51 protein-coding genes and 1 tRNA gene (2 of these 52 only partly in view) are annotated in these 56867 nt (G+C 64.0%); 29 read left to right on the forward strand and 23 right to left on the reverse strand.

Features of this window, described 5'->3' with window-relative positions:
• Window positions 1-661, reverse strand: the 5' end (the start) of a protein-coding gene (locus tag FGF80_RS10935; protein WP_006186759.1) for a methylaspartate mutase subunit E. It extends 773 nt beyond the left edge of the window; 661 of the gene's 1434 nt are visible here — the first part of the coding sequence; its start codon is at window positions 659-661; the stop codon falls past the left edge of the window.
• An 8-nt stretch (window positions 662-669) separates the two neighbouring features.
• Window positions 670-1125: a methylaspartate mutase subunit S gene (gene glmS, locus FGF80_RS10940; protein WP_006186758.1), complete on the reverse strand. Its 456-nt coding sequence runs from the start codon at window positions 1123-1125 to the stop codon at window positions 670-672.
• 165 nt (window positions 1126-1290) lie between these two features.
• Between glmS and mct the strand changes: the two genes are divergently transcribed.
• Together mct and FGF80_RS10950 are read left to right on the forward strand one after the other, a co-directional pair.
• Window positions 1291-2463, forward strand: coding sequence for a succinyl-CoA:mesaconate CoA-transferase (gene mct, locus FGF80_RS10945; RefSeq protein ID WP_138653984.1), 1173 nt, complete (start codon window positions 1291-1293; stop codon window positions 2461-2463).
• 134 nt (window positions 2464-2597) lie between these two features.
• Window positions 2598-6788 carry an Eco57I restriction-modification methylase domain-containing protein gene (locus tag FGF80_RS10950; protein WP_138653986.1) on the forward strand — a complete coding sequence of 1397 codons (4191 nt, stop codon included), beginning with the start codon at window positions 2598-2600 and terminating at the stop codon, window positions 6786-6788.
• A gap of 429 nt (window positions 6789-7217) precedes the next feature.
• On the opposite strand, the gene FGF80_RS10955 is transcribed toward FGF80_RS10950, so the two are convergent.
• Both FGF80_RS10955 and FGF80_RS19195 read right to left on the reverse strand, forming a co-directional pair.
• Window positions 7218-7574, reverse strand: coding sequence for a DUF5518 domain-containing protein (locus tag FGF80_RS10955; RefSeq protein ID WP_138653988.1), 357 nt, complete (start codon window positions 7572-7574; stop codon window positions 7218-7220).
• Window positions 7575-7809: 235 nt separating this feature from the next.
• Window positions 7810-7974 carry a hypothetical protein gene (locus tag FGF80_RS19195; protein WP_006186752.1) on the reverse strand — a complete coding sequence of 55 codons (165 nt, stop codon included), beginning with the start codon at window positions 7972-7974 and terminating at the stop codon, window positions 7810-7812.
• Between the two features lie 546 nt (window positions 7975-8520).
• Here FGF80_RS19195 and FGF80_RS10960 point away from each other — a divergent pair.
• From FGF80_RS10960 to FGF80_RS11000, 9 genes are all read left to right on the forward strand, one after another.
• Complete coding sequence (locus FGF80_RS10960) at window positions 8521-10539, forward strand: hypothetical protein (RefSeq protein WP_238705279.1); 2019 nt, start codon at window positions 8521-8523, stop codon at window positions 10537-10539.
• 110 nt (window positions 10540-10649) lie between these two features.
• Complete coding sequence (locus FGF80_RS10965) at window positions 10650-11834, forward strand: DUF6498-containing protein (protein ID WP_138653990.1); 1185 nt, start codon at window positions 10650-10652, stop codon at window positions 11832-11834.
• Window positions 11835-12143: 309 nt separating this feature from the next.
• The gene (locus tag FGF80_RS10970; RefSeq protein WP_138653992.1) at window positions 12144-14384 is read left to right on the forward strand and encodes a PAS domain S-box protein; all 2241 of its coding nucleotides are present in this window, start codon (window positions 12144-12146) and stop codon (window positions 14382-14384) included.
• 32 nt (window positions 14385-14416) lie between these two features.
• Window positions 14417-14743, forward strand: a complete 327-nt coding sequence (locus FGF80_RS10975) for a DUF5785 family protein (protein WP_006186749.1) — start codon at window positions 14417-14419, stop codon at window positions 14741-14743.
• Window positions 14744-14811: 68 nt separating this feature from the next.
• Window positions 14812-15582, forward strand: a complete 771-nt coding sequence (locus FGF80_RS10980) for a GTP cyclohydrolase III (protein WP_138653994.1) — start codon at window positions 14812-14814, stop codon at window positions 15580-15582.
• Window positions 15583-15667: 85 nt separating this feature from the next.
• Complete coding sequence (locus tag FGF80_RS10985; RefSeq protein ID WP_006186747.1) at window positions 15668-16276, forward strand: CBS domain-containing protein; 609 nt, start codon at window positions 15668-15670, stop codon at window positions 16274-16276.
• Window positions 16277-16377: 101 nt separating this feature from the next.
• Window positions 16378-17601, forward strand: a complete 1224-nt coding sequence (locus FGF80_RS10990) for a phosphoglycerate kinase (protein ID WP_138653996.1) — start codon at window positions 16378-16380, stop codon at window positions 17599-17601.
• Window positions 17570-18085: a GNAT family N-acetyltransferase gene (locus tag FGF80_RS10995; protein WP_006186745.1), complete on the forward strand. Its 516-nt coding sequence runs from the start codon at window positions 17570-17572 to the stop codon at window positions 18083-18085. Before FGF80_RS10990 ends, FGF80_RS10995 begins: the two co-directional genes overlap by 32 nt.
• Window positions 18086-18097: 12 nt before the next feature.
• Window positions 18098-18171, forward strand: a tRNA-Thr gene (locus tag FGF80_RS11000).
• 396 nt (window positions 18172-18567) lie between these two features.
• Here FGF80_RS11000 and FGF80_RS11005 read toward each other — a convergent pair.
• The gene (locus tag FGF80_RS11005) at window positions 18568-18912 is read right to left on the reverse strand and encodes a hypothetical protein (protein WP_138653998.1); all 345 of its coding nucleotides are present in this window, start codon (window positions 18910-18912) and stop codon (window positions 18568-18570) included.
• 354 nt (window positions 18913-19266) lie between these two features.
• Between FGF80_RS11005 and FGF80_RS11010 the strand changes: the two genes are divergently transcribed.
• The 3 genes from FGF80_RS11010 (at window position 19267) to FGF80_RS11020 (ending at window position 22523) form a co-directional block, all read left to right on the forward strand.
• Entirely contained in the window at window positions 19267-20280 is a 1014-nt protein-coding gene (locus FGF80_RS11010; RefSeq protein ID WP_138654000.1) for a HEAT repeat domain-containing protein, read from the forward strand.
• 60 nt (window positions 20281-20340) lie between these two features.
• Complete coding sequence (locus FGF80_RS11015; protein ID WP_238705280.1) at window positions 20341-21537, forward strand: ABC transporter substrate-binding protein; 1197 nt, start codon at window positions 20341-20343, stop codon at window positions 21535-21537.
• Window positions 21538-21665: 128 nt separating this feature from the next.
• Window positions 21666-22523 carry a hypothetical protein gene (locus FGF80_RS11020; RefSeq protein WP_138654002.1) on the forward strand — a complete coding sequence of 286 codons (858 nt, stop codon included), beginning with the start codon at window positions 21666-21668 and terminating at the stop codon, window positions 22521-22523.
• 1233 nt (window positions 22524-23756) lie between these two features.
• Here FGF80_RS11020 and FGF80_RS19200 read toward each other — a convergent pair.
• Entirely contained in the window at window positions 23757-23927 is a 171-nt protein-coding gene (locus tag FGF80_RS19200; RefSeq protein ID WP_175416954.1) for a hypothetical protein, read from the reverse strand.
• Window positions 23928-24328: 401 nt separating this feature from the next.
• Window positions 24329-24949 carry a universal stress protein gene (locus tag FGF80_RS11030; RefSeq protein ID WP_138654004.1) on the reverse strand — a complete coding sequence of 207 codons (621 nt, stop codon included), beginning with the start codon at window positions 24947-24949 and terminating at the stop codon, window positions 24329-24331.
• A 187-nt stretch (window positions 24950-25136) separates the two neighbouring features.
• Between FGF80_RS11030 and FGF80_RS11035 the strand changes: the two genes are divergently transcribed.
• Together FGF80_RS11035 and FGF80_RS11040 are read left to right on the forward strand one after the other, a co-directional pair.
• Window positions 25137-26705 carry a long-chain-fatty-acid--CoA ligase gene (locus tag FGF80_RS11035; protein WP_138654006.1) on the forward strand — a complete coding sequence of 523 codons (1569 nt, stop codon included), beginning with the start codon at window positions 25137-25139 and terminating at the stop codon, window positions 26703-26705.
• Window positions 26705-27505: an enoyl-CoA hydratase/isomerase family protein gene (locus FGF80_RS11040; protein ID WP_138654008.1), complete on the forward strand. Its 801-nt coding sequence runs from the start codon at window positions 26705-26707 to the stop codon at window positions 27503-27505. Before FGF80_RS11035 ends, FGF80_RS11040 begins: the two co-directional genes overlap by 1 nt.
• A 167-nt stretch (window positions 27506-27672) precedes the next feature.
• Here the strand turns inward: FGF80_RS11040 and FGF80_RS11045 are convergent, their stop codons facing one another.
• The gene (locus FGF80_RS11045) at window positions 27673-28128 is read right to left on the reverse strand and encodes a dCTP deaminase/dUTPase family protein (RefSeq protein ID WP_006186735.1); all 456 of its coding nucleotides are present in this window, start codon (window positions 28126-28128) and stop codon (window positions 27673-27675) included.
• 157 nt (window positions 28129-28285) lie between these two features.
• Between FGF80_RS11045 and FGF80_RS11050 the strand changes: the two genes are divergently transcribed.
• Window positions 28286-28954 carry an O-methyltransferase gene (locus tag FGF80_RS11050; protein WP_138654010.1) on the forward strand — a complete coding sequence of 223 codons (669 nt, stop codon included), beginning with the start codon at window positions 28286-28288 and terminating at the stop codon, window positions 28952-28954.
• Here FGF80_RS11050 and FGF80_RS11055 read toward each other — a convergent pair.
• From FGF80_RS11055 to FGF80_RS11065, 3 genes are all read right to left on the reverse strand, one after another.
• A complete protein-coding gene (locus tag FGF80_RS11055; protein WP_138654012.1) occupies window positions 28939-29397 on the reverse strand; it encodes a hypothetical protein in 459 nt (152 codons plus the stop codon). The two genes, FGF80_RS11050 and FGF80_RS11055, sit on opposite strands and share 16 nt — an antisense overlap.
• Before the next feature lie 136 nt (window positions 29398-29533).
• Complete coding sequence (locus FGF80_RS11060) at window positions 29534-32977, reverse strand: PAS domain S-box protein (RefSeq protein WP_138654014.1); 3444 nt, start codon at window positions 32975-32977, stop codon at window positions 29534-29536.
• A 59-nt stretch (window positions 32978-33036) separates the two neighbouring features.
• Complete coding sequence (locus FGF80_RS11065; RefSeq protein ID WP_049908197.1) at window positions 33037-33489, reverse strand: hypothetical protein; 453 nt, start codon at window positions 33487-33489, stop codon at window positions 33037-33039.
• A gap of 139 nt (window positions 33490-33628) precedes the next feature.
• Between FGF80_RS11065 and FGF80_RS11070 the strand changes: the two genes are divergently transcribed.
• Complete coding sequence (locus FGF80_RS11070; protein WP_006186730.1) at window positions 33629-34150, forward strand: hypothetical protein; 522 nt, start codon at window positions 33629-33631, stop codon at window positions 34148-34150.
• 66 nt (window positions 34151-34216) lie between these two features.
• Here FGF80_RS11070 and FGF80_RS11075 read toward each other — a convergent pair whose 3' ends face one another.
• Window positions 34217-35029, reverse strand: a complete 813-nt coding sequence (locus tag FGF80_RS11075; RefSeq protein WP_138654016.1) for a mechanosensitive ion channel family protein — start codon at window positions 35027-35029, stop codon at window positions 34217-34219.
• Window positions 35030-35753: 724 nt separating this feature from the next.
• On the opposite strand from FGF80_RS11075, the gene FGF80_RS11085 reads away from it, so the two are divergent.
• Complete coding sequence (locus tag FGF80_RS11085; RefSeq protein ID WP_138654018.1) at window positions 35754-36536, forward strand: creatininase family protein; 783 nt, start codon at window positions 35754-35756, stop codon at window positions 36534-36536.
• A gap of 136 nt (window positions 36537-36672) precedes the next feature.
• Window positions 36673-37098: a CopG family ribbon-helix-helix protein gene (locus FGF80_RS11090; RefSeq protein ID WP_006186726.1), complete on the forward strand. Its 426-nt coding sequence runs from the start codon at window positions 36673-36675 to the stop codon at window positions 37096-37098.
• A gap of 120 nt (window positions 37099-37218) precedes the next feature.
• Here the strand turns inward: FGF80_RS11090 and FGF80_RS11095 are convergent, their stop codons facing one another.
• Together FGF80_RS11095 and FGF80_RS11100 are read right to left on the reverse strand one after the other, a co-directional pair.
• Window positions 37219-38349, reverse strand: a complete 1131-nt coding sequence (locus FGF80_RS11095) for a YhjD/YihY/BrkB family envelope integrity protein (protein ID WP_138654020.1) — start codon at window positions 38347-38349, stop codon at window positions 37219-37221.
• Between the two features lie 65 nt (window positions 38350-38414).
• The gene (locus FGF80_RS11100) at window positions 38415-39380 is read right to left on the reverse strand and encodes a sugar kinase (RefSeq protein WP_138654022.1); all 966 of its coding nucleotides are present in this window, start codon (window positions 39378-39380) and stop codon (window positions 38415-38417) included.
• Window positions 39381-39463: 83 nt separating this feature from the next.
• Between FGF80_RS11100 and FGF80_RS11105 the strand changes: the two genes are divergently transcribed.
• On the forward strand, window positions 39464-40609 hold the full coding sequence (locus tag FGF80_RS11105; RefSeq protein ID WP_138654024.1) for a hypothetical protein: 1146 nt from the start codon (window positions 39464-39466) through the stop codon (window positions 40607-40609).
• 60 nt (window positions 40610-40669) lie between these two features.
• Here the strand turns inward: FGF80_RS11105 and FGF80_RS11110 are convergent, their stop codons facing one another.
• Entirely contained in the window at window positions 40670-42139 is a 1470-nt protein-coding gene (locus tag FGF80_RS11110; RefSeq protein ID WP_138654026.1) for an aldehyde dehydrogenase family protein, read from the reverse strand.
• Window positions 42140-42344: 205 nt separating this feature from the next.
• Here FGF80_RS11110 and dpsA point away from each other — a divergent pair, with 205 nt between their 5' ends.
• Window positions 42345-42890, forward strand: a complete 546-nt coding sequence (dpsA, locus tag FGF80_RS11115; RefSeq protein ID WP_006186721.1) for a DNA starvation/stationary phase protection protein DpsA — start codon at window positions 42345-42347, stop codon at window positions 42888-42890.
• A 139-nt stretch (window positions 42891-43029) separates the two neighbouring features.
• Here the strand turns inward: dpsA and FGF80_RS19205 are convergent, their stop codons facing one another.
• Entirely contained in the window at window positions 43030-43197 is a 168-nt protein-coding gene (locus FGF80_RS19205; protein ID WP_006186720.1) for a hypothetical protein, read from the reverse strand.
• Window positions 43198-43435: 238 nt separating this feature from the next.
• Here FGF80_RS19205 and FGF80_RS11120 point away from each other — a divergent pair, with 238 nt between their 5' ends.
• Both FGF80_RS11120 and FGF80_RS11125 read left to right on the forward strand, forming a co-directional pair.
• Window positions 43436-43753 carry a hypothetical protein gene (locus FGF80_RS11120; RefSeq protein ID WP_006186719.1) on the forward strand — a complete coding sequence of 106 codons (318 nt, stop codon included), beginning with the start codon at window positions 43436-43438 and terminating at the stop codon, window positions 43751-43753.
• Window positions 43754-43811: 58 nt separating this feature from the next.
• The gene (locus tag FGF80_RS11125) at window positions 43812-44327 is read left to right on the forward strand and encodes a macro domain-containing protein (RefSeq protein WP_138654028.1); all 516 of its coding nucleotides are present in this window, start codon (window positions 43812-43814) and stop codon (window positions 44325-44327) included.
• Between the two features lie 27 nt (window positions 44328-44354).
• Here FGF80_RS11125 and FGF80_RS19605 read toward each other — a convergent pair whose 3' ends face one another.
• From FGF80_RS19605 to FGF80_RS11140, 4 genes are all read right to left on the reverse strand, one after another.
• The gene (locus tag FGF80_RS19605; RefSeq protein WP_006186717.1) at window positions 44355-44486 is read right to left on the reverse strand and encodes a zinc ribbon domain-containing protein; all 132 of its coding nucleotides are present in this window, start codon (window positions 44484-44486) and stop codon (window positions 44355-44357) included.
• Between the two features lie 272 nt (window positions 44487-44758).
• Window positions 44759-45754 carry a phosphoribosylformylglycinamidine cyclo-ligase gene (purM, locus tag FGF80_RS11130; protein ID WP_138654030.1) on the reverse strand — a complete coding sequence of 332 codons (996 nt, stop codon included), beginning with the start codon at window positions 45752-45754 and terminating at the stop codon, window positions 44759-44761.
• A gap of 87 nt (window positions 45755-45841) precedes the next feature.
• Window positions 45842-46474 carry a zinc metalloprotease gene (locus FGF80_RS11135; protein ID WP_138654032.1) on the reverse strand — a complete coding sequence of 211 codons (633 nt, stop codon included), beginning with the start codon at window positions 46472-46474 and terminating at the stop codon, window positions 45842-45844.
• Entirely contained in the window at window positions 46471-48243 is a 1773-nt protein-coding gene (locus FGF80_RS11140) for a TraB/GumN family protein (RefSeq protein WP_006186714.1), read from the reverse strand. Before FGF80_RS11140 ends, FGF80_RS11135 begins: the two co-directional genes overlap by 4 nt.
• A 153-nt stretch (window positions 48244-48396) precedes the next feature.
• Between FGF80_RS11140 and FGF80_RS11145 the strand changes: the two genes are divergently transcribed.
• Window positions 48397-48846, forward strand: coding sequence for an acyl-CoA thioesterase (locus FGF80_RS11145; protein ID WP_006186713.1), 450 nt, complete (start codon window positions 48397-48399; stop codon window positions 48844-48846).
• A 345-nt stretch (window positions 48847-49191) separates the two neighbouring features.
• Window positions 49192-49545 (forward strand): winged helix-turn-helix transcriptional regulator, encoded by a 354-nt coding sequence (locus tag FGF80_RS11150; protein WP_138654034.1) that lies wholly within the window; start codon window positions 49192-49194, stop codon window positions 49543-49545.
• Between the two features lie 44 nt (window positions 49546-49589).
• Here FGF80_RS11150 and FGF80_RS11155 read toward each other — a convergent pair whose 3' ends face one another.
• The 3 genes from FGF80_RS11155 to FGF80_RS11165 form a co-directional block, all read right to left on the reverse strand.
• Window positions 49590-51011, reverse strand: a complete 1422-nt coding sequence (locus FGF80_RS11155) for a short-chain fatty acid transporter (protein WP_138654036.1) — start codon at window positions 51009-51011, stop codon at window positions 49590-49592.
• Window positions 51012-51123: 112 nt separating this feature from the next.
• Entirely contained in the window at window positions 51124-51570 is a 447-nt protein-coding gene (locus tag FGF80_RS11160; protein WP_006186710.1) for a UPF0179 family protein, read from the reverse strand.
• Between the two features lie 94 nt (window positions 51571-51664).
• Window positions 51665-52096 carry a DUF5820 family protein gene (locus tag FGF80_RS11165; protein WP_138654038.1) on the reverse strand — a complete coding sequence of 144 codons (432 nt, stop codon included), beginning with the start codon at window positions 52094-52096 and terminating at the stop codon, window positions 51665-51667.
• A gap of 380 nt (window positions 52097-52476) precedes the next feature.
• On the opposite strand from FGF80_RS11165, the gene FGF80_RS11170 reads away from it, so the two are divergent.
• The 3 genes in view from FGF80_RS11170 to FGF80_RS11180 are tightly spaced (at most 26 nt apart) and all read left to right on the forward strand, a layout consistent with a single transcriptional unit that may run on beyond the window.
• Entirely contained in the window at window positions 52477-52698 is a 222-nt protein-coding gene (locus FGF80_RS11170; protein ID WP_006186708.1) for a hypothetical protein, read from the forward strand.
• Window positions 52699-52702: 4 nt separating this feature from the next.
• A complete protein-coding gene (locus tag FGF80_RS11175; protein WP_006186707.1) occupies window positions 52703-54775 on the forward strand; it encodes a PrkA family serine protein kinase in 2073 nt (690 codons plus the stop codon).
• A gap of 26 nt (window positions 54776-54801) precedes the next feature.
• Window positions 54802-56867 carry the 5' portion of a PrkA family serine protein kinase gene (locus FGF80_RS11180; RefSeq protein ID WP_138654040.1) on the forward strand. Its footprint extends 220 nt past the window's final position, so the window shows 2066 of its 2286 coding nt (coding positions 1-2066); the start codon lies at window positions 54802-54804; the stop codon falls past the right edge of the window.

Genomic DNA, 56867 nt, shown 5'->3' on the forward strand with positions numbered 1-56867 from the left:
GGACCAGGGTCCCCGTCAGCGGCCCGAACGGCTCGCGGTTGATCCGCACGCCACGTTCGGTGTAGGCCCCCGCCAGCCGGTCGACGAACTGCCACTTCTCGATGGTCTCCTCGAGACCGTGGCGTTTCGTGTACGGGATGTTGTACGAGATCGGCCCGCCCTCGAAGCTCTGGAAGCCGCCGGCGAAGGTGATCGCCGCCAGCAGTCGGGCGTCGGGCGTACCGTGGCGGACCTCGATCGGCGCGTCGATCGCGTCGATCAGTTCCCGACAGCCGTCGACGCCGTGATTGACCGCCGGGAAGCCGTTCAGCGTGTCGTCGCCCGTCTCGAGGGCTTTGTCAAGGCCCTGCTGGGCCTTCTCGTACTCGTTGTCGCGCGTGTACGAGTCGATGGTCGTCGGGAGGAGGTCCGCCTGGCCCTCCTCGTGGAGGTACTGCAGGAGTTCGATCTGGTCGTCGAGCCGCGGAACGCCGGCCCGGGGTTGGAGGAGGGGCTTGTCGGCCGACTCGAGGACGTCCGCGAATCGCTTGTGGTCGGGCAGCGACTCGTGGTACGCGATCGCGTCCTCGAAGTCGACGTCCGCACCCGTCGGCCAATTCGACCGAATCTCCTCGTCGATACGCCGTAGCTCGTCGGATGGAATGCGTTCGTCTCGTATCATCTAGCCAGTTAGGAGGTAATTGTGGCCGGCTCCGATTCGGTCGGCGAGATCTGGAGATCCTCGCGGAGCGCGGCGATCGCGTCCTCGGGGTCGGTCTCGGAGTCGAAGACGCGGTCGAACCCGAGCTCCCGGAACGTTTGCCGGGTTTGCTCGAAGTCGTCCTGGCCGACGGCGAGGTTGCCGCCGATATAGCTGACCGCGTCGACACCCGCGTCCTCGAGAACGCTGTGGAATCCCTGGCAGTCCTGCTCGGCGTGGCCGTAGAGCGAGGAGACGAGTACAGCGCTTGCGTCGTGGGCCTTGGCGGCCTCCGCGAACTCCTCTTGGGAAGTCTGAACGCCGAGGTTCACGACATCGAAGCCGGCTGCACTGAAGGCTTGCTCTAAGATCGTGATGCCGACGACGTGGGCATCGGAGCCGATAACGCCGAGGACGACCGTTTGGGACATCGTATCCAAAACCATGAGGAACTGCGATATAAACCTAATGATCTTCCATGATAATACTCCTTAAGGATATTAACAGCGTCTCTATGTCAGATGCTCACAACCCTCGTGGTATACGAGAACAACTACATAATCGATGGTAAGGGTTTTGGTACTGGTTTGGGAAGGGGGGCATACACACACATGGGAGCACTCTCGAACCTTCGCGTGCTTGATCTGACCCAGGTGCTGGCCGGGCCGTACTGCACGATGCTGCTCGCGGATATGGGCGCGGACGTGGTCAAGATCGAACGCCCTGGCGGGGACATGATCCGGTCGAACCCGCCGTTCGTCGACGATCCCGACGAGGAGGCCTACGGCGGCTACTTCCAGAGCGTCAACCGCGGCAAGAGGAGCATCGAGTTGGACTTAGGCGACGACGAGGACCGCGCGGATTTCCTCTCGCTCGTCGAGGAGGCCGACATCGTCATCGAGAACTACCGCACCGGCACGATGGAGAAGTACGATCTGGGCTACGAGACTCTCACGGAGTACAACGAGGAGCTCATCTACTCCTCGATTCGGGGCTTCGGCGACCCGCGGACCGGCGAGACGCACCGCCAGGGCCAGCCCTCCTTCGACCTCATCGCGCAGGCGCTGGGCGGCGTCATGGAAACCACCGGCCAACCCGACGGCCCGCCGACCAAGACCGGCCCCGGCGTCGGCGATCTCTTTACCGCCACGCTGAACTGTATCGGCGTTCTCGCCGCCGTGAACCACCGCGAGCAGACCGGCGAGGGCCAGTACGTCGACACCGCCATGTACGACTCGATGCTCAGCTTCACCGAACGCGCCATCTACCAGCAGTCCTACACCGGCGAGGCTCCCACCCGCCGGGGCAACTCCCACCCCACGCTGTTTCCGTACAACGCCTTCGAGACCGCCGACGGCTACGCCGTCATCGCCGCGTTCAACAACAACCACTGGGCCGAACTCTGTGACGTGATGGACCGCCCGGACCTCGCCGAGGAGTACCCCACGACCGCCGACCGACTCGAGCACCGCGGGGCGCTTCGCGAGGACCTGGCCGAGTGGGCGCTCGAGTTGTCCAACGACGAACTCGTCGGGCGTCTCGAGGGGCGGGTGCCGGCCGCACCGGTCCAGACCACCGACGAGATTTTCGACGACCCGCACGTCCACGCCCGGGACATGCTCGTGCCGGTCGAACAGCCCGGTGCCGACAGGGACGTCGAGATCGCGGGCACCCCGATCAAGATGAGCGAGACCGAGCCCGAGCCCCGCGGTCGTGCCCCGCTGCTCGACGAGCACCGTGCGGAGGTGCTCGGCGAACGGGCGGAGGAGACGGCCGACGACTGAGACGGGCTGCTGTAACTGTTTGCCGGAGCGACCGCCTGCCGATCGTCATTCCGGTGACGACTGCGCTGTTGGTGCCTGTTTCGAGTACCCCTGTTACCAGTGGATTCTTGGTGTGACAATTCAAGGAGACAGGCATGAGTCAGGCGACGCTCTCGGACCGCCCGTACACGAACTCGAATCTCTTCTCCGGCTACTATCTCGACGAGCGGATTCAGGACCGCGAGGAGTGGGATTGCGACGACGACGCACAGGCGGCCATGGACGACCTGCAGTCGCTGTACGATCTCGAGTCGGGGCTGGTCGACGGCTACAAGGAGGACCCGCTGATCGACAACTGGATCGACGAGGTGCTCGAGGTGTTGGGGTTCGGGACGAACGTCGAGACGACGCTGCCCGAGGGCGGGGGGTACGTCGACGTGTTGCTGTTCGAGAACACCGAGGCGCGCCGTGACGCGGCGGAGGTCTACCTGAGTTCCGAGGACACGACCGACCTGTTCGAGCGGGGTGTCGGACTGGTCGAAGCCAAGCAGTGGGACGCCGACTTCACGACCCGGTTTAGCGACCAGCGGCCGTATCGGAACGCCTCCCATCAGATCAAACACTACCTCGAGCGGACGCCCGAGCGGATTCAGTGGGGCGTGTTGACCAACGGCCGCAAGTGGCGACTCTACGGGACGAACGACTACGAGACCCAGACCTACTACGAGATCGATCTGCCGGAACTGCTCGAGCGCGGTGATCTCGAGGCGTTCAAGTACTTCTATACGTTCTTCCGGCCGGCGGCGTTCCGCGAGTCGGGGGGCACGACGTTTCTCGATTCGGTCTGGTCGGAGAGCGAGACGGTCGCCCAGGAACTCGGCGAAGACCTACAGGACAACGTCTTCACGGCGCTGCGGGTGCTGGGCCGTGGCTTCGCCGAGACGAACGACCTGGCGCTCGAGCCGGACGACGACGCGGGGCTCGGGGAACTCAAGGAGCAATCGCTCGTGTTGCTCTATCGGTTGATGTTCGTCCTCTACGCCGAGTCGCGGGGACTGATCCATCCGGAAGGCGGGGACGCGGTCGCGGAGTACGAAGAGAACTTCAGCCTCGACGAACTGCGCCTCGAGATTCACGAGGAGATCGGCGAGGTCGACGCCGGATTCGACGACGCCTACAGCGAGCACTCGACGACGATGTGGAGCCGGCTCGAGGACCTGTTTCGCCTGATCGACGAGGGCGAGGAATCGCTCGGCATTCCGCCGTACAACGGCGGGTTGTTCAATCGGGAGAGCCACGAGTTCCTGGCCGAGCACGAGGTCAGCAACCGCCATCTCGCGGAGGTCATCTATCGGATTTCGACGACGGAGAACGACGAGGGGCGGTACGTGTTGGCCGACTACGCCGACCTCGATACGCGCCATCTGGGGAGCGTCTACGAGGGGCTGCTCGAGCACCAGTTCCGGATCGCGCCGGAGGCGTACGCGGCGGTGGCAGAGGACGGTGGACAGGTCTGGAAGCCGGCGACGGAGGTGTCCGTGGCGGCGGCGGTCGAAACCGTCGACGAGGGCGGGCTCTACGTCGTCAACGACGAGGGCGAGCGGAAGGCCACGGGGGCGTACTACACGCCGGACTACGTGGTGACCTATATCGTCGAGGAGACGGTCGGGCCGCTGGTCGCGGAGATCAAGGACGACCTCGAGTCACAGGGCTTCGAGCCCGGTACCCACGAATACCTCGGAGCCTTCTACCGGCGGGTGACGGACCTGAAGTTGCTGGATCCGGCGATGGGGAGCGGCCACTTCCTGACGCGGGCGACGGAGTACCTGGCCAACGAGGTCATGGAGGAGGTGCGCGAGATCGAGGAGGCGACGGCCTTCGACGAACAGCGGGTGCGCCGGGACGTGGCCAAGGAGTGTATCTACGGCGTCGACTTGAACGGGATGGCGGTCGAACTCGCGAAGCTCTCGATGTGGCTCGAGACGCTCGCCGCGGACCAGCCGCTGGCCTTCCTCGATCACCACCTCAAGGCGGGCAACTCGCTGGTGGGGTCGGACGTAACCGAGGTCCTCTCGAGCGACGCGGCCGACGGCGACGGGCAGTTGACGCTGCAGCAGGCGCTGGCGCGGGTCCGGCAGGACACCCTCGAACACGTCATGGAGCGGATGCAGGAGTTGCTCGAGATCGACAACGAGTCGCTCGAGGACGTCAAGTCGATGGAGGAGATCTACGACGAGGTGCGGGCCGACGCGTTCTACCAGCGGCTGTTCGAGGTGGCGAACGTCCACACGGCCGAGCGGTTCGATCTGGACGTGCCCGAGGGAGCCTATGAGCGAATGGCGCAGGCGATCGACGACGACGAGGCGTGGGCCGAACTGAGCAAGGAGCCGTGGTTCCAGACCGCGCAGGCGATGAGCGAGGACGAGACGTTCTTCCACTGGGAGTTGGAGTATCCGGAGGTATTCTTCGACGATGATGGCGAGAAGCGAGAAGATGCTGGGTTTGATGCGGTGATCGGGAACCCCCCCTATTTTAGTATTGATACAACATGGGGGAAAGGATCAGAGAGAGCAGGATACATCAAATCAGACTTTGGCGGAATTTGGGCTGGGAAGAGCGATATATACTACTACTTCATATTGAATGGCCTAAAACTCGCAAATAGTGATGGATATGTGTCGTATATCTCCTCGAGATACTTCCTTGAAGCACACTACGCAGCTAACCTCCGAAAAAAGTTGAAAGAAGACTATAAAATCTCCAAAGTTATTGACTTCGGAAATCATAATGTATTCAATGGCATAGGAATTAAAGCTAGCATTTCTATTTTCGAGAAAACAAAAAGCCCGCAGAATAATATACAATTCTATGGCTTTGAGGAGTATGAAAACCCAAAAACTCAGTTGAATACATTGAAAGATAGCCTGGATTGGTTGTCAATCAAACAGGATGAGATAAAATCTAATAGTTGGAATCTATCTGGATGGGAGAATAATGCGATTAGCTCTAAAATAGATGAGAATTGTAGATCGTTGAGTGAAATAGCAACGATAGGGAAGGGAATGGAGACTGGTGCTAATAAAGTGTTTGAAGTCGATAAGGACACAATAGATGAATTTGGAATTAGCGAAAATAATTGGAAGAAGTTATTGAAGAACCAAGATATAAAAAGATATAATATCAATTCTAGAGACTTATATATCTTATATCCTGAAGGAATTGATGAGATTACAAATCATGACGGCTTATATCACTACTTAAGTCAGCATAGAGACCGGCTTGAATCTCGTGCTGCATACGAGCGTGATGATTGTGAGTGGTTTGAATACACATTTGCTCTCCACAGTGAACTGTACGGTTCATCAAAAATTATTGTCCCTTTCGTTGCACCAGAAAATAGATTTGCATTAGATGAAGGCGGTGAGTTTCTAGGCCTAACTGATACATATACAATATTTTTGGGTGAAGATATCGATGACCACTATATATTAGCGTTACTCAATTCAACAATATTGGATTTCAGATATAAGCTAGATGCCAAATCCAAAGATTACAGATATGAATATACTGGAGATAGAATAGCAAAGATGCCGATCCCAGAAGAGAGTAGCACTGACCTTAGCAACATAAATAAATCGCATGAAGTGATAGGAGAGGACTTGGAAGATGGGAAAAAGTCCGATATCTCATCAACTCTGTCTAAACTGTCCAAATACATAATTAACAATAAAAATAAGAAAAACAATCTTAATTGTTCACTACTTGACTATCTTGGGACATATTCTGAAGGTAAAGTCCTTGCAGACATTGGATTTAATCAGCCGCCAGAAGGAAGTGCAAACTCGATTATTCAGAAAACATCTGAGGACCGAGAAAACCTTCGAATTGGGACTGTCAAAATCATCCGTGAGTCACCGACTTCCCTCGAGATTCGCCTCACCGCTCGCTACAAACCGGACAACGAGGACGAGTACGAAACCGACCAGTGGGGGTATACCGAAACCGAACCACTGCCAGCCCTCGAGATTTCGGACCTCACCGAAACCGAGGCCGACCTGATCGAGGCCTTCGTGCCCGTGGCCGTCGACGAGGCCGGCGGCTTCGCGAACTTCCGCGAAACCGCCACCAAAACCAACTCGCCCGTCGATCGGCTCCGAAAGCTCACCCTGCCCGCCGTCGATGACGTTCGGGACGGCCTCGAGAGCTACCTCGAGACGAAGGAGCGAGCCGAGGAACTCGAGGCGAAAATCACAAAGACGGACGAGTTGATCGACGAAATCGTCTACGAACTGTACGGGCTGACCGAGGAGGAGATCGAGATCGTTGAAGACACCGTTGAGAACTGATCTCCAGTAGTCTCCTGTCGTTCTGTACAGTGCGTGGCTGTATCGGCCCAGGGGGCATCGCGACACCTGTCGAACAGCATTGCACGCACAGTGCAACTGTTTTGCTATGAGACGAACGGCAGTCCGTTCCAACGCACTGCTCGCAGTATCACGGCAACAGCCACTGCGCCCCACACAACCGTCCAAACGGTGCTTGGAACTGGGTCTTGAATAGTGTCGGTTAGGACTGCGACAGCATACACGAGACTGACCACTGCAAACCCGATTTTGATCCTCCAGGGGAGTCGGGTCAGCAGGCCAGCCCTCGGCTTGCTATGGAGTTCTGATATATTCCACAGTAACATGTCTACCCGTATACTCGTTCCGGTAGGGGCGAATCCGCTGTCGCCATTTTCGGGTGGATTGCTGAGCAACGCAGTTCGTCCTGGGCTAATCGCTGACAAAGTGTGATACCCAGTCCCCACCGATGGCGCAGAGTGCCGACAGAAACGCACTGAATGCGATCACGAAGAGAGACCACAGCACTCCCACCACGATCGCAAGAGCCAGAATGTCAAGCGGTGCTGAAAGCTCTGCTACGACGAGATCCGCAGAGGACCAGACCACCGGTAAGCCACCGATGGCCCCCGTTCGAAGGCCGGCACGTTTCACCGACCCAGAGTGTGTCCCGTAGTATAGCCCAGACAGGAAACCGGCCACGAGACCCGGAGTCAAGTAAATCATCGACGGATCGGATGTCAGAATTACTGTGAACGGTATTGAGATAACACCGAGGAGAACGTCCACCCCCGTGTATGTTCTTCCCACTGAGTGGCCATTACTGTTGGAGACCATAGTGTCTATGAATGTCGTCTCTTGTCCTTATATCAAGTATTTTTTGAATACGGGGAATGAAGAAAAACACCCACTCGAGGCCCCGATTACAGCCCGGCCGACCGACTGTGATGTCGACGTGGTGGTGATGGTGGTTCCGAAGGCTCCTGCCGACCGGCCGGGTGACTGCCGGGGCTCGAGCGAGCCCCTAGCCGTCGGGTTGGATGAGGGTTGGCGGCACCGTACAGCCACACGGACTGGCCGAGGCCGTCATGGGACCGGAGACGGTGAGGAATCCGACCGGTTCACCGCAGCGCGGGCACTCCGGCGGCGACGAGTCGCCGTCCGAATCGCCGTCGCGACCGCTACGCATGGGTCGCACACCTCGAGCGAACGAACGGGGATGACACTCCTGCAGTCGGGCGATTCCGCGGTCGTGCGGGACGTTTATATCCCGGTAGAATGTACGCAATCATGGCAACCGAGTCCCTGAGCGGGAGTCGGAAGCCAAGTCTCGGGTGCTGGTTCCACCCGGGACGTTTCGATACGTCCCCTTTCCTTTGGAGACCGGCTTCCAGTATAACCGTTGACGCGTTGGAACTTATATCTACTGCAAGCGGCGCGAAAGCGACGCCCACCGCCCGGGTGCCCCGCCGCTCGAGCACCCCCGCGCTGTGGCGGCTCACGGCCCGCCGGGGCTCGAGGCCCGCGCTGCGGATGCGGCTGTCGGCCTTGTAGTCGTCCGGACGGAGTTTCAGTCTCCTCGTAATAGAACAGATTTCGCCTTCTGTGAGAGTATCCGCAACCGCCTGTCTATGGTTCTGTCGACGGTTAAGCAGTCATAGTTCTCATACCCACGCCTAATTTTATATTCAATAGATTAGTAACTTATATATTGTATTAGTTGATATACTAATGTATGGGTTCTAATAATACCAATAGCGATCCGACTCGACGAAAAGTGCTTCAACGTACTGCAGCCGCAGGCGCGGCCGTTATTGGCTCCTCAATCAGTGCAAGTGCGTCCTCGAACAGTCTTAACGATATCAACGAACGCGGATCACCTGAATTAGATACCGGTAACGGTGATCGGACTGTCACGATCCGCTCGAATGATACAGCGTCGTATACCTTCCAAGTAACAGGAACTATAACGCCGACAGGGGCACCAAATAGGGCACTTGATGACGGCACAGCGTCAGTAACGCTGTCAAATGACACCCACGAATACACGTTCTCTGGTGAATTCACTGAGTTTGAGGTCGAAGGAGAGGCAGATGTCTTTGTCGACGGTGATTCCTTCGACGTTGAGGCATTCCCTCAAACCACCCTGTCAATTGTCCCACAGGAACCTATAGAGGTGGATGTGTCTGCGAGTGGGAGAATCGAGACTGAATCTAGCGCCCTCGATAAGCCGAATAAGCGAACCGTTCAAGGAACGATTCGCAACCGAACGATTTTCTCTTATGCTGGCGAACTCACACACTTCGATATCAACGGCCGTGCGGAAGTTCAGAAAAACGGCCACTCGGTCGATCCATCCGAAGTTCTTCCATCGTCGCTCCCGGGCGAAGTATCTCTCACCGGCCCTGGCATCGATGTTACCGTCGGTGTTTCGGGTGAGGCCGCTTCTGACCTCCCCTCTGTTCGTTCCAGTGAAGGGAATATTAATGCGCCTGCGACTGGCACCGGGACGACTGCCAGGTACGACGGCCGTGTCGAATCTATCGAACTCGAGAATGGTGCATCGGCGGAGATCGTCCCTGAATCGAAGCGTGTGGTCTGTACGGCACCTGAAGAGCAGGCGATTACGTTCTCGGCGCAGTCAACAGAAGCGTTCATTTACAACGAGGAAGTCCACAAGAATCCTGAGGTCACGGTTGCTGCCGGGGAAACAGAACGAATTCAGTACTTCGGTGATGTAACTACTGTTTCCATCAACCAAGTTGAGGTGTCGTTCGACTACGAACGCTACGAGGATGCAAAGTCGTCGGCACGCCTCCAGATGGCCGCGGAGTTCGAACGACAGGACGCTTATAATCGCCTCCGTGCTGAGGTAGCAGGGCGGGTCCGCCACGACGCCGCTGGTATCTACGCTATCTCGTCAGATGCTGAGCCCCGTCCTGTTGATGCCGTGGTCTTCAAACTGACTGATGTTCACCGCGGAAATGAGGGTTCAATGAGCATCACGAAACACCGAAACTCTGGGTCCATAGTCGCCGGGAAAAATACCTACCACTGGCGAACAGACGGTGGTCACCTCGAAAAGATGCAGCTTGACACGCTTGAAGTTGGGTCAGCGACAACCATGTCGTCCGCGGGGCTTGCCACCGAAACGTTCGATTTCGACGTTCCACAAGGAGTATCAACCCAGCAAGTAGAAACGCAGGATTGGGTTCCGAACGTTCCATGGGGTGACTGGATTGGAGACATCTACGATGGACTGAAAGATGTCGCTTCCGGGATTGCCGGCGTCAGTGCCGATTATCTGGGCGAGGCGATCGAGTATGCCGAGGTAACCGCCTCAGAAATTGCGGTCACCGGTGGGAAAATCCTGTGTAACACGATTAACTCGTTCCAAGGACTAGCAACGAAGTTCATCGACGACGGTAAAATCAAAGCGCTCTGGAAACTCCGTATTACAGGTTATTCGTCGATGATTTCACTTGTTGGAAGTGGAGTATTCGAAGCTATTGGTGATGAGAACTACGACTGTGGGGCTTGTATCGCATTTATAAGGTTATCGCTGGATGTTGGGCTTTGTGGAGGAGGCGTGAGCGCATTCTGTTCGGCCTTCTCATTAACGACACTCGGTCTCGGGACGGTTCCGTGCGCGGTTTTGGGTGGGGCGATTTGTTCTGCTACCATCACGGCTCTCCCTGATGCAAAAGATATCTGTAGTGGCCATACAGAACCGGATGAAGCAGCCTTCTGTTAGCCAGTAGCTCGTCCAGCATCGGCTACTCTGCAGATATTTCGGCAATCGAACGAATGTATTTCTTATATAAGCAGGTAAGTTTATTATAACTGTATCGTGGATATGAGGCCATGGGAAGTGACTCCCTCCGCCGTCGGCTGCCGCCCGTTCTGGCGATCGGAGCCACGCTCAGTCCGGCCGTCGGCATCGGCTGGTTCGGCTGGGACCTGCTCCCGCTCCTGGTCGTCTACTGGCTCGAGGCGGTCGTCTACGTCGGCCGCTGTTCGCTCGAGTCGCTGTTTGCCGTTCGCCCCGTGGACGATGACTACTACGGGCTCTTCCTCCCCCTCGAACGCCTCCGCGAGAAGCGCGGGAGCGTGCGCGTTGTCGAGTGGCTCCCGCCGGTCTTCCCGCGAAACGTGCCGTTCGCGCTCAACGGCGGGTGGCTGCTCTTCGCGCTCGGGACGCTCGGGGCTCTCATCATGCTCTTCGCTCGCCCCCCGGGCACCCTCGAGCGGGGGACGCTGGTCGGCATCGGCGGCGCGACCGCGCTCGTCGTGGGCAGGCACGCGGCCACGCTCCTCGAGTCGATCCGCTCCGACCGGTACAACGCGTGGACGGCACTGTCGCCGTTCTCCCGTCGGCGCTGGCTCGCCGTCGTCATCGTCGCCTTTCTCGTCCCGATCGTGGGTCTCGGGGCCGACCGGATCGGGCTCGGGCTCACGGCGACGGTCGCCCTGATTCTCGCGACGAAGCTCTGGTACGATTTCCTCGACCTCCGCACGCCCGACGACCGGCCGACCGACCCCCAGCGGGACGAGACTGCGATCGACGTGCCCGAGACTGCGCCGCTCGCCGTCGTCCACACCGACGGACGCGGGATCGCCCTCGACGCGCTCGTCCTCGGTGCGATGCTGGCGCTGCTCCCGCCGGTCGGGTTCGTGATCCTGTTCTCGAGTGTCGCGGTTGGTCTCTGGCTCGGCCTTCCCGCGGGTGTCGCGACGGTCGTGCTCCTCGTCGCCGCCCGCGCGGTGTTGGAACTCCCGATCGCGTCTCTCAGGGACGGAGCCGTGGAGTACCGCGTGTACGATGCCGCCGTGATTGCGTACGATACGACGCTCGACGCGCCGCAGTGGCGGCTTCCCCGACGCGAGATTACGGACGTCCGGACGGACACCACGTTCATGAGCCCCCTCCTGTCCGGGGCCGTCGGAACCGTCCGAATCGACTGTGCGGATGGCTCGTCGCGTTCGCTCTCACTGGTCCGAAACCCCGAGGCGTTCGTTCGGACCCTCTCTGTCGAACCCGCCGCCTGAACCGACGCCGACCGGCTGCACCCCCGATAGCGCGCTGCGAACGGGGACGCCGAGAACACGTCACATCGGGAGCCACTCGAGACCTCGAACCGTGAGCGCCGCGATCCCGTCGGTCGTTCGCCCATCCGTCGGCCCGCCGGTCGGACTCGAGACGCCGAACCCGGCGACGGCTCCCCGATCGACCCCCGTTCGACGCGACAGTCGTTCGTGATCGAATGTGGGAAATTCCGACGGAGCGGACGCGACAGGCGCTGGAACGCGGTCGTGGCTGGCCCCAACCTATATCCCCGTGGTCCCGAGAGACGAGCCATGAGCATTCGAGACGAACCCCGGCGCGGGAGTGTCTCGATGGACCCGATTCGTGTCCTCCACGTCGACGCCGACTCGGCGTGGACGGCCGCGGTCGCCGACTGCCTCGAGCGAGCGGCCGCCCCCATCGAAACGCTCAGCGCGACCAGCGCCAGCGACGCGCTCGAGCGGCTCGAGCACGCCGATGTCGACTGTCTCGTCTCGGAGTACGACCTGCCGGATATGGACGGGCTGGCGTTGTTCGACGCGGTCCGAGCGGCCCACGACTCGCTGCCGTTCGTCCTGTGTCCCGGGGCGGGCTCGGAGGCCGTCGCGAGCGAGGCGATCGGGGCGGGGGTGACGGACTACGTGCCGAAAAGCGAGGGGGCCGCGACGCTGCGGGACCGCCTCGTCGCGGCCGTCGACACGATCCGCGCCCGCTCGCGCCGCAAGCGCCAGCTCCGCGCCGTTGAAACCGCACGGGAGGGGATCAGCCTGCTCGACGACGAGGGCCGATTTGTCTACGTGAATCAGGCCTACGCCGACCTCTACGGCTACGAGCCGTCGACCCTGATCGGCGCGCACTGGGAGCGGCTCTACCCGGACGAGGATGTCGCGACCGTCCGCGAGGAGATCATTCCGACGGTGATGGCCGAGGGCGACTGGTTCGGCGAAACGACCGGCCTCCGGGCCGACGGCACCACCTTCGTCGAGGCCCACTCGCTGTCGACGACCGACAACGGCGACCTCATCTGTACGGTCCGCGACGTGACCGACCGCGAGGAGCGCAAGCGCGAACTCGAGCGTTACGAGACGATCATCGACGCGCTGGGTGATCCGGTCTACACGGTCGATTCGGAGGGGCGGTACGCGTTCGTCAACGACGCTTACGCCGCGATGACGGGCTACGAGAAGGACGAGATCGTCGGCCGCCACATCTCGTTTCTCCTCGACGAGCCGTCCGTGGAGCGCGGCGAGGACTGCGTCCGGTCGCTGCTCTCCGACGACACCGACGCCCGCCAGCGGACCTACGAGATCACCGTCGAAACGAGCGACGGCGAGCGGATTCGCTGTGAGGACAACGTCTCGCTGTTGCCCCTGGCGGACGGCCGCTACCGGGGCGTCGCCGGCGTCGTTCGCGACATCACCGAACGCAAGGCCCGCGAACGCGAACTCGAGCGCTACGAGACGATCCTCGAGGCGATTCCGGACGAGGTGTACTCGCTGGACGCCGCGGGTGTCATCACCGATATCATCCCTCCGATCAACGACGACGTGTCGACGACGGGGCACCGACCCGAGGAACTGGTCGGCGAGCACGTCTCGGTCATCATGGACCAGGACGATATCGACACCGCCGAGTCGGAAATCGAGGCGCTATTGGGCAACGATGACCGCGAGCACGCGTCGTTCGAAATGGAGACAGTCACGAAAGACGGCGAGCGCCACCCCAACGAGAATCACATCGCGGCCCTGCCGCCGGACGAGGACGGCTGCTTCCGGGGTACCGTCGGCGTCCTGCGAAACATCGCCGACCGGAAAGCCCGCGAACGCGAACTCAAAGCGCAGAACGAACGCCTCGACCGGTTCGCCGGCATCGTCTCCCACGACCTCCGGAACCCGCTGAACGTCGCCCAGGGCCACCTCGAGCGGGTCCGCGAGAGCGGCGACTGCGACGACGACGATCTCGAGGCCATCGCCTGGGCCCACGATCGGATGGCAGCCCTGATCGAAACCCTGCTGACGATCGCACGCGAGCGCGATCCCGACCCTGACACCGAGCCGGTCGACCTCGCGGCCCTCGTCACGGACTGCTGGCGACACGTCGAAACGGACGACGCCGCGGTCGCGATCGAAACGGACGCCGTCGTTCGGGCCGACCGCGCCCGCCTTACCCAACTCCTCGAGAACCTCATCAGCAACGCCGTCGAGCACGGCTCGACGGACGACGCACGGGCTCGCCGGGACGCCGACCCCGACAGCGCCGCTATCACGCTCACCGTTGGCGACCTCGACGAGGCGGCGGCCGACGGGTTCTTCGTCGCCGACGACGGCTCCGGCATCCCGGCCGCCGAGCGCGACAGGATATTCGAAAGCGGCTACTCGAGCGATGGGACGGGGCTCGGGCTCGCGATCGTCGATCGGATCGCCGACGCTCACGGCTGGACGGTGACCGCTACCGAGGGAGCCGACGGCGGGGCGCGGTTCGAACTGACCGGCGTCGACCTGGTCGACCGGTCGCGGCCCGGCGACGAGGAGTAATCCTTTTGCGGGACCCCTACACACGTCCGGGTATGAGCAGCAACTGGCCGGTCGATCCCGACGGCGAGGAGGGCAGCGAGGGGATGCGCAAGTTCGACATGCGGATCATCGCGGACAAGGTCGACGAGGAGGAGGACTTCCCGATGGACCGCGACGAGTTCGTCGCGGAGTACGGCGACTACCCGATCCGGATCAACTACGAGACGGTCGTCCCGATGAGCGAGATCTTCGAGTACGTCGAACCCGCGGAGTTCGAGACGATGCTCGACATGCACAAGGCCGTCGGCGCTGCGATGCGTGCGGGCGACTTCTGGACGTACCACCCGAAGGGCAGCGATCCCGAAAAGAAACACGCCTGAACGCCGCCCCCATCACGAATCTGGATTACGTATCGCTTATACGACGCCGTTCGAAATGAACGCCCACAGTGACTAACACGCAGGTAACGCTCGTTCAGATCGACAACTACGGACCCTGGACCGTGACGCCGGAGCCGCGTCGGGAGGCCGACCTCCAGACCATGCAGTCCCGGCTGTTCGCCGAAATCTCGCAGTTCGTCGGTAACCGCGGCGGCTACGCCTTCTTCACTCGCTTCGACAACATGATCGCGGTGACGAACGGCTGCTCGCTCGAGGACCACGCGCTGTTACAGGAGTCGATCGGCAACCGGTATCCCGTCACGCTCAGCCTCGGCGTCGCGACGGGGACCAGCCCCGTGCAGGCGCTGTCCGACGCCACGGCCCGCTTGCAGGAGGCCGGCAGCGCACAGGACGAGAACCGCCGCGAGTGTCTCGAGGGGCGGGCGATCGACGACGAGTACCGGACCGACGACGACGTCCAGATCGCCCACTTCGACGTGGTCAACGCGACCGGCAACTACACGGACGAACTCAACGCCTTCGACACCTTCATCGAGATCGAGCAGGGGTACGCCGAACTCATGCGCCACATGCGCTACACCCACGACAGCCTCTCCTTTTTCGTCGGCGGCGACAACGTCATCGTCGTCTGTCCCGACCTCGCGGCGGCCGACTACGAGGAGGCCACCGCCCACGTCGAGGACGCCGTCGACGTCGAGATGCAGGTCGGCGTCGGTCGCGGAGCGAGCGCCCACGAAGCCGGCTTCGCGGCGAAACACGCCCTCGAGACCTGTCGGGCCGACGGCACTCGTGTCGAACTCGAGTGGGAGACGGCCTGAGAACGGTGAATTAGGGAACTTCGCTGCCGGCTTGCTTAAGTGTGACGGGAGTAGCTTTTAGCCCGTTCGTGGGTATCGTTCAGATATGGAATCGGAACTGTCCGTCAGGGATGTCCTGACGTCCGACTACGTCGGCGTCAGCGAGTCCGACACCGTCCGCGAGGTCGTGCGACTCATGCGCGAGGAACGGACGAGTTGCGCGCTGGTCGTCCGGGGTGCGGAGCCGGTCGGCATCGTGACCGAGTGGGACGTGCTCGGACTCGTCGCGGACGACCGCGATCCGTCAGCGACGACCGTCGGCGACGTGATGACGACGCCGGTCATCACGGTCGATCCCGATCGGTCGCTCACCGACGTTGCGACCACGATGGCCCGCCAGAACATCCGCAACGTCGTCGTCGAAGCCGCCGACGGCATCGTCGGCCTGGTCACCCAGCGAGACGTCATCGCCGCCGCGGGCTCGTTCCAGGCGACGATGACGCCCTCACGCTCGAGCGAGCCGCCGGTCGATCGCGACCGCGGAGCCGCCGATCCCGCAGCGACCCGGACTGCCGAGGAGGACGATACCCAACTGCTCCCCAACGGTGGCGACGAGTACACCACGCAGGGCATCTGCGAGGCTTGCGGCTCCCTCGCCGACGCGCTCTGGGATGCCAACGGCCAACTCGTCTGTGCGGACTGTCGGACGGTCTAATCGACTGCCGGTCCCGACTCGGCAGGCGTCGTGTCGGCGGCTCCCGATCCGTATCCCTCCGATAGAAAGACCTTTCGGGTGTCGCGGTGGACAGGTCGATAATGATCGCGACCCTCGACGACCTGGACGTCGAAGGGACTACCGTCGGTGTTCGCGTCGACGTCAATAGTCCGATCGACGACGATGACACGCTCGCGGACGATGCCCGACTGCGCGCACACGTCGATACCCTGTCGGAACTGCTCGAACGCGGCGGTCAGGTCGCCGTCCTCGCCCATCAGGGTCGGCCCGGCGGCGACGACTTCGTCTCGCTTGCTTCCCACGCCGACCGCCTCTCGACACTGCTCGACCGGCCCGTCGACTACGTCGATGCGACCTTCTCCGAGGCCGCCCGGGAGGCCGTCAGGGACCTCTCGAACGGCGGGTGCGTCGTCCTCGAGAACACGCGCTTTTACAGCGAGGAGTACATGGAGTTCGACCCCGAACGGGCCGCCCGAACCCACCTCGTCGCGGGCCTCGAACCCGTCTTGGACGCCTACGTCAACGACGCCTTCGCCGCGGCCCACCGCTCACAGCCCTCTCTCGTCGGGCTCCCGTCCGTCCTCCCCAGCTACGCCGGCCGCGTGATGGAATCCGAACTCGACGTGCTGGGCTCGATCGAGGAGACCGACGCCCCCCGAGTCTACGTCCTCGGCGGCGCGAAGGTCTCCGACTCGATCGATGTCGCCTGGTCCGTCCTCGAGAAGGGGCTGGCCGATCACGTCCTCACCGCGGGCGTCGTCGGCAACGTCTTTCTCATCGCCGACGGCGTCGACCTCGGCGACGCCAGTTCCGATTTCATCTACGACCAGGGCTACTGGGACGAGATCGACCGCGCCGCCGACCTGCTCGACGCGTACGGCGATCGGATCGCACTCCCGCGGGACGTCGCCGTCGCCCGGGACGGCGACCGCCACGAACTCGGCGTCAACGCCTTGCCCCCCGGCGACGGCGAGGCTGCGATGGACATCGGCGAGTCGACGCTGGACTACTACCGACGGATACTCGCGGACGCGGAGACCGTCATCCTCAACGGCCCCGCCGGCGTCTTCGAGGACGAACGCTTCCAGACCGGCACCCGGGAACTCTACGGCACTGCGACCGACATCCCGACGAGCATCGTCGGCGGCGGCGACACGGCCGCCGCCCTGCGGACGCTCGGCGTCGAGGGCTTTTCCCACGTCAGCACCGGCGGCGGCGCGGCGTTGCGGATGCTCACCGCCGAATCGCTTCCCGCCGTGACGGCACTCGAGAATGCCCCCCAACGACCCGCAGCCGACGATTGAACGCGCGTCTCGCGACGACATCCAACCCCTCACCGACCGCTGGGTCCGCCTCGCTCGCGATCAGCGCCAGTACGGGTCGGCGGTCCGTGCCGACGCGAACCGCGAGACCATGCGGGAGACGCTCGGAGCCTATCAGGTCAGCGATGGCCTGTTCGTCGCCCGTCTCGAAGGATCGATCGTCGGGTTCGCCACGGTCTCGGTCGAACGCGGTGCCCTCGAACTCGACGAGACCCGCGGCATGCTGTCGAATATCTACGTCGAACCCGCCCATCGGAACCGCGGCATCGGCACGGCGCTGCTCGAAGCCGCCGAGGCGTCGCTGGCCGATCGCGGCGTCGACACGATGCTACTCGAGGTGATGGCCGACAACGAGTCCGCCCGGCGGTTTTACCGTCGCAAGGGGTACGCGGAGTTCCGGGTGACGATGAGCCGGACACTCGAGAGCCGGGAGAAAAACGATACACATTCAAAGGAGGACGGCTAACCCACGGCGTGCGCCAGGGGAGCATGGGCGGTTCATGCACTCGACTTGTAATCGAGACTTCGTGGGTTCAAATCCCACCCCTGGCTTGAATACGTAGTTCAGAGCCACTGCTGATTGATACGCCTTTTTCGTCCCAAGAAGTCAAGTGATCCGACCCGACGGGTCAAAACTCGTTCTACCGCCGGTCGAACGGAGGTGTCATTGCTCGAGTACCGCGACCGATGACCCGGCCCGTTCTGCGGAGCCTCGACGATATCGAGGCTTCCGAGTCCGTCATCGATCGTCCGAAACACGGTGAGCGAACGGTCCGGGTCGACTGAACCGCGGACGACGAGGAGATTTGCACCGCTCGACGACGCGTCACACGTCCGGGTTCGCAACCGATTCGCCGAGTCGATCCTGTCGTGTCCGCGTCCGTAACCGAGGGAAGGAGCACTGGTTCCTGCAAAAACGTAGTGAATGCTACTGATTCGCGGCCCGAATTAGACCGTTTCGACGGCGTGTTCGGATTCCCAGCCGGGTCCCTTGCCGAAATCGAGTTCGACGAACTGCTCGCCCGACGATTCGTAGATGCTGAGCACTTCCGTTTCCCACCCGCGGCACCCGTAGGGCCCGGTCCGACTCCAGTCTCCGTTCGGCGGGTCCTCCATCAGCTGATAGCAGTCGTCACAGTCACTGCAGGGACTGTACTTGACGGTGTCGCCGACGGAGAGATGGGTCGCCGAAGCGCTTCCGGCTGCCATCGCGACGCCGCCGACGCTGGCGAGTCCGATGCCGGTCTTTCGAAGGACGCTACGTCGATCGATACCCGCGTTATCACTTGTCATACTCACACCGGATAGATATCGCCACTACTAATAAATCTTTGCTAGAACTAGCTTTACCGTATATGTATATTACTATCTTATTAAAAGCAGTGAGGGTCTGTAGTGGAAGATTAGTTCTCCCGAGTCGTCCCTCGAGCAACACTAACTCGGTCCGAAATCGATTCGGAAGCCTCGTCGGTGGACACGACGGTGTGGACCCCCAGTCGGGTCGGCGAGCGTCGCCGGTGGTGGGCGCAACTTCGAATAGAAAGGGGAGGGGAAAACGCGTGAGTATTGTTGCTGTTGACGCGCCAGCACGGAGTCACTGGATTGAAACGATCGGGCATCGAACACGGTCACAGACTGACAGCGCCGATGACTGACTCTAACCAGCCGCCAACACCGGACCGCTTGACCGCCCTTCTCGATGACGGAGATCACGAAGCGGTGGGTGCAGAACTGGCGCGGGTCGGTACGGCAGACGCGGACGCTCGCAAGCGAGCATTGCGGGCGGCTCGAGCGGACGTCGAAGAACGTCCAGGTGCGTTCGACGGACTCGCTGCCCCGCTCGCGACGTTTCTGATCGACGACGACCGTGCAATCAGACTGAGCAGCGCCAAACTGTTCGTCACCCTCGCAGCCTCGGCACCGGGTGCCGTCCGCCCTGTTATCGACTCGCTTGCGGAGCGACTGGCCGACGACGAGGAATTCTACTACGTCCGAGCGCGGTGTGCCGAAGCACTCGGCTACGTCGCGCTCGAATTCCCCGAGGAGGTCAGCGACCCGGAGATCCTGGCGGACCTTCGCATCGGGCTGTCGTTCGACGAACCGGAGGTCAAGGAGAAACTCGCGAAGGCGCTGGCGTGCGTGGCGCTCGGTGACTCGAGTCGACTCCGGCATCAGGTCCCATCGCTGGCCGAGCATCTCGATGCCGAACCCGAACTCGTCCGGTATCATCTCTGTACGGCGCTTGTCGCGGTCGGGTGTGCGTATCCCGAGACGATGTCCGAAGCGGTGGGTGAGCTACGAGAGCGATTGGACGACGAGAGCCCCTACGTCAGGGGGCGAGCAGCGGAGGGGCTCGCGGTGGCCATCCGGTCGGACGCATCGATCGATTCGATCCCCGATCTCGGCAAGGTCGACTCCGGGGATGACGACCCGCCGGCGTTCCTCACCGACCGCGTGCGTTTCCTCCGACAGTCGCTGGCGGACGACGAGGAGTCCGTCGAGTCGCTAGCCGGCCTCGGGACCGTCGAGTCGATCCGGGACGGGACGGACGACACCGTCGAGGCGATCACGTCGCCCGACGGGTCCGAGTGTCAGCACTGCGGGCTCGACCTGTCCGGGGGCGGCCCGCCGATCTGTCCGCGCTGTGGCGCTCCACACTGACTGATCTAGGCTGACCGACTATTCGGAATCGTTTTATATGTTTAGGCTGGCCTAAAACACATGGTGAATGACGCCACTGAGCACGAGACACCGACGCGACGTGAGTATGTAAAGTACGGCGGCACGGTCGTTGGCGGGGGACTGCTCGCGGGGTGTGTGAGTCAGTCCGACTCCGATTCGACGCCGGAGGGTGGTGGCTACTCGGTGACAATGGCACCCATGGGCGAGGTTACGTTCGAGGAGATCCCACAGGATATCTTCACGATACTGGGCCATCACGCGGACATGTTGTTGGCACTCGGGCGGGGTGACGATATCAACGCGATGCATGCCCCCGAATACCACCAGTCGCTGTACCGGAAATTCCTGCAGCGTCTCGACGGAGTCTCGGTCGACTGGGAGGGACTGTATTCCTCGTGGCCGCCGACGGAGGAAAAACTGTACGAACTGGATAGCGACGTTCACATCGCTGACCCTGCGAAGGTCGCGACGGCCAACGGATGGGACGACAGCGACATCAGCAAGATCGGCGAGACCGTCGGACCGTGGTTCGGGAACACTCTCAGCGGCACCCATCGGGAACCGCCGGCGGGCTGGGCCGACGAATACGAATACTACACGCTGTGGGACATTTTCGGCAAGATCGCGCAGGTGTTTCAGGAGACCGAACGGTACGAAGCGCTCGCCTCGGTCCACGAGTCGATGCTAGAGACGATCGAGTCGAACCTTCCGCCGGAGAGCGATCGGCCAAGCGCGGCACTGGTAACGTTCGCGTCGGACGAAAAAAAGGCGTGGGGCTACAAAATGAACTACCCGGGCTACTACGCCGCACACACCCGGCCGATGGGCGTCACCGACGCGCTGGCCGACGCCACCGGGGACGGGTACGGCGATGACGGCCGCAACATCACGCTCGACTACGAACTCCTCCTCGAAGCGGATCCGGACGTGTTGCTCGTCCTCGGCCCGATGACGGCATACCACGACCTCGACGATATCCGGACGAATCTGGAGGAAGACACCACTACACGCCATCTCACGGCTGTGAGCGAAGGTAACGTCTACTCCCAGGGGGCACGTCGACAGGGACCGATTCTCAACCTCTTCCAGACGGAAATGACCGCAAAGCAGTTGTTCCCCGACCAATTCGGCGAGTGGCCCGGCTACGTCGACGGCGAACCGTACCCGGCGATTCCCGAGGACGAACGGTTGTTCGATCGCCAGCGAATCGCGGACATCATCAACGGTGAGAGCTGAAGCGATTCGCACGCTGCTCATACGGCCGTCGTGCGATCAGCTGTACAGTGACCGTCAGTTGCTATGATAGGTCAAACGACCGTTTAACCCAGACCAAGTCATATATCCCGTGTCCGAGAGTATCCGATATGGATCGACGGACACTCCTCGTCGCGGGCGGGGGCTCCCTTACTACCCTCACGGGTGGCTGTCTCAGCGACTCGAGCACCCCGAATCGGAGCGACGACGAACCCGGTAACGGAACCGAGAAGCCGCAATCGTCATCTCCGGACGCCGGGATTTCGGTGGACGATATCGTCGTTCGAAAGGCCGTCACGTACGAATCTATGATGGGATCGGGCGGCGTCCATGCCGAAGACGGGACACAGTATATCGTCGCCTCGGTGCGGGCCGACGAGGGCCTCCGGGCATCGAACTTCACGTTCGAGACGGGTGCGGAGTCCTGGACCCCGGGACTCCCCGACGGCAGGGGCGGGCTGAATTTTACGCTTGCGGACCACGGGGGCGGCCCGGTCGGTCGACGCAGCGGTGGCGAGAGCTCATACCTCGCGTTCACGGTCCCGTCACCGCTCTCGGCATCGAACCCGCGGATTCGGTACGCGGACCCCGACACCACGTGGCCGCTCACCGAAGCGGGACGGGAGCGGTTGGCTGCGCCCGCTCCCAGCTTCGAACTGGTATCGCTGACCGTCGCGGAGACGGTGTCCCGCGGAGAGTCGCTTCCGGTGTCGCTGACCGTGACGAACACCTCCGAGACCGACGGCCGGTTTCTCGCAGCCCTGTATTGGCCGACGAAACTCATCGCGGACGACGACGAATCACACATCCTCGAGCGTGAGGTGTCCGCCGGCGACGACGCGACGTTCTCCCTCGAACTCGATACGGAGTACACGACCGAGACACCGGACTCGGTGACGCTATCGATTCGAGGGTATATTACCGCCGACCGTGAGGTCGCGGTTCGTGAGCGTTCCGCACGGAACTAAGCTCGTCTGCTGTCCCGGTCGCCCACTCGACCGTCATCTCGAGTCCATCGACGCGTCGGGCGGCGGTCGGGTATCGGCTCGCTGCGTGCGCCCTCATTCCGCATAGGCCTCGTGTTCCGGCGTCCACTCCGATCGTGGGAGTTCCGTCCAGATATTTTCTGCCCACATATCGAAAGACAATCGCATCGGATGGCTACTGCCGAGGTAACGAACTGCGTCCGATCTATAGGAACAACTGCAACTAGTGACACACTGATCGTACAGCACTCGTTCGATCAGGTATGCAGTGACTTGCAGTGGCCACTATAGCTCCGGAACGGACTGTTCGAAACAGCTACATGACTCCGGGACGTATCCGACGGTGGGACGTTCGTCCCGCCCCCGGCGGAATAAAAGGCACTCCGTAGCGGTTGCCGCCGAAAGCGATCGGCAATACGCACACGACCGAGTCCGGGACGGCCGAGGACACGGCTGTCGCGGGTGACGTCCGAGCCAAAGCCGGTCGCTGACAGGTGGTTCCCGCCGGCGTGTCACGAGACAAGCCCCCTGGGGGCCACGCGCGATCTCGAGGCGTGGCGACGAAGCCCTGCGCTTAAGCCGGTCAAAGAGATCGCGCGGATGCGTTCGAAAAGGGGACCCCATCCGCTCGAGTTCATCGGTATCGAATTCGTCGTCCGACCGGACCGATTCCCGGACGCCGATCGCTCGCACGATCAGCACCGAGGCCGAACGACCGGCTACGGCTACCGACCATCGTGCGCCCGTTTCGTCCAGCCACAGTTGAGACACGGACTGAGCCGGAGCGGTTCGCCACACTGCTGACAGTGGCCGCTCGGATACTGTCTCCCGCCCCCATCGTCGTCAGTCATTCGAACACCCCATGCACTGCTATCGGAGTTTATACAGATAAAATATTGGCCCAAAGACCCTCATTTAGGCGTTCGCCCGAGCGGTATTTCGACAGCGGTCCGCCGACGATTCGCCGAGCGTGAGACGGTGACAGCACAACGGACTCGAGGCGGAGTGGTCGTATCCGACAAGCGGGCCGAGTTTCCACGCGAGGCTATCGTAGCCACTGAACAGTCACTGCACACCTGCCCGGATGACGGCGTTGCAGTCAGTGTGTGAATCGTTTCAGTGGCTACGATACGGTTGTCTCAGACGGTCGGGCCCGATACGAGCGGACTCCGAGGCGGGCGGGCCCGGAATGCGAACGCGGCTCGGTCGAGATCCTCACCAGAATCCGAGCAGGTTCCCCGCGACGACGACGGCGAACAGCAGCAGCGCGAGCGCCACGAGCACTACCGACTCGGGCGAACCGGACGAGTGGAAAACGCGCGTGAGTCGTCCCGATCCCATCCCATCCCCGCTGACGATCAATCGCTCACCCTCCTTGCTTGCCATGAGATATCATGGGCTGACTTTCACTAAAAACTGTTTGTAGCGCGCCTGTCATTCCGGACTGAGTCCCGGACGTGGTGACCGTCGAGACACGCCCGATCGTCACTGTCGGCGAAGCAGAACGGAGGAGTCGATATCGGCCGTCGATGGGTGTTGGCGGTCTCGATGTGGGCAGTTTTATCATCGTGCACCGCTCCCGTATAACTGTCCGCGGGGTCCCTCGAAACCACCACCTACCGCCCCCGTGGGCGACCGTTTTCCGGGCAGTGGACGGCGTGCTCTCCGCGACCGACGACGCGACGGACCGCCGGGACTCGACGCCTCCGAACCGGGTGTGCCGATCGATATCGAAGCCACGACACGGCGACGAGTCGTTTGGGCGATCACTCGAGCGCCGACGGACCCTATTCGGTTTCCGGTCCCTTCGCAACGCGGGCCTCGCTCGTCAGGGCGTCGACGTGAACGTGGAGTGCTCCCGAATCGGTCTCGAGCGGGACGATCCAGGAGGCACTGGTCCGGTGTGGCGTCTCGCGAACGCTCACGCCGTCGTACCCCTCCTGTTCGGCCGTCGTTCGAGCGATCCGTGCTGCCTCGTCCGCGTCTTCGATCCGGATTTCGTCGTTCAAGCGAACGGTTACGACCGGTACGTCCGCCATCCGGACGACTCGTTCGGTGACGCTCCCGACCAGGACCCGATCGAGGCCGGTACGGCCCTGGGTCCCCATGACGATCATGTCGGCGTCGTGTTCGTCGGTGTACTCGAGGATCTCCTCGTGGGGGACGCCCCGTTCGACGGCCGTCACGGCGTCGACCCCCTCCCGCGTCGCTTCGGCCTCGACGCGGTCGACCGCCCGCTCGGCGGCCGCAATCGCGCCGTCGGTCTGCAGCGTGCCGAGCGGCCCCTGCGGTACGATCGACAGCGCATGGACCGTCGCGCCGAAGCGATCCGCGATCGTCAACCCGTGCGTGATCGATCGGCGAGTGCCGTCGCTCCCGTCCGTCGGAACGAGGATGTCCTGATACATGCTACGACGGAATTAGGGGGCACAGTCGTAAATACCCTCGAGTCGTAGCCGACCCGCTGCGAGCGGTGTCGTCCCTCTGCTCCCTTCGAGAAGCTATCAGGCCGATTATCGCTGGAAAGGAATCCTGCCGGATATCCCGAACGATGTAAATCTTTTTTACGACACGCGCAAACGTATGGCACGGGCTATGACAAATCTTGTCACTCACGTCGCGGACGCCGTCGCGGAACACGGCGACAACACCGCGATCGGGTTTCAGGGGGCCGAAACGAGTTACGAGGAGTTCTGGGGGCAAACCGGGGCCTTCGCGACCGCGCTCGAGGAACGGGGGCTCGGCCAGGACGACCGCGTCGCGCTCTATCTGCCGAACGTACCGCCCTTCCTGATCGCGTTCCACGGGACGCTTCGGGCCGGTGGGGTCGTCGTCCCGATGAACCCCCAGTACAAGGCCCGCGAGATCGGTCACCTATTGGACGACAGCGGGGCGAAGGCCGTCGTCGCACTGGCCGATCTCGTCCCGTTCGTGACGGCGGTACAGGACGAGACGAGCGTCGAACACATCGTAAGCGTCGGCGGCGAAGCCGAGGGTGCGAGCACGCTCGAGGAGTTCCTCGAGCCCGGTGATCCGGAGATCGCCGAGCGTGATGACGACGAGGACGCGGTCCAGCCGTATACGTCGGGGACGACCGGTCAACCGAAGGGGGTCCAGCTCACGCACGGCAACCTCGCGTCGAACGCGAACGCGGCGTCGGAACTCGTTCCGGACGGCATCCGACCGGACGACAAACAGCTGGGGGTCCTCCCGCTGTTCCACATCTACGGGATGACCGTCGTGATGAACACGGCGCTGTTCAACGGTGCCGCGTACTACCCGCTGCCCGAATGGGACGCACAGGAGGCCGTATCGCTGATCGAGGACGAGGAGCTGACGATCATGCACGGGGTGCCGGCCATGTACAACGACGTGATCAATCAACCGAACGCCGAGACGTTCGATCTGTCGTCGGTGCGGCTCTGTGGCGTCGGGGGTTCGGGCATTCCGGTCGAGGTCCTGCGTCAGTTCGAGGACCGCTACGAGCCGACGATCTACGAGGGGTACGGGCTCACGGAGACCAGTCCGATCACGCACTTCAACAGCCCGATCGAGGGCCGTCGGGTCGGTAGCATCGGGAAGACCGTTCCCGATGTCGACTCGAAAGTCGTCGACGACGACTTCGGTACGGTCCCACCGGTCGAGGAAGGTCCAATCGATGAGGAGGAAGCCGACCTCCACGAGATCACCGGCGAGATCGTCGTTGCCGGGCCGAACGTGATGAAAGGCTACTACGGCCTGCCCGACGCCAACGAGGCGGCGTTCACCGAGGCGGACGGGCGACGCTGGTTCCACACCGGCGACATCGGCTACCACGACGAGGACGGCTTCTTCTACGTCGTCGACCGGGAGAAGCACATGATCGTCACCGGCGGCTACAACGTCTATCCGCGCGAAGTCGAGGAGTTGCTTTTCGAACACGAAGACGTCGCCGACGCCGCCGTCGCCGGGATTCCGGACGACCGCCGCGGGGAGACCGTCAAAGCCTTCATCGTCCGGACGCCGGACGGTGATGTCACGGCGGACGAAATCACCGACTACTGCCTGACCAATCTCGCGGAATACAAACACCCGCGTGAGGTCGAATTCGTCGACGAACTCCCCCGAACGACGACCGGGAAGGTCCAGAAGTTCAAACTCCGCGAACAGGCGGGGGACGCATAATGGCGCTCGGTGACGATGTCCTCCTCGAGATCGATGCCGAGGGGGTTGCGACGATCACGCTCAACCAGCCCGAGCGGCGCAACGCGCTCTCGACGGCTATCAGCGACGGCATCTCGGCGGCGCTCGCGGAGATCGAGGAGAGCGACGCCCGCTGTGTCGTTCTCGAGGGGGCGGGCGGCGCGTTCTCGGCCGGCGGCGATATCGAATCGATGGTCGAGGGTATCGAGAACGATGTCCCCGCCGACGAGCGGGTCCGCGCGCTCGAGCGGTCGACGAACGATCTGATGCGGACGCTGATCGAGTTCACGGTGCCGACGGTCGCGTTGATCGACGGCCCCGCGGTGGGTGCCGGCGCGAACCTCGCGCTGGCCTGTGACATGCAACTCGCCAGTGAGGACGCCGTCTTCGGCTTCGTCTTCCGGCAGGTCGGCCTGAGCGTCGACGCGGGCACCTCCTATCTGCTCCCCCGGGTCGTCGGCGAGAACGTCGCGAAGGAACTCGTCCTCACCGGCGACATCGTCGACGCCGATCGGGCGAAAGAACTCGGCCTCGTCAACCACGTCTATGGACGCGACGAACTCGAGGACCGGGTCGACGAGTTCGTCGACACGATCGTCTCCGGTCCGCCGATCGCGCTTCGCCACGCCAACCGACTCGTCGGCGAGGGCCTGGAGAAATCCCTCGAGCAAGCCTTGACCGACGAGGCGACGGCACAGGGCATCGTCTTCGAGACCGCCGACCACGAGGAGGGCGTCGACGCCTTCTTCGAGGACCGCGAGCCCGAGTACGAGGGCCGGTAATCGACCGCGTTCTGTCGGTGGCGCAGTTCTCCCGTGTGTCGTGGGTGATCGAGGTCGTCGTGTTGCTGCTCGTGAGTCTCGTGATGGGTCGTGGTCAGCGACCCGTTGTAGCCGTCGAACACATCGCCACCCAGTCGGACCGAGACGGATACCTGAGAGAGGCCGGCCTATTCGACCTGTCGGGACGCGGTTCCGAGCGGTACCACCGTCGATACCCGCGCGTTCTCCTTGAGTTTGAGTCCGCCGTCGGTCACCGACAGCGGGATCAACGGCAGGTGGTCTCGGACCCGCATCGAGGGATGCGAGCCGCCGCGAGCCAGCAGTTCGTTGCGCGGCTGGAGGTGGACCGGTTCCGAGAGGTCGGTCAGGAACTCGTTGTGTTGGATGACGTACTGGCCGCCGTCGAGGTGCCACCAGCCGAACTCGTCGTGGGGTGACTCGAGTGCCGTCGGGACGGGCTCGAGGTCGGCGTCCGTGAGTTCGTCGCCGCCGAAGTCGAGACGGCCGGGGGCGGCCACCTCGTAGACGGCGCTGACCGTCAGATCGACGCCGTGGTCCGTGACCTGCACCGGTTCGTACACCAGGTTGTCGATCGATTCGGCGAGGGGGTGGTCGGTGGGCATATCGGTCGATATGACGGCTCCGAGTATGAAAATAGTACTGTCACTGAGCGGGCCCGGCGGCACTCGGTCACCGAACCGCCGACGGGCCACCCCCGATCGGGACCCCCGGCGCGTCGGACTCCCCGAACCCTATGTGCTGGCGACCGTAGCTTCGAGTATGACCGACGTTCTCGCAGACGGGATCGCTCGCTTCGTTCGCGCGGTCGGCCCGGACCCCGACGAGACGCTGCTCGAGATGGACGAGTACGCCGCCGCCGCGGGGTTTCCCCACGTCGGCCCCGAGGTCGGAGCCTTCCTTCGCTTCGTCGCCCGCTTGAACGACGCCGAGCGAGTCTTCGAGTTCGGGTCGGGCTACGGCTACTCGGCCTACTGGTTCGCCGACGCGCTCCCCGACGACGGCGAAATCGTCCTCACGGAGGTCGACGACGACGAACTCGAACTGGCTCGCGAGTACATGACCGCGGGCGGCTACGACGACATCGCGCGGTACGAACTCGGCGACGCGATGGCGACGATCGACCGCTACGACGGCCCGTTCGACGTCGTGCTGATCGATCATCGGAAGAGTACCTACGCCGACGCGTTCGAGGCTGTTCGGTCGGACGTGCCGGTCGGCGGCGTCGTCGTCGCCGACAACGCGATCACGGCCGGCGTCATCGAGTTCGATGCCCTCCTCGAATGGGCCGAGGGCGGTACCCCGACGGACACCACCGAACACACGCAGGGCATCATCGACTACCTCGAGACGGTGCGGGCCGATCCGGCCTTCGAGACGATCGTCGTGCCGCTCGGCGAGGGCATCGCGGTGAGTTATCGCGTCGAGTAGTCGGTCGTCTCACCATCGAACACCTGTTCGTCGAGTTCCTCGGCCGGCGTCGAGGCCCCGTACTCCCGGAAGCCGAGGAAGATCGTCGCTCCGGCGGCGGCGAGCAACGTCGCCCACGTGATCGCAGTGAGTCCCACGACCGTCACCCGCGTGGGCCCCGGCACGCTTGAGCCGACGGGCTCGAGGCCAACGGCGTGTGCCACGGCGACGCCCAGAAACGAGAGCCACAGCCCCAACGCGGTGGCAGCGAGGCGTTTCCGCGTGACCGAGCGAGCGTAGCGAGCGAGACACGCGACGCCACCGACGGCGAGTCCCGTCGCGCCGATGGTGAGAGCGATGTGGTCGACGGCGACGGTCGCGACGCCGGCGACGGCGAAACAGCCGAGCGCGGCAGCCAACGAGGACCGTTCCGAGCCGTGTCTTGTCGGAATCACGTCGTGCACCGCTTTGCCGGGTTGAGTCGGTGGGCGAATATATAGCTGTTGGCTGACTGCGAGCCGCTCGAGTCGGGGCTCGGACCCGGGACCGAATCGGGGACTGACGGGACCGCTGGCCGGCCGCGCCGACGGTCGGCGGCGATCAGTTCGTCGCCGTTTCGGCGGCCGGAAGGGTAAACGAGAACGTCGAACCCTCGCCGGGCGTGGAGTCGACCCACATTTCGCCGCCGTGGCGCTCGATGATCCGGTGACAGAGCGCGAGCCCGATGCCCGTGCCCGCGTGTTCCTCGTGGCTGTGAAGGCGCTGGAACACCTGGAAGATCCGGTCTTGATTCTCGGCGTCGATCCCGATCCCCTCGTCGCGGACCGAAATCTCCCACTTCCATCCGGTCCGCTCGGCGCTGACGTGAACCCGCGGCGGCTCGTCACCGCTGTACTCGATCGCGTTCGAGAGCAGGTTCTGGAGCACTTGCCGAAGCTGGCTCGCATCGCCCGCGACGCGGGGCAGGGGGTCCGCCGTGATCTCGGCGTCCCGTTCGTCGATGCAGAACTGGAGGTCCTCGCGAACGTCCGCCAGAACCGCATCGAGAGCGACCGGTTCCAGCGGCTCGCCCTTCGTTTCCACCCGGGAGTACTGGAGGAGGCCGTTGATCATCTCCCGCATGCGTTCGGCCCCGTCGACGGCGTAGTCGATGAACTCCCGGCCGTCCGCGTCGAGATCGTCGGCATAGCGGCCCTCGATCAACTGGAGGTAGCTGGTGACCATCCGCAGGGGTTCCTGTAAGTCGTGCGAGGCGGCGTAGGCGAACTGTTCCAGGCGCTCGTTCGACTCCTCGAGTTTGCGCCGGTACGCCGTTCGTTCGGTGATGTCCTGGATGACCAGCATTCCGGCGGTTACCTCGTCACCCGTTCGGACGGGAAGGGTAGTGGCACGGAGGTCCCGGCTCTGATAGGTCACCTCGAAGGTGCGCTCGTCGCCGTCGAGGGCGGCCCGGAAATGGGGTTCGACCTCGGCGAGTAGCTCGTCGGAATAGCGCTCGTGGATCGTCTTGCCGATCGCGGCCTCGCGATCGATCCCGACTTCGCCGAGGAGTTGACCGCCGATGGCGGTGTACCGCAGTTCGTCGTCGAAGAGGGCGACGATGCCGTTCGGGAAGTTCTCGGCGAGGGTTCGGTAGCGCTGCTCGCTCGCCTCGAGCCGCTGCTGTCGTTCCTGTCGTTCCGTGATGTCCCGAACGACGCCGATCCGCTCGGGGCCGGTGTCCGCGGTCGCGATCGATGTCACCGTCGCCTCCACCGGGACCTGGGTGCCAGGTTTCGTCTCGACCGACGCCTCGATGGTCGAATCATCGCTCTCGGCGGCGATTTGCCGGGCGAGGGACATCACCTGTTCGTCGGCGACGAGCGAGGCGTGGCTGCCGAGCAACTCGTCGCGATCGTACCCGGTGAGCGAAACGTACGCCTCGTTGACCATCGTGAACCGGTCGTCTTCGTCGAGGACGTAGATTCCGTCTTCGATGGTCTCGATGATCCGCTCGTACTGCTCGAGGTGACGCTCGCGGCGTTTCCGGTCGGTGATGTCCTGGAAGTACACCGACAGTCCCGTTTCGGAGGGGTAGGCCCTGATCTCCATCCAGATGTCGAGCGAGTTGGAGTACCGCTCCCACGCAACGGGTTGCTGTGTCTCCATGGCCGTCCGATAGCGTTCGCGGAGGTCGGATCGGGCTCCACTGGGGAACGTCTCCCAGATGTTCTCGCCGACGAGGGCCGCCGGGTCGTATCCCAGCAGTTCCCCGGCGCGGTCGTTGACGTGCGTGAACCGCCAGTCGTCGTCGAGCGCGTAGAACGCGTCCGAGACGCGTCCGAGGATTTCGCTCAATTCCGTCTCGAGTTCGTGCTTGCGACGTTCGAGGCGGCGCTCGTGCTTTTTGAGCGCGGTAATGTCCTCGCCAGCCGAAACAACTCGCTCGAGGTCGCCGTCGGTCCCGAACACGGGAACGGCGGTGACGGAGAACCACAACGGATCGCCCGTCGGTCCCTCGATCATGAGTTCCTCGTCGAAGACCGGCTCGCCGGTCTCCCTGACGCGCGCCGACGGGCCACGATCGGGGCCGACCGGGTCGCCGTCGGCGTCGACGACGGCCCCTTCGGCGAGCAGTTCCGTCTCGCCGAGCGGCCTGCGGTCGGCGAGTCCGAGCGCCGCCTGTGCGTGTCGGTTCGCCAGCACGGTCTGGCCGTCGGCGTCCTCGACCGAGATGGCGACCGGCGTAGTCCGGAGGAGCGTTTCGGTCTGGGAGCGCTCGCGCTCGAGGGACTGCTCGTGGCTGATCCGGTCGACGGTCGCCTCGAGACTCGACGCGGCGACTTTCACGAGCGAGCGGTCGCCCTCGTCGAACGCATCGGCGGTTTCGGACCCGATGACGACGACGCCGTGGTCCCCGATCGGCAGCCCGATCGCGCTTCGGATCGGCACCGCGGGGTCGTCCGAGTCGACGGGCACGTCGTCGATCACCGGCTCGCCGGAGTCGAAGACGCGCCGGGCGATCTCCGCTCCCGCCGCGAACGCCGGGTGTTCGTCGAACGAGGCCGCTTCGGGCTCGGACCAGGCGACTGGCTCGAGGCCCGTCCCCGCGGCATCGGAGAGGAAAACGCCGTTGAGATCGAGGTCCAGGACCTCGGAGAGGTACTGGCAGGCCTGTTCGGCGACGGCCTCGCGCGTTCCGGTGCCCAGCCACTCGCGGACGGCCTCGTGGAGCTGTCTGAGCTGGGCGGCCCGCCGGTGCTGTTCGGTCACGTCGTAGTAGAGTTCGACCCGGCCGCCCGCGTACGGGCCGGCTGTAATCGGTTTGCTCCGGTGCTCGAGCCAGCGCTCCTCGCGGCCGTCGCCGGGTGTGATTCGACACTCGAAGCGCTCGGCGTCGCCGTTGCCGTCGTAGGTCGACTCGAGGACATCGGCGAACGCGTCGGGATCGCCGACCCGGTCGCGGATCGTGTCGTCGATCACGGTCGCCTTGTCACGGCCGACCACGTCCGCCGCGTCGAGTCCGAAGTACCGCTCGGTAGCCTGGTTGATCCACGCGACGTCGAACGCCTCGTCGAGCACGAAGACGCCTACGTCGGCCTCCTCGAGCACTGTCGTGACCGATTCGAACGGCTGGGGCCGGGTCGATTCGGCGTCCGACGCCGCTCGAGGTCCGTGGCCACGTTCGGTGACGACGCCGATCGAGCCCTGACGGCCGTCGCTGCCGGGGACCGAGCCGAGCCGTAGCTCGCACGGAATCGCGGTGCCGTCGGCCGTCCGGACCGTTCCCTCGCGTTCGGTCACGCCGGTCGCGGACCCTGCCTCGAGCGCTCCACTGCCGGAGTCACCGAGGAGGGTCGTGACGTGCTCGCCGGAGAGCGCGTCGCGGGTGTAGCCCGTCAACTCGAGGAGCGTATCGTCGACGCCGACGATGCGGCCGTCCGCGTCGAGTTGGAACACCCCACCCGCAACCGTCTCGACGACCGTCCGGTACCACTGCTGCGCCGCCGACTTGTCACTGTCGTCCCAGGGGGCCGACACCGCCGGTCCCGCCCGTTCGGTCATTGGGCGTAGGAGGCCGCTCGAACGGATAAGTCCAACGCCGATTTTGTACTCGAGTCTGGCTACTCGTCGCCGCCGTCGGCGAGGATGCGCTCCTCGGGCGTCGGGCGGCCCGGATGGATGCCGTACCAGGCGAACCCGTAGAGGACCGTCATCGACACCGCACAGAGGGCGGTCGCGCCGGCGAGCGATTCGAGCGCGAGGGAGACGGCCGGACCGGCGAACGCGTCGCCGACGGCGGCCGCCGATTCGCCGTCGGGGGCCGTCGCGAGCGCGTAGGGAAGGAAGGTCGCGAACGCGAGCAGCCACCATCGCTTCGCGGTGCGTCGAAGCCGTGCCGTCCCGTGCTCTCTGGCGGTGCTCGTGACGCCGGCGACGCCGAGGGCGACCAACACGAACGCCGGCAGTGTTCGAAGCGGGGAGTCAAAGAGGAGATTAACCGCGACACCGGTTGCGACGATCGCGACGGAACCGGCAAGGAGCGAACGCGAGGGACTGGACCCTGTACGAGGCATGCTGCCGTCGGGTAGCAACCCATTGTACAAAACGCTCGCGAATCGTCGACGGCCGGCGTCGCGCGTCTCGAGCGGCGGCCGGCGTCGCGTCACAACAAAGGACGTATTACCGATGCCCGCAACTCGAACGTGAGAACGAATGAGGGAACGCGATCGAACCGTCCCCGTGACTGCCCTCCGACGACGAGTCTCGGCCGCGGCCGATCGAGCGACCCGCATCGCATCGGCAGTGCCTGGCGGCGGGGCTGCGCGGCGACTGGGACGGCTCTGGCAGCGACACGTCCGGGACCGTCCCGACCAGTATCAGGCGTCGATCACCTTTCCGACGGCACCCGACCGGCCGACGGTCGGTGAGATCCACGGCTGGATCGAAGCCCTCGAGTACGCGTTCGACGGCCGTCTCGATGTCTACGCCAGACGGGGGAGCGTCGCGGTCGAGACGGACCCGGTCTCGGCTGCCTTGTTCGATGACGCCGAGTTCGGCGAGATCTGTGAGCGGATCGAAGAGGGGTACGACGGCTCGCACGCGGTCGCCCATCTGCAAAAGTGGCGACGAAACGACGGGCGACTCGTGCAAGCCCACGTGATCGTGCCCGTCAAACCGCTCTTCCCGCGCGGTGATGCTGATGGGCCGGACGCGGAGCGAGCCGCAGCCGACTGACCGGCGCGAGACCGACAGCGACGTCGCGGCGGTGCGGGCGGCCGTGACTGCGATCAGGGTCCGGATTTAGTCGTCGTCGCTCGGTCCGGGGCCGGGCTCGGAGCCGGGGTCGCGGTCGGTGCTCGGATTCGTTCCGGGGCGGTCGCTGCTCCGGGAGCGGCCGGTCGTCGATTCTCCCTCGCTGGGCGCGACGTTGCTCGTCCGGTTCATCCAACCGTCGATGTTTTCGGCGACGTAATCCTTGCCACCCCAGCCGAACGCGACGCCGGCACCGATGGCGATGGCCGCGCCGAGGCCCCACGCGATCGCCCGTGCGAACACGTAGAGGATGCCGACGTCGATCCCCATCGTGTCGAGCCCGATGACGATCGCGGTGAAGTAGAGGAACATCCGCGCGCCGTTGGCGAACCAGCTCGTGTACGCGGTCTCGGTCGCCGCGCGGGTCCGCTCGATGGTGTCGCCGATGAAGTCGGCGACGACGAACCCGAAGGTAATAACGAGCAGCCCCGCGATGAACGCCGGCAGGTACGAGACCGCCGTCGAGATCCACTGTGACAGCGTCGCGATCGCGAGCGCGTTCGCGGCCGCGAGGATCGCGATCGCGTAGACGAACCACTTCGCCAGCGTCCCGAAGGCGTTCGAAACCGCCCGTTCGGTCCCGCCGAGTATGCGACCGAGCGGCGTCTCGAGGACCATCCGATCGAGTTCGATGCCGTCGGCGAGCCGTCGGACGACGCCCGCTGCGACGCGGCCGATGCCCCATCCGATCGCGAGGATGATCAGCGCGCCGATCAACCGCGGAAGGAACGTAACCAGTTCCGCGACGGGATCTTGCAGCCAGTCGGGCACCTGTGCCTGGGCAGGATACGGTGGTACCATACACGACGCCGATTGGCATCGTCCGTGCTTTGTAATTGAGTCCGTATCGACTAGTCATGAAACCAACCGTTCTCGACCGACTAACGCGGGTCGGTTGAAGTGTCCGTTACGGGGAATTGTGCGACGGCCGTACCGTGACCGCTCGAGACGGGTTCCGAACGGACCGACGAGCGGACTCGGCCTCGAGACCGAGACGAGCCTCGAGCCGGCGAGCGATAAACCCGTATTGCGACCGGATTCGAAACGGCGTCGGTGACGGCGGAGAATCGAATTCGAAACACCGCCGTCGCCGGCTCGCCGAACGTGTCCAGTTTCACTCATGGGATCGCAGTGTCGTATCGAACGCTGGCAGGACGCGGCGGGCTCGACCGCTCGAGATCGACCAGGAGCGTCGAGCCGCGGATCGCTCTCGACGGGATCACAGCGGGGCGGGAACGTACGCTCGCGTCCGAACACGTCGATCTTCCGCCTGGCCTCGAACACGCCGTTGGATGCCGCTTCAGTGCGTCCGGATGGCGACGGAACGCCGGTCGGGACCCCCGATCAGTGTGATGGCGACGAGATCCGGTAAGACGGTATTACCGGGTAGCGTCTCGTCGGTGCGACGCCGGCCGGGATGAGCGTGTGATGTCGGTGTCGGCGCTCGTCGCCGCGGCCGCGTTTTCGACCGTGCGCCGCGCGCGTCGGCACTACGCTATTGATGCTCCGCACGCGAGAAATGTCCATGTATCTCGGCGACGAGGCATGGCCGGCCCTCGAGACGTACTTCGAATCGGAATCGCTCGCGCTCGTGCCGCTCGGATCGACGGAACAGCACGGGCCGCATCTGCCGGAGGCGACCGACCACCTGATCGCGGAGGCGTTCGCGCGCGAGGCGGCCGACCGAACGGGCTTTCTCCGTACCCCGACGATCGATATCGGCGTCAGCGGTCACCACCGCCAGTTCCCCGGGACGATGTGGGTCGACCCACCGGCGTTCAGGGAGTACGTGGCGTCGCTGACTCGGAACCTCACCGCTCACGGCATCGATCGGGTGATTTACGTGAACGCTCACGGCGGGAACGTGCCACACCTCCGGGAGGTCGGGGCACGGCTCCGGCAGGACGAGGTCGCGTACGCCATCGAATGGATGTGGAACGACTCGATTCCGACCCTCGTCGACGAACTCTTCGAGCAGAACGGCCCCCACGGCGGGCCGAAGGAGACCTCGATGATCCAGTATCTCGAACCGGATCTCGTCCACGACGACCGGCTCGAGGAGGCCAGGGAGACCGGGGTCCCGAGCGTCGAGGCGGCGGGGACGATCAAACACGGCTCGCGGACGTTCTACGACGCGGCCGACAACACCGCCAACGGCGTCCTGGGTGATCAGACGGATGCCTCGGCCCAGAAGGGCGAGCAACTCTTCGAGGCTGCAAGCGACCAACTCGTCCGGCTCTGCGAGTGGCTCGCCGCCCAACCGTTCGAGGATCTGCTGCCCGCGGATCACGTCTCTGATCGCAACTGACAGTCACTGCACACCTGATCGCAGGACGGCGTTGCGATCAGTGTGTGAATCGTTTCAGTTGCGACTATCGGTCAGCGGGCCGACCCGAGCGATCAGCGATGATAATCCTTAATAGATGCTGGTGCGATTTTATTATATGGCAGTCGTCAGCGTCTCGATGCCGGACGAACTCCTCGCGCGGCTCGATCAGTTCGCCGAGGAACACGGCTATACCGGTCGGAGCGAAGTCGTCAGGGAAGCCTCGCGGAACCTGCTCGGGGAGTTCGAGGACACGCGACTCGAGGAGCGGGACCTGATGGGGATCGTCACCGTGTTGTTCGACTACGAGACCACCAGCGTCGAGGAGCGGATGATGCACCTGCGTCACGAACACGAACACCTCGTCGCTTCGAACTTCCACAGCCACGTCGGCGATCACTACTGCATGGAACTGTTCGTCCTCGAAGGCGAACTCGAGGACATCTCGGCGTTCGTCGGAAAGATCAGGGCGACCAAGGACGCGTTGACCGTCGATTACTCCGTCATTCCGGTCGATAGTTTCGATCCGCTCGCACAGGGATAGCACCGCCGTGTGACGGAGCCGGTGTCATCCGCGTCGGTTCGCCCTCGAAGACACGGTGGCCGTCTCGCTCACCGATCCGTTCGATCGTCCCGCGGCTCCCTCATCGGACAGTCGGGCGCGCTACTCGTTTCGTTCCTCGACGACGCCGATGTTCAGCGTCCGAACCCGTGCGATCGCGCCGCGCAACCGGCGTCCCCACGGCGACCCCTCGCGGGCCGCGAGTTCGCGGCGGAGCCGCTCGGTCTCCGCCTCGAGGTCCCGGTTCGTGGCTTCCAGGTCGGCAACCCGATCCTCGAGTCGGTAGCGGCGCGCCCGCTCGGCGTCGCGACCGTTCCGTAGCTGATCGCGTTCGCGCCGGAGGGTTTCGAGTCGCGCCGCGAGTCGCTCGCGTTCACGCCGGTCCGCATCGACGACGCGGTCGCGGTCCGGGTCCGCGCGACTCCCCTCAAGTGCGTCGGATTCGATATCGATGTGTCCCGAGCGGGTGGCGTTGACGACGGCCCCGACGAGCAGTATGAGACCGCCGAAGTACAGCCAGGTCAGCAGGAGGAGGATCGCACCGATCGGTCCCGCGGAGTCCGAACTGCTCGAGATGGCGACGTAGACCTGAAAGAGTGACTGCAGCGCTGCCCAGCCGACGGCGGCAACAATAACCCCGGGCAACACCCCGCGGATGGAGACATCGACATCGGGGAAGAGATAGTACATTGGGAGGAAGGCAATCGTCAGTCCAACGACGAGCAACAGCGGGTTCAACAGCCCGATGAAGTGGCTATTGGGGAAGAACGCGAAGACGATACTGGTCGCCCCTGCCGCCGCGAGCGCGACCCCGATCGTCCCGAAGACGACGGCCCCGTCGCGCAACTGGTCGACCAGCGAGTTGTCCTCGGTCGACGCGTAGATCTCCGAGAACGCAGTATCGAGCCCCCGAAAGATCTTCAACGACCCCCACAGGAGGACGAGGAGGCCGATGATCGACGTTCCCGCGCTCCCGGTCGAGCCTTCGATCCCGTCCTCGAGGATGAGCTGCCCGCTCTCGGGGAGGAAGCCTTCAGTCGCCGACGACACCTGTTGGGCGAGCCCCTCGCTGCCGAGAAACGAGACGAGAAAGAAGACGAGCACGAGCAACGGAATCAGCGAGATAAAGGCCTGATACGCGATGCTGGCGGCCATGAACGTCACGTTCTTCTCCTGAATCCCCGCTATCACCGATTTCGCGAACGAAGCCGCGCCGCGAACGTCGATACCCATATCGACTATCCATCAGACGGCCAGATAGCGCTCCGGCTTGCAACCACACGGCCGGTTCGCCGCCCTCAGTCCGACTCGTCCGCGAGCAGTGGAGCGACTTCGTCTCGAGTCGGGAGCGCCGTCATCGCACCTGGGGCGGTGGTGGCCGTCGCCGCGACCGCGTTCGCGAACGCGACCGTGTCCTCGAGCCCCCGGCCCTCTCGGAGGGCAATGATCGCGCCGGCGACGAAGGCGTCACCGGCACCCGTCGTATCGACGGTCTCGACCGCGAAGCCGGGATGGTCGACCGCGGCCGCGGGCCACGGTGCGTCGTCGGCCGCGACCGCGAGAGCACCCTCCTCGCCGCGTGTGACGAAGACAGCGTGGGTCCCACTCCCGTCGACCGTCGCTCGAGCGACCGCCGTCGGGGTCTCGCCGCTGAACCCGAGCGCCTCGAGTTCGGCGACCGTCGCGAAACACATATCGACGTGTGCGAGCGCATCGCCGACCACGCGCGCGAACGTCTCGCCGTCGGCCCACAACTCGGCCCGGAAGTTGGGGTCGAACGAGACCGTACAGTCCGCGGCCGCGGCCCGCTCGAGCACGTCCAGCGTCGCCTCGCGCGCCGGCCCGCTCGAAAGCGTTACGCCGCCGGCGTGGACCCAGTCGCAGTCCGAGAGGGTCGCATCGTCGATCCGGCCGGGCTCGAGGCGTGTGTCGGCGGTCCCGTCCCGGTAGAACGTAAACTTGCGGTCGCCGCTCTCGTCGTGGGTGACGAACGCGAGGGCCGTCTTCGCAGCGGCATCGCGTTCGACGAACCGGTCGGGGAGTCCGTGGTCGGCGAGCGTTCCTTCCAGGTATCGTCCGAACGGGTCGTCGCCGACGCGGGTCCAGAACAGCGGCGGGTTCTCGAGTCGTGCGAGGGCGACGGCGACGTTCGCCGGCGCTCCGCCGGGGCGGCGCTCGAACCCGGCCACGGTTGCGAGCGGGCCCGGCCGCTCGGGGACCCAGTCGATGAGCGTTTCGCCGACGACCAGCACGTCGCGAGACATGGTCACGTATCCACCATCGACGGCGGTAGTTCTGTCGACAACCAATCTATATATGACACCAGTTGTAATTCCAACATATCCGTATGAAACACCCTTCTCGTCGCGGGCTACTCGCAACGGGGGCGAGCCTCACCGCGTTCGCCGCGGGCTGTCTCGATCAACTCCCGAACGACGGTCGCGACCAGACCGGCGAATCGGACGAAGCACCCAACACAGCCGAGAGTGGCGGGAGCGAACCGTCGCCACTCGAGCGCTGGGTTCCGGCCTCGAGCAGTACGGAACTGCTCTTTCACTTCCGGGACCTCGCCGAGGTCCGACAGCATGAGGGCGAGTTGCGGCCGAGCGTCATCGAAGACGTGCCAACGATGCCGGATGCCGACGGCAGCGAGGTCGTCAAGCGGGTGGCCAACGGCGAGTCGGCGGTGGAGTCGGTGCTCAGATTCGGGTCCGAGGGGGTCGCCGGAAACGTCGTCGTCGACGGCTCGTTCGATCGCGACGCGGTCGACACGGACCGAAAGTCGTCGACGGGCGAGTTCGCAGTCCTTGAGCGCGACGGCGTCTCAGTCGCGGTCTCCGCGGACACGGTCGTCATGAGCCCTGCCGACGGCGCGGCCCTCGATGCGATCCTCGCGGCGGGCGTCGAGGGAACTGGTCGCCGCGCCGACGAGCACGACCGCTTCGCGCAGTTACTCGAGCGCGTCGGCGACCGGACGATCCTCTGGGGCGAATACGAGGGCGATACGGACGGGACCGGTGCCGCCTTCTCGTGGTCGTTCGGGGCCGAGACATCGACCAACTCGGCGGTCGCCGTCTATCCCGACGCCGATCGGATGGCCGACTTCGAGGAGCGGATGTCGGAGCGGTTCGACGACGTGACGGTCGAGATCGACGGCAACGTCGGCGTGGCAACGCGAACCGTTCCGACCGAGGAGTACGAGTACCTGGATTTGTTCGCCCAACACGAGAGTCAGCCGGCACAACCGCAGGCGGGAGTGTCCATCGACTCCGACTCGTCGGATCGGACGGTGACCGTGGCTTATATCTCGAAAAGTGGGGTTGAGCGGCTCGAAATCAGCGATGAGAACGGGAACGAAGCCGAAATGACCGACGTCGGGGAGACGACGACGTTCGAGTACGACGCGGGGGCGTCGGGAGAACTGACCGTCGTCGCCGTCGGGAGCGAGACCGAGACCGAGACCGTCGTCGCGACGCACTCGTATTCCTTCTGAGGACGGGCAGATGGATTCGAGACCGATCCGACAGGACGGCTGGCAGTGGTGGCTGCCGACTTACAGGATGATGCTCTTTTCGCGCATCATCGCGTGGATCGAGGCGTCGAGGCCCTCGCGGCCGATCCCCGAGTCCTTGTTGCCGCCGAACGGAACGTCGCCCAGCCCGTGGCTCGGCGCGCCGTTGATTCGGACCGCGCCGGCGTCGACGCGCTCGGCCAGCCGCATCGCGCGCTTGTAGTCGTTCGTGAAGACCGCCGCGTCGAGCGCGAGGTCGGAGCCGTTCGCGATCTCGAGGGCCTCGGCTTCGTCCTCGAAGGTCGTGATCGCGGCGATGGGGCCGAACTGTTCTTCGTCGACGATGCGGGCGTCGTGGGGGACGTTCGCGAGCAGCGTCGGTTCGAAGAACTGATCGGCGAGTTCGTCCGGAACGCCGTCGGGGGCACGTCGTTCGCCGCCGCGAACGATCTCCGCGCCCTTCTCGACGGCGTCTTCGACGAGCGTCTCGACCCAATCGGCCTGATCGGCGCTGATCAGCGGGCCGAGGGCGGTGTCCTCCGCGAAGAGGTCGCCGGCTTGCCAGGCGTCCATCTGCCCGTCGATCAGGTCGACGAGGTCGTCGTGAACCGATTCATGGGCGAGCACGCGCGAGATCGCCGAGCAGCGCTGGCCGGCGTACTTGAACGATCCCTTCGCGCAGTTACCCGCGACGTCGGTGAGGTCGGCGTCGTCGAAGACGATCGCCGGGGCGTTGCCGCCGAGTTCCATGTGCAGATTCACCATCCCGCTCTCCCGGGCGACGTGTTTGCCCGCGCCCGAGGAGCCGGTCATCGCGATCGCGTTGACGCGGTCGTCGCCCGAGAGAACGTCGCCGATCTCGCTGGCGTCGCCGGGGACGAAGTTGAACGCGCCGTCCGGAATCCCGTCGACATCGGCGATGATGTCGGCGAGGATCGCCGCCGAGATGGGTGTCTTGCTGGCGGGCTTGAGCAGGACGCTGTTCCCGGCCGCGAGCGCGGGTGCGACTTGCAGCGCCGTCGTCGCCAGCGGGTAGTTGTACGGCGTGATACACAGCACCGCGCCGATCGGCTCGTGTTTGACGATCGCCTGCCAGCCCTCGTGGCCCTCGGTCGAGCCCTCGCGGTACTCGCCGGTGCTGACGATGGTGCGGGCTTCCTCGGCTGCTCGATCGAAGCGTTCGGCGGCCTGGCCGACCTCGCCGCGAGCCGAGGAGATCGGTTTGCCGGCTTCCCGGACGATGACCTCGGCGATCTCCTCTTCGCGTTCGCGGAGTCGGTCGGCGATCGTCTCACACCATGCGGCCCGCTCGACGACGGTCGTCTGGCGTAGCTCGGGTTTGATCTCGTGGGCAGCGGCCAGTGCAGTGCGGGCCTCCGTCGGCCCTGCGGCGGCGACGTGTGCGAACGTCCCGCCCTCGGCGAGGTCCGAGACCGACAACTCGGCGTCGGTCTCGAGCCACTCGCCGTCGACGTAGATGCGCTCCCGCCGCTGTGCGATTCTCGTTGCCATACCAGTTCCTTGGGCCCCCTCATTGAAAATGTTTACTCAGGCTCGAAAAAACAAAGGCGATATTGACGGTGCCGTTCGGCAACACGTTCACTATGGTTGATGCGCAATCTTAGCCCCACATCACGCAATTTCTCTTTAGGTATGCCAAAGAAATGTTTTCCCAGGGGAAGTCTTTAAGTGGAATGCGCACCTACTGAGAGATAGGATGAGCACCCAAGAGACCGTCCGCCAATCGGCAGACAGCGTCGAGGAGAACGCGCTTCGCCTCGAGCAGGACAAAGCCGAGCAGATCGTCGACGCACTGAACACGGAACTGGCGAACTCGTACGTCCTCTACCATCAGTTGAAGAAACACCACTGGGTCGTCGAGGGTGCGGAGTTCCTGCCCCTCCACGAGTTCCTGGAGGAGGCGTACGAACACGTCGAGGAAGGCGCTGACGAAATCGCCGAGCGCGCCCAGGCGCTCGGCGGCGTCCCGGTCTCCGGGCCGTCGAACCAGGAGGAGCGCGCGACCGTCGAGTTCGAGGGCGAAGACGTCTACGACGTCCGCACGATGTTCGAAAACGACCTCGAAATCTACGGCGACATCATCGAGTCGATGCGCGGCAGCATCGAACTCGCGGAGAACCTCGGCGACCACGCGACCGCCGAGATCCTACGTGAGATCCTCGTCGAACTCGAGGAGGACGGGCACCACTTCGAGCACTACCTCGAAGGCGATACCCTGGTGCTCGAGGAAGCGACTCACTGAGCGGCGTCGGCGAGCGGGTCCAGAACGGGCCCGTCGACGATCGAAGACGGTAGACAGTTTTTCGTCGCCGAGCACGCGTGACGGCGACGTTCGCGGCCGGTTCCGGTCGCGAACTCACGCGCCACGAGTACCGACGCAGTTACCGCTCGAGATCGACGGTGAGATCGGTCGCGATCCACCCATCGCTGTTGTTTCGTTCGGTAAAGACGGTCTTTCCGGGGCGGGTCTCGTGACTGCTCACGACCGCCGTCGGCTCCTCGAGTTCCTCGTCGAGTTCGGGCTCCTCCCTGCGGGCGGGTACGTCCATCAGGTGAAGTTAGGTGAGCCTAATTCTAAAAAGGTTTTGGTCGACCTAAGACTGCGCGAGGCAGAGATACCACTGGCCGGACAGATGCCGTTGGCGTCCCTTGATCTCCCGTGGCTGCGATCGTTCACGGAACCGACCGCTGAGCCGTCCGGTTCGTCACTGCTCACCGACCCAGCATGCGAGCGCGGCTCATGCGAATATAGTATCTTTTTTCGGGACTCAGTGATATCGTTCCAGTATGCGTTCACACGAGAACCGGTCACAGGGGACACTGGGCCGACACGGTCGGCCACTGATCGCGTCCCTCTTTGGTGTCGAGCGGGGACACGTCGAGTCCCTCAGTTGGTCGCTCGGTAACCGCGTGACCGCCGACGCGGATCAGCTCTTCCGATTCGCCCATCAACGGTCCGCCCGCTCGGTGACTGCCTTCGAGGTGACCGACTACACCTGCGTCCTCCGGCTTCGCACGCCGGTCGGCCGCGAGAAGTTCTACGGGATCGCGAACGCGGATATCGAGACCCGGCCGGTGCCGGACGACTGGGTCAGAACGGACTGAGCCGACGGCGCTATCCGCCGGAGTCAGCTTCATTGGCGTCGATCAGGAAGCGGCGCATATGCAGTACGACATCGTTCAAGGCGACATCGCCGCACAGTCCGCCGGCGCGCTCGTCAACGCGGCCAACACCAGCCTTCGGATGGGGTCCGGCGTCGCCGGCGCGCTCCGTCGCGGTGCGGGCGAGGGGATCGCCGAGGAGGCGATGGCAACGGGACCGATCGACCTCGGCGCGGTCGCGGTCACCGACGCCTACGACCTCGAGGCCGACCACGTCATCCACGCCGCAGCGATGCCGCATGGCGGCAAGGCGACGGCGGATAGCATTCGAGACGCGACGCGACACGCGCTCGAGCGGGCGGACGCACTCGGTTGCGAATCGCTCGTCCTCCCGGCGCTGGGCTGTGGGATCGCCGGCTTCGATCTCGCGGCGGGGGCCGAGATCATCGGCGCGGAACTCGAGCGGTACGAGCCCGAGACGCTCTCAACCGTCCAGTTGATCGCCTACGGCGACGAGGAGTACGATGTCCTTCGAACGGCGACCGGGAACTCCGAGAAGAGCAATCCGAATCGGTGAACGGCACCGACGGTGTGAGTGGTCGCCTTAGACGACGAGTTCCCACGTGTGGCCACAGCGTTCGCATTCGAACGTTCGGTTGATCCCCGGCCCCAGCAGTTCCCCGTCGATCTCGGTTCCGGCGTTCCCCTTGCAGTTCGGACAGCGTATCCCTTTCATGCTCGAGTCGTGGCTGCTATTCCGGAGTCCGCGATGCGACCCCGCCGCTATCGGGCGCTATGAACCATGTTACCATACAACTTCCGTTGGGTCGTTTCATCACACTATCGTCACAACTGTCCCTCGGTGTTCACCTGCTCGCATGATGGAGGTACGATGGGTGTGTCGGTCGGTCCACTGGCGACCATCCGCCGGTTCGATCCTACCGGACCGACGGACTCGGTCGCCGTGCTGTCGGCTCCGTCTCGAGAAAGCCGGCGCGTCGGCTCGGTTCAGGACAGCGAGAGCCCACGGATCTCGACCGTCTCGCCCTTCGTGACGCGTCCAATGACCTGGCCATCGGTCACCGCGGCCAACTCCTCGGCCCGGTCCTCGGGCAGCGCGACGACGAACCCGGTCCCCATATTGAACGTCCGATGCATCTCCGCGTCGGTCACGCTCCCCTCCGCCTGGACGAACTCGAAGATCGGCTGGGCCGGGAGTGGTGCCTCGATATCGTACCCGTGGTCGCCCATCCGAAGCAGGTTCGTCCACCCCCCGCCCGTGACGTGAGCCGCCGCGTGGACGTCGTGATCGCGCATCGGCTCGAGCAAGTCGGTGTAGATCCGGGTCGGTCGCAGCAGTTCCTCACCGATCGTTTTCTCCGGGTCTAGCGGGAACTCGTCCGTGTAGTCGTGGGTCCGAGTCACCGTCTCGCGAGCGAGAGTCAGCCCGTTCGAGTGGATCCCGTTCGACGGAAACCCGACGAGCGCGTCGCCGACTCGCGCGTCGCCGTCGAAAATGTCGTCCTTTCCGGCGAGTCCGACACAGGTTCCCGCGAGGTCGAACCCCTTCACCACCTCGGGCATGACCGCCGTTTCGCCGCCGAGCATGGTGAGATCGGCCTGCTCGAGTCCCACCGCGAGCCCCTCGCCGATCTGGTTGGTCAGTTCCTCGTCCGGCTCGTCGATCGCGAGGTAGTCGACGAACGCGACCGGCTCGACCCCCGCCGCGACGAGATCGTTGACGTTCATCGCGATGCAGTCGATGCCGATCGTCGAGAAGTCCTCGATCGCTTCGGCGACGAGCAGTTTCGTCCCGACGCCGTCGGTCGCCAACGCGAGATACCGGTCGCCGATATCGAGCAGCCCAGCGTACTCGGTCCGGAGGTCGCTGCCGAAGGCCTCGAGCAGCGCCGCCGTCGCGTCCTCGCTGGCGTCGATGTCGACGCCGGTCTCGGCGTAGGTGAGTCCCTCCGCGTCGCCTCTCTCGTCGTCCGTGTCGGTCATACTGGAAGCACCTCCCGGCGCGAGCAAAAGGTCACCGGTCCGTTCGAGACGCCCGTGGGACCGCGCGAGCGACCGCAGTGGTCGGCGTTACCTGAATGGGCCGACGAACACGATCACGTACGCCGCGAGCAGCACCGTCGGGACGAAGACGATTGCGAAGACCCCCTTGTGCCACTCGAGGACGGACTTGCCATCCAGCGGGCCGAACGGGATCATATTGAACGCTGCGAGGAAGAGGTTGATCCAGATCCCCATCTGGCCGATCGTCCCGAACGGCTCGGGGAGGATCACCAGCGGGAGGAACAGCAGCGCTAACAGGAGGTTCGTCACCGGGCCCGCGAGCGCGATCAGGCCGTTCTCGCGTTGGGTCACCTGTCCACGGTGGTAGACGGCTCCGGGTGCGGCAAAGAGGAAGCCGACGAGCGCCCCCATGACCGCCAGGAACAGCATCTGGTAGTCGGCTCGGAACTCGGCGATCTGGCCGTGTTCGGTCGCGATGACCTTGTGTGCGATCTCGTGGAGGAGGAACGCGACGCCGACGGTCACGAGGCTCAGCCCGACCATCGTGACAAACGCGCCGACACTTTTGCCGCGGTGAACCGGTGCGAACAACAGCGCGAACGCGACGCTGAGCGTGACCCACGCGATCGCGAGATCGCGGATCTCCGTGTCGCTAAAGCGCAGTTCGGGATCGGACTGCCGAGCGGTGCGATAGCTCACGATAGCAGCCCCCGAATCAACTCGAGACTGTTCTGGGCTCCCTGGAGCAACTGCCCCATGAGCACATCGACGCCGCCGATATCGGGAGCCAGCCACGGCAGGATCACGAACGGGAACAGCCCCGTCGCGATCATGCTGCCGATGTTCGTGAGCGCGACGATCATTATCAGCCGGAACAGCGGGACGTTAAACATGTCCTCGAGTGCCTCGCCGACCGGTCGCTCGGTGTCGCCGACGATCTCGTTGAGCGTCTGGATGTCCCGCACGTTGACCGGGCGATGTTTGAGTTCGACGTAGCCGGCGAACCAGCCGGGTGCGAGCAGTGGGTTGATGCTCGTCAGCCAGGCGACCGCGCCGCCGACGCCCGCGCTGGTCCAACGTGCGCCGGCCAGCCGCGCCAGCGTGAACGCGAAGAGCCCGTTGAACAGGAACCAAGCGGCGAACAACTTCAGCAGGAACGTGTTCCTGACCCCGGCCATGATCAGCAGGAAGAAGAACCCGAGGAAGCCGACCATGACGAGGTAGCCGACGACTTTCAGCGGCGAGAATCGGCGGCTCGAGGCGGTTCCGGAGAGCGACTCGAGGGTGGGGATCTCGTCGGGATTCAGCAGGTGTCGTTCGATGCCGGCCTTATGACCGGCACCGACGACGGCGAGAACGTCGTACCCCTGTTCACGGAGTTCGTGGAGGTTGTGCGCGATGTACGCGTCCCGTTCGTCGATCAGGGCGTTCGCGCCGCCCGGACTGAACTGGCGGAACTCCTCCATCATCGCGTCGACGACGTTGCCGTCGGTCATCTCCTCGATGTCGACCTCCTCGATCTCCTCGACGTCACCACCGAGCCCGTCGAGCGCGAGCCCGAGGACGGCACCGAGCGTAACGCCGACACCGAGGCCGGCCAGCGTTCCGGCCGTCCCCCGGACCGCGGAGACGCCGGCGCTTTCGACGGTCGCAGCCGAGAACGGCCCGACGAAGGTTCCGGTCGCGATCAGCGTGAGACAGCCAGCGATGCCGAGTCCGATCCCCGCGAGGATCCGCGTCGAAAACCCGGAGAGGTAGCCGCCGGTGTATCGGCCGGCGGACTCGAAGGAGGGTAAAAAGAGGAGACCGAGGAACGCGCCGCCGAGCGCGCCGAGTGCGCCGCCGCCGATGTACTGAAGCGTCGTGGGATCGGTGAGCCCGACCAACAGGAGGTCGCCGACGCCGAGTATCGGGGCGAGAAAGACGGCGACGAGAAAGCCGAGCAACGCGCCGGTGACGGCACCCGCGGTGAGCCCGAGCGTGCGGGGGTCGGTGATGCCGAGCGCGAGCCCGCCGACCATCTTCAGTTTCTCCATGACCGATAGCCGACTCCAGAATCGCTGGATCGTTACCTGAATGTCCCGATCGACCAGGGCAACGCCGCTGCCGTTCGTTTCGGCGGCCTCGATGGCGGCCCGCATGTCGGCACCGGGCTCGATGTCGAACTGATCGCCGAGCCGCGACTGGACGTACGATAGCATCCAGTAGGCCAGAAACTGGAAGACGGTGTTGCCGGAGAGGAGGTCTCCCGCTTCGATGTCGTCCGGCGTCCCGCCCTGCATCTGGCGGTAGCGCCCTTCATCCAGTTCGACGGCGACGACGTCCGGGTCCTCGCTGGCGACCGTCTCGCGGACCTCGTCGACACTCGCTTGCGAGACGTGTGCCGTGCCGAGGACCTCGACGGAGCCGCCGTCGCCGTCGGGTGGTGCTGGCGGCTCCGGCACGTCGGCCTCGCCTGCATCGCTCATTATACCCCCCAACTCGGCGGCGACTTTTACCAGTATCGGACCGCGAAGGAATATCAAATATCAATACAGTCTCGCCGTCGAGCCATCGGGGCCGTCAGCCGACGCCGACCGGTGAAAGCAAGACTGATTGGTGCCGTCGGGTAATACCGGCCAATGACGGCCTTACGGGAGACGGTTATCGAGAACCGCGAGATGGTCCAGCCGAACCACGCCAACATGCTTGACGTGGCCCACGGGGGCAACGTGATGAAGTGGATGGACGAAGTGGGCGCGATGAGCGCGATGCGATTTGCCGGCGAGATGTGTGTCACCGCGCGGGTCAATCAGATGAACTTCGAGCGGCCGATCCCAGTCGGCGACACGGCGTACATCACCGCCTACGTGTACGATGCGGGCACCTCGAGCGTGAAAGTCCGTCTGATCGCCGAGCGGGAAAACCTCCAGACCCACGAGCGCGAGCGGACCACCGAATCGTACTTCGTCTACGTCGCGATCGACGAGGACAACACGCCGACGACGGTACCCGAGTTGACCGTCGACACCGAGGAGGGTGAACGGCTTCGGCGGGAGGCGCTCGCGGACGATCTGGGTCGGGCCGACTGACCGATTCGAAGCGGGCGGCACGAGTAAGCGCCATCGGAACCCGCGTACAGCGGTGTCTCATCCGAAGCGAATCGACTCTTTCACTGCGGCGCCGTCGCTGCCGGCCGGTGGCCGGACGCCGACGCTCGACGCTCCGCCCCTCTCTCACCCGAGTGGTCGATCGAACTCGAGCTATCGCGCTCGAGAACGGCCGAGACGGTACCCCGCCGCGGTCGGCGTCGATCTCGAGGCGACCGGTCCACGACTGGGGCCGACTCGAGCGGCCTGCCGAAGCCTGATAACACAGTGTTACCCGGTTCGGATGGGAACTACTATACCGGTTCACGACGTAGGACACACAGATCGATGTCCTCTCCGCAAGCGAGATCCCGCGAGCAACACGACGACGCCTGTCCCGTCATCGCCTCCCTCGAGCAGATCGGCTCCCAATGGCGGCTGGCGGTACTCCACGAACTGCTGGACGGCGAACAGCGGTTTAACGAACTCAAGCGATCGACCGACGCGAACGCCCGCACCCTCTCGCGTGTGCTCGACGATCTCGGCGAGATGGGGTTCGTCGAACGCCGCATCGAGGAGGACGCCCCCGTGGCGACCTACTACAGCCTCACCGACAAGGGCGAGTCCCTCGAACCGGTCTTCAGCGAGATCGAGTGCTGGGCCGGTTCCTGGCTCGACGACGGCGAACTCGAGCCCCAGTAACGCGTCGACCGTCTTCGAACCGCGGGGGCGGTCGTCCGCGCCGATCAGTACGGCAACAGGAGCAAGACGACCGCCAGGAACGGGATCAGCGCGAGCAACATCGTAACGGCGTAGCCGAACATTTCCCGTGCCCGAATGTTCGTGATCGCGAGCAGCGGCAGCGCCCAGAACGGGTTCAGCAGGTTCGTGTGTGCGTCCCCGACGGCGTAGGCGATCGTCGCCTGGCCGACCGGCACTCCGACCTCCTGTGCGGCCTCGAGAACCGGCGGTCCGAGAACGATCCACTCGCCGCCGCCGGAGGGGACGAAGAGGTTGACGACCGCGGCCGTGAGCCACGCGATTATCGGGAACGTCTCGGTGGTCGAGACCGCCAATAGTCCTTCGGCCATCGTTTCCGCCAGCCCGGAGCCGCTCATCATGCCCTGAATGCCCGCGAAAAACGGGAACAGGAGGATGATTCCGGCGGCGGCGTCCGCGGCGTCGCCGAACCGGTCCCGGTAGAGCGCCAGGCCGGCGAACAGGAACCCGAAGTTCAGCACGTTCAGGTCCAGTGCGTCCAGTCCGCCGGTCGCGAACTCCCAGGCGATCACCGCGACCCCGGTCAGCGCGATGACACCGCCCAGCAACCGACTGTTGTCGATCCGCTCGGCTGGAACGCGGCCGTCGTCCGATGGTTCCGCCGGCGTCAGATCATCCGCCGCGTCGTCGTCGGCGCTGCCGGCCGTCGACTCGAGCAGTTCGCTCTCGGGGATGTACTCGGTGATCTCCCGCGAGCGCTCCGCAGCGGGCGTCAGCAGGGAGAGCACGGTCGCCGCGAAGAGAATCGATAGCGCGGTGAGCGCGAGCGCGTATCCGCTGAAGACCGTTGCGCCGGTGCTAACCGGCTCGTCGATGACGCCGAGTTCGATGAATTCGTTGCCCGACGTCGCGAGCAGCAGGGGTGCCGAGCCGGAGAGGCCCCAGTGCCAGGTCAGTCCCAGGCCCATGTAGCCGGCCACACAAAGCAGCGGGTAGTGGACCGTGAGTCCCTCCCGATAGGCGGCCTTCCCCATCTCACGCGCGAAGATCGCGCCGACGACGAGGCTCAGCCCCCAGTGAACCCAGGCCAGAACCATCGAAACGACCCCGACCAGGACGACGGCCTGCTTGCTGGAGTTCGGGACCGCCGCCAGTCGCTGGAGCGCGTCGTTGACCTGCGGGTGGTAGGCGATCACGAACCCGGTCATGATGATCAACACCATCTGCATCGCGAAGGTGAGGAAAGCCCAGAACCCGTCGTACCAGTGTTGGATCATCTCCGTCGGGCCCTGCCCTTCGACGAGTATCCCGACCGCGAAGACGACGTAGGACAGGATGATCGCGAACAGGAACGGGCTCGGCATCCATCGCTCGACGACGTTCGCGATTCGGTTCCCCAGCCGTTCGATGCCGTTCCCGGTCGCCGCCGCACGGTCTGCGTCCTGCATACGTGTTGTGATACCAAATGCCGTGTTAAGCGTTTCGCGGGCGGAACGAGCGCTCGAGGGGGGACTCGTCGACGGCACCCCGCGCCGGCGGGGACGACGGCGAACCGCGAGGTCAGTCGTCGGTCTCGAGTTCGACGAGTTCGAGCGAGCGGTCGAGATGGCAGACCTCGTGTGGGGGGTCGCCGATGATTTCCCGAATGCGGTACTCCTCGTCGAACTCGACGCCGTCGGGTTCGCAGTACTCGTGGCTTGGACAGTCGACGTACGGGCAGGGACCGGGGAGGCTCGTCTTGCTCCCGGCGAAGGCACCCTTTGACGTGATGTTCGCGCGCGTCGCGGCTGGCTCGACTTCGACGGCGCGGACCCCGCCGTCGTGCATGGCACACTCGAGGGTCTGGGCGTTCTCTCGGACGGACGTGACGCGGTACTTCGTGCCCGGGTGGAGGTTGAGACACTGGCTGCGATAGGGACAGCCGGTACAGGCGTCGGCTTCCCCCTCGTAGACGAACTCGGTTCCCGGCTCGGCCAGCCGGGAGCCGATGAGCGTAACGGTCGACATGGGACGTGGTAGTCGCCACTGGCGGTTAAGCGTCACGTCCCGTCGAGCGCCGGGAACTCGAGTGTGGATCGGCAGGCGATGCGGGCGGACCGATTCAGCCGTCGGTTTCGTCGCCGGTGAGTTCGTCCAGTCGTTCGAAGTACGTCTCCCGAGGGACCTGGTAGAGCCCTCGATAGTCGATTTCGCCGTCGTCGAACTGCCGGGCGAGTGCGATCGTTCGTTCGAGGGCGTCGTCCCGGTTCGGGTATCGCAGCGTCTCGTTCAGCGACACGTCCGGCTCGAGGTAGAGCGTGACGAACCAGTCCTCGGAATCGGCGGTGTCCGCGGGGTTGACACCGGGTCGACGGGTTCGCTTGCCGTGGGTGAGATACAGCGTCGGCAGACAGGGTGCGGGAAAGTCCGCGGCGTTGAACACGTCCGGTCGGTACGCGAGAACGAGCCGTCCCTGCTCCCCCTGACTCCAGACGGTCCATGCGTCCGGTAGCCGCGAGCGGTCACCCACGCCATCCGCATCCGTATCCGACATGGCCGTCGGTAGGTCCCCTCACCGTAAATCCCCGTCGCCACTGGGCCGGTCGGGTGGCCGCTCGGGTCCGCTGGTCCGACGGCGGTGGGGGATGGGCGCGCGCGAGCCGACGTGGACGCTGCAGGCCGGTAACTTATATCGAATGGGGCCGAATGTGGGGTGTGATACCGAACATCGACACAGCGTGCTGGCAATATTCTCCCGGAATTAAGTCCTGACAAATACCTTTTGGGGCTAAGGTTAAGTAGCTGGATTACTCACTCATTAAATACTATCGGTATCCGTTTGCCGGGCCGATCCACTCCGCGCCCGTCCCCGGTGCAGCGTTGCCCGATCCCCTGACGAGGCATCGCGCAACGTAGAGTGGTGATAGATGACATATGACATGGCAAATCGCCGCCGCCCACGAACGGGTTGCGCTCCCCGAGCCCCCCCTCGAGGAGTCCGACGAGCACGACGCACTCACGTCGGGTGACGCGAGGCGACGGATTCCGACGGTTCGGCCACACGACGCCACGGCTGGTCGAACGACGTCCACGCAGGCAGTCCGCGGATCACGGACGACTGCACAGCAGACGGGGGAACCCCGCAACTGGCAATGATACCATGACCGGTGACATCGAAACACTCGAGCAGCTCAGTACGGATTACAAGGAATCGATGCCCGCAGACCTTCGGGAAACCAAGTCCTTCGACTGGTACTTGGAAGTGGTCTACGAGGACCCGAAGGTGGCCCGCAACGCCCACCAGCGCGTCGCGGACATGTTCGATTACTACGGCACGACCTACGACGAGACCGAAGGGATGGTCGAGTACCAACTCGCCAGCGAGGACCCGCTGGGCGACGGCGAGAACACCTTCTACGGGAAGGTCATCCACCAGTCGATCCACGAGTTCGTCAACAAGGTCAAGTCGGGTGCTCGCCGGCTGGGCCCCGAACGGCGAATCAAGCTTCTGCTCGGGCCGGTCGGCTCCGGGAAGTCCCACTTCGACAAGCAGGTCCGCAAGTACTTCGAGGACTACACGCTGCGGGACGACGGCCGGATGTACACCTTCCGGTGGACGAACCTCTGTGACGTGATTCAGGATCAGGACCCGGCCGACGATTCCGTCCGCTCCCCGATGAACCAGGACCCGCTCGTGCTCTTGCCCGTAGAGCAGCGCCAGCGGGTTATCGACGATCTTAACGAGAACCTCGACGCGCCCTACACCATTCAGAACGAGCAGGCGCTCGACCCTGAAAGCGAGTTCTACATGGACAAGCTGCTGGCGTACTACGACGACGACCTCCAGCAGGTCCTCGAGAACCACGTCGAGATCGTTCGGTTCGTCGCCGACGAGAACAAACGACAGGGCCTCGAGACCTTCGAACCCAAGGACAAGAAGAACCAGGACGAGACCGAACTCACCGGCGACGTCAACTACTCGAAAATCGCTATCTACGGCGAGAGCGATCCGCGCGCGTTCGACTACTCGGGAGCCTTCTGTAACGCGAACCGTGGTATCTTCTCCGGCGAGGAACTGCTCAAACTCCAGCGGGAGTTCCTCTACGACTTCCTCCATGCGACCCAGGAGCAGACGATCAAGCCCAAGAACAACCCCCGGATCGATATCGACCAGGTGATCGTCGGCCGGACGAACATGCCCGAGTACAAGGACAAGAAGGGCGACGAGAAGATGGAGGCGTTCAACGACCGCACCAAGCGGATCGACTTCCCCTACGTCCTTTCCTACGAGGACGAGGCCAGCATCTACGAGAAGATGCTGCAAAACGCCGACGTCCCCGACATCAACGTCGAGCCACACACCCTCGAGATGGCGGGACTCTTCGGCGTCTTAACCCGCATCGAGGAGCCCGACACCGAGACCGTCGGACTCCTCTCGAAGGCCAAGGCCTACAACGGCGAGATCGACGAGGGCGACGATATCGACACCAAGAAGCTCCGCGAAGAGGCCGAACTAAAGGCCGAGATCGGCGAGGGCATGGTCGGGATCTCACCGCGGTTCATCGGCGACGAGATCGCCGAGGCCATCATGGACTCCAAACACCGCCAGCGCGGGTTCCTCTCGCCGCTGACGGTGTTCAACTTCTTCGAGGAGAACTTGGAACACCACGGCTCGATTCCGGAGGACAACTTCGAGACCTACTACCGCTACCTCGAGACGGTCCGCGAGGAGTACAAGGAGCGGGCCATCGAGGACGTCCGCCACGCGCTAGCCTACGATATCGACGAGATCCAGCGCCAGGGCGAGAAGTACATGGACCACGTGATGGCCTACATCGACGACGACACGATCGAGGACGAACTCACGGGTCGCGAACAGGAACCCGACGAGACGTTCCTCCGGTCGGTCGAGGAGAAACTCGACATTCCCGAGGACCGCAAGGAGGACTTCCGACAGGAGGTCTCCAATTGGGTCTCCCGCCGCGCCCGCGAGGGCGAGGCGTTCAACCCCCAGGACAACGAGCGCCTGCGCCGCGCCCTCGAGCGCAAGCTCTGGGAGGACAAGAAACACAATATCAACTTCTCCGCGCTGGTCAGCGCCAACGAGTTCGACGACGACGAGCGCTCCGCGTGGATCGATGCGCTGATCGAACAGGGCTACTCCGAGGGCGGTGCCAAGGAGGTGCTCGAGTTCGCCGGTGCGGAGGTCGCCAAGGCGGAGATGGACGACTAACATGACCGGACACGAGGCAGACTAACATGACCGGACACGACTACGTCACCGAGGCCGACCGCGCGCTCGAGGAGACCTACGAGGAGCCGATGTCCCTCGCGGCGTACGTCGATCGGGTCTTCGAGAACCCGTCGATCGCCTCCCATGCCTCGAAGTACCTGCTCGAGGCGATCGAGGCCGCGGGCACGCGGAGGGTCGTCGAGGAGGGCGAGGAAAAGGAGCGCTACCGCTTCTTCGACGACCCGTACAACGACGGTGAGCACGCGATCCTCGGGAACACCGAGGTACTCAACGGGTTCGTCGACGACCTGCGGTCGATCGCTGCGGGCCGGGCGAAAGACGAGAAGATCATCTGGTTCGAGGGGCCGACCGCGACCGGCAAGTCCGAACTCAAACGCTGTCTGGTCAACGGCCTGCGCGAGTACTCGAAGACGCCCGAGGGCCGTCGCTACACCGTCGAGTGGAACATCTCGACCGCCGAGGGCGGCGAGCGCGGACTGAGCTACGGCGACGAGACCAGCGCCGCCGACGAGCAGGACTGGTACGAGAGTCCCGTCCAGGCCCACCCGCTGTCGGTGTTTCCCGCGGAGGTGCGGGGCGATCTCCTCGAGCAACTCAACGCCGACCTCGACGACCACGTACCGATTCAGGTCGACGCACAGATCGATCCGTTCTCCCGGGAAGCGTACGACTTCTTGGAGGAGCGCTACCGCCGGGCGGGCGAGGAGGAACTCTTCTCGGCGATCACCGACGAGAGCCACCTCCGCGTGAAAAATTACGTCGTCGATACGGGCCAGGGTGTCGGGGTCCTCCACTCGGAGGACGACGGCCCGCCCAAGGAGCGCCTCGTCGGCTCGTGGATGCACGGCATGCTCCAGGAACTCGACTCGCGGGGCCGGAAGAACCCACAGGCGTTCAGCTACGACGGCGTGCTCTCGCAGGGCAACGGCGTGCTGACGATCGTCGAGGACGCAGCCCAGCACGCCGATCTCCTCCAGAAGCTGCTGAACGTCCCCGACGAGCAGTCGGTGAAACTGGATAAGGGGGTCGGGATGGACGTCGATTCCCAGCTCCTGATCATCTCGAACCCCGACCTCGAGGCCCAACTCAACCAGCATGCGGATCGGAACGGGATGGACCCGCTGAAGGCACTCAAACGCCGGTTGGACAAACACCGTTTCGGTTATCTGACGAACCTGAGCCTCGAGACGGAACTCATTCGCCGCGAGTTGACAAACGAGATGGCGGTCTGGGAGGCCGAGAGCTACGACGAACTCGCCGATCGAATTCGTGCCCCGGTGACGATGTCGGTCAAGGACCGCGACGGCGAGACGCGCGTCCAGGAGTTCGCGCCGCACGCGATCGAAGCGGCCGCGCTGTACGCGGTCGTCACGCGATTAGACGAGGAACACCTCCCGAACGGGCTCGATCTGGTGGATAAGGCTTTGATCTACGATCAGGGCTACCTTCAGGAAGGCGACAGCCGGCGGGAGAAAGCGGAGTTCGACTTCGACGGCGACGGCAACGACGGCGATCACGGCATCCCGGTCACGTACACGCGGGACACGCTCGCGGAACTGCTCCAGACCGATCGGGATCGCCACCACGCCGAGCTATCGGTCGAGGACATCGTCATGCCCCGCGACGTGTTAAACGCCATGGTCGAAGGGCTGATCGACGCGCCGGTCTTCTCGACGGGCGAGCGCTCGGAGTTCGAGAACCGCGTCGTGCCCGTGAAAAACTACATCTACGATCAACAGGAGAGCGACGTCATCGAGGCCATCATGCACGACAAACGCGTCGACGAGGAGACCGTCGCCGAGTACGTCGAACACGTCTACGCCTGGGAGACCGAGGAGCCGCTGTACAACGACCGTGGGGAGCGCGTCGAGCCCGATCCGCTGACGATGAAGCTGTTCGAGATCGAGCATCTCGGCCGGTTCTCCGAGAGCGGGTACGACGGGAACCAGCCCCGCGAGAGCGTCCGGAACTTCCGGCGCGAGAAGGTCATCACGTCGCTGAACCGCCACGCCTGGGAGCACCGCGACGAGGACTTCGCCGTTGAGGATGTCGATCTCACCGCGATCCCGGT

The organism is Natrinema pallidum, assembly GCF_005890195.1.
GTDB lineage: Archaea > Halobacteriota > Halobacteria > Halobacteriales > Natrialbaceae > Natrinema > Natrinema pallidum.

What these genes read in the sequence shown, in the direction of transcription:
- FGF80_RS19205 (WP_006186720.1), bottom strand. Translation starts at nt 43,197, where the DNA reads ATGGACGTACCCGCCCGCAGGGAGGAGCCCGAACTCGACGAGGAACTC.
- FGF80_RS11050 (WP_138654010.1), top strand. Translation starts at nt 28,286, where the DNA reads ATGACCGACGTTCTCGCAGACGGGATCGCTCGCTTCGTTCGCGCGGTC.
- FGF80_RS11140 (WP_006186714.1), bottom strand. Translation starts at nt 48,243, where the DNA reads ATGAGCGATGCAGGCGAGGCCGACGTGCCGGAGCCGCCAGCACCACCC.
- FGF80_RS11045 (WP_006186735.1), bottom strand. Translation starts at nt 28,128, where the DNA reads ATGCCCACCGACCACCCCCTCGCCGAATCGATCGACAACCTGGTGTAC.
- FGF80_RS19195 (WP_006186752.1), bottom strand. Translation starts at nt 7,974, where the DNA reads ATGCGTAGCGGTCGCGACGGCGATTCGGACGGCGACTCGTCGCCGCCG.
- FGF80_RS19200 (WP_175416954.1), bottom strand. Translation starts at nt 23,927, where the DNA reads ATGGCAAGCAAGGAGGGTGAGCGATTGATCGTCAGCGGGGATGGGATG.
- purM (WP_138654030.1), bottom strand. Translation starts at nt 45,754, where the DNA reads ATGACCGACACGGACGACGAGAGAGGCGACGCGGAGGGACTCACCTAC.
- FGF80_RS11105 (WP_138654024.1), top strand. Translation starts at nt 39,464, where the DNA reads ATGAAACACCCTTCTCGTCGCGGGCTACTCGCAACGGGGGCGAGCCTC.
- FGF80_RS19605 (WP_006186717.1), bottom strand. Translation starts at nt 44,486, where the DNA reads ATGAAAGGGATACGCTGTCCGAACTGCAAGGGGAACGCCGGAACCGAG.
- FGF80_RS10970 (WP_138653992.1), top strand. Translation starts at nt 12,144, where the DNA reads ATGAGCATTCGAGACGAACCCCGGCGCGGGAGTGTCTCGATGGACCCG.
- FGF80_RS10950 (WP_138653986.1), top strand. Translation starts at nt 2,598, where the DNA reads ATGAGTCAGGCGACGCTCTCGGACCGCCCGTACACGAACTCGAATCTC.
- FGF80_RS11150 (WP_138654034.1), top strand. Translation starts at nt 49,192, where the DNA reads ATGTCCTCTCCGCAAGCGAGATCCCGCGAGCAACACGACGACGCCTGT.
- FGF80_RS11060 (WP_138654014.1), bottom strand. Translation starts at nt 32,977, where the DNA reads ATGACCGAACGGGCGGGACCGGCGGTGTCGGCCCCCTGGGACGACAGT.
- FGF80_RS10995 (WP_006186745.1), top strand. Translation starts at nt 17,570, where the DNA reads ATGCCCCCCAACGACCCGCAGCCGACGATTGAACGCGCGTCTCGCGAC.
- FGF80_RS10990 (WP_138653996.1), top strand. Translation starts at nt 16,378, where the DNA reads ATGATCGCGACCCTCGACGACCTGGACGTCGAAGGGACTACCGTCGGT.
- FGF80_RS11145 (WP_006186713.1), top strand. Translation starts at nt 48,397, where the DNA reads ATGACGGCCTTACGGGAGACGGTTATCGAGAACCGCGAGATGGTCCAG.
- FGF80_RS11110 (WP_138654026.1), bottom strand. Translation starts at nt 42,139, where the DNA reads ATGGCAACGAGAATCGCACAGCGGCGGGAGCGCATCTACGTCGACGGC.
- mct (WP_138653984.1), top strand. Translation starts at nt 1,291, where the DNA reads ATGGGAGCACTCTCGAACCTTCGCGTGCTTGATCTGACCCAGGTGCTG.
- glmS (WP_006186758.1), bottom strand. Translation starts at nt 1,125, where the DNA reads ATGGTTTTGGATACGATGTCCCAAACGGTCGTCCTCGGCGTTATCGGC.
- FGF80_RS11125 (WP_138654028.1), top strand. Translation starts at nt 43,812, where the DNA reads ATGCAGTACGACATCGTTCAAGGCGACATCGCCGCACAGTCCGCCGGC.
- FGF80_RS11100 (WP_138654022.1), bottom strand. Translation starts at nt 39,380, where the DNA reads ATGTCTCGCGACGTGCTGGTCGTCGGCGAAACGCTCATCGACTGGGTC.
- FGF80_RS11040 (WP_138654008.1), top strand. Translation starts at nt 26,705, where the DNA reads ATGGCGCTCGGTGACGATGTCCTCCTCGAGATCGATGCCGAGGGGGTT.
- FGF80_RS11170 (WP_006186708.1), top strand. Translation starts at nt 52,477, where the DNA reads ATGACATGGCAAATCGCCGCCGCCCACGAACGGGTTGCGCTCCCCGAG.
- FGF80_RS11020 (WP_138654002.1), top strand. Translation starts at nt 21,666, where the DNA reads ATGGATCGACGGACACTCCTCGTCGCGGGCGGGGGCTCCCTTACTACC.
- FGF80_RS11090 (WP_006186726.1), top strand. Translation starts at nt 36,673, where the DNA reads ATGGCAGTCGTCAGCGTCTCGATGCCGGACGAACTCCTCGCGCGGCTC.
- FGF80_RS11070 (WP_006186730.1), top strand. Translation starts at nt 33,629, where the DNA reads ATGAGGGAACGCGATCGAACCGTCCCCGTGACTGCCCTCCGACGACGA.
- FGF80_RS11175 (WP_006186707.1), top strand. Translation starts at nt 52,703, where the DNA reads ATGACCGGTGACATCGAAACACTCGAGCAGCTCAGTACGGATTACAAG.
- FGF80_RS10975 (WP_006186749.1), top strand. Translation starts at nt 14,417, where the DNA reads ATGAGCAGCAACTGGCCGGTCGATCCCGACGGCGAGGAGGGCAGCGAG.
- FGF80_RS10965 (WP_138653990.1), top strand. Translation starts at nt 10,650, where the DNA reads ATGGGAAGTGACTCCCTCCGCCGTCGGCTGCCGCCCGTTCTGGCGATC.
- FGF80_RS11155 (WP_138654036.1), bottom strand. Translation starts at nt 51,011, where the DNA reads ATGCAGGACGCAGACCGTGCGGCGGCGACCGGGAACGGCATCGAACGG.
- FGF80_RS11005 (WP_138653998.1), bottom strand. Translation starts at nt 18,912, where the DNA reads ATGACAAGTGATAACGCGGGTATCGATCGACGTAGCGTCCTTCGAAAG.
- FGF80_RS11095 (WP_138654020.1), bottom strand. Translation starts at nt 38,349, where the DNA reads ATGGGTATCGACGTTCGCGGCGCGGCTTCGTTCGCGAAATCGGTGATA.
- FGF80_RS11075 (WP_138654016.1), bottom strand. Translation starts at nt 35,029, where the DNA reads ATGGTACCACCGTATCCTGCCCAGGCACAGGTGCCCGACTGGCTGCAA.
- FGF80_RS11085 (WP_138654018.1), top strand. Translation starts at nt 35,754, where the DNA reads ATGTATCTCGGCGACGAGGCATGGCCGGCCCTCGAGACGTACTTCGAA.
- FGF80_RS11160 (WP_006186710.1), bottom strand. Translation starts at nt 51,570, where the DNA reads ATGTCGACCGTTACGCTCATCGGCTCCCGGCTGGCCGAGCCGGGAACC.
- FGF80_RS11165 (WP_138654038.1), bottom strand. Translation starts at nt 52,096, where the DNA reads ATGTCGGATACGGATGCGGATGGCGTGGGTGACCGCTCGCGGCTACCG.
- FGF80_RS11065 (WP_049908197.1), bottom strand. Translation starts at nt 33,489, where the DNA reads ATGCCTCGTACAGGGTCCAGTCCCTCGCGTTCGCTCCTTGCCGGTTCC.
- FGF80_RS11035 (WP_138654006.1), top strand. Translation starts at nt 25,137, where the DNA reads ATGACAAATCTTGTCACTCACGTCGCGGACGCCGTCGCGGAACACGGC.
- FGF80_RS11015 (WP_238705280.1), top strand. Translation starts at nt 20,341, where the DNA reads ATGGTGAATGACGCCACTGAGCACGAGACACCGACGCGACGTGAGTAT.
- dpsA (WP_006186721.1), top strand. Translation starts at nt 42,345, where the DNA reads ATGAGCACCCAAGAGACCGTCCGCCAATCGGCAGACAGCGTCGAGGAG.
- FGF80_RS10960 (WP_238705279.1), top strand. Translation starts at nt 8,521, where the DNA reads ATGGGTTCTAATAATACCAATAGCGATCCGACTCGACGAAAAGTGCTT.
- FGF80_RS11030 (WP_138654004.1), bottom strand. Translation starts at nt 24,949, where the DNA reads ATGTATCAGGACATCCTCGTTCCGACGGACGGGAGCGACGGCACTCGC.
- FGF80_RS11120 (WP_006186719.1), top strand. Translation starts at nt 43,436, where the DNA reads ATGCGTTCACACGAGAACCGGTCACAGGGGACACTGGGCCGACACGGT.
- FGF80_RS11010 (WP_138654000.1), top strand. Translation starts at nt 19,267, where the DNA reads ATGACTGACTCTAACCAGCCGCCAACACCGGACCGCTTGACCGCCCTT.
- FGF80_RS10985 (WP_006186747.1), top strand. Translation starts at nt 15,668, where the DNA reads ATGGAATCGGAACTGTCCGTCAGGGATGTCCTGACGTCCGACTACGTC.